The sequence below is a fragment of the Shewanella sp. ALD9 genome (genome assembly GCF_002836315.1).
GTDB lineage: Bacteria > Pseudomonadota > Gammaproteobacteria > Enterobacterales > Shewanellaceae > Shewanella.
Genome location: NZ_PJCD01000004.1, coordinates 1 through 57671 on the forward strand (window position 1 = coordinate 1; position 57671 = coordinate 57671).

41 protein-coding genes and 8 tRNA genes (1 of these 49 running past the window's edge) are annotated in these 57671 nt (G+C 40.7%); 19 read left to right on the forward strand and 30 right to left on the reverse strand.

Annotation, left to right across the window (positions count from 1 at the left end; all coding sequences use genetic code 11):
• The 7 genes from CXF88_RS22190 to CXF88_RS12855 form a co-directional block, all read left to right on the forward strand.
• A partial coding sequence (locus tag CXF88_RS22190) for a type I secretion C-terminal target domain-containing protein (protein ID WP_157822797.1) occupies positions 1–2960 on the forward strand: 2960 nt, incomplete at its 5' end.
• 83 nt (positions 2961–3043) lie between these two features.
• On the forward strand, positions 3044–5221 hold the full coding sequence (locus CXF88_RS12830) for a type I secretion system permease/ATPase (RefSeq protein WP_101087234.1): 2178 nt from the start codon (positions 3044–3046) through the stop codon (positions 5219–5221).
• The gene (locus CXF88_RS12835; RefSeq protein ID WP_101087235.1) at positions 5218–6600 is read left to right on the forward strand and encodes an HlyD family type I secretion periplasmic adaptor subunit; all 1383 of its coding nucleotides are present in this window, start codon (positions 5218–5220) and stop codon (positions 6598–6600) included. Before CXF88_RS12830 ends, CXF88_RS12835 begins: the two co-directional genes overlap by 4 nt.
• A gap of 21 nt (positions 6601–6621) precedes the next feature.
• On the forward strand, positions 6622–8031 hold the full coding sequence (locus CXF88_RS12840) for a TolC family outer membrane protein (protein ID WP_101087236.1): 1410 nt from the start codon (positions 6622–6624) through the stop codon (positions 8029–8031).
• On the forward strand, positions 8031–8636 hold the full coding sequence (locus CXF88_RS12845) for an OmpA family protein (protein WP_101087237.1): 606 nt from the start codon (positions 8031–8033) through the stop codon (positions 8634–8636). Before CXF88_RS12840 ends, CXF88_RS12845 begins: the two co-directional genes overlap by 1 nt.
• A gap of 86 nt (positions 8637–8722) precedes the next feature.
• Positions 8723–9373 carry a transglutaminase-like cysteine peptidase gene (locus tag CXF88_RS12850; RefSeq protein WP_101087238.1) on the forward strand — a complete coding sequence of 217 codons (651 nt, stop codon included), beginning with the start codon at positions 8723–8725 and terminating at the stop codon, positions 9371–9373.
• Between the two features lie 7 nt (positions 9374–9380).
• Positions 9381–11303, forward strand: a complete 1923-nt coding sequence (locus CXF88_RS12855) for an EAL domain-containing protein (protein ID WP_101087239.1) — start codon at positions 9381–9383, stop codon at positions 11301–11303.
• 629 nt (positions 11304–11932) lie between these two features.
• On the opposite strand, the gene CXF88_RS12860 is transcribed toward CXF88_RS12855, so the two are convergent.
• The 3 genes from CXF88_RS12860 to CXF88_RS12870 all read right to left on the reverse strand — a co-directional run bounded on the left by CXF88_RS12860 (position 11933) and on the right by CXF88_RS12870 (position 12309).
• Positions 11933–12009: transfer RNA gene (locus CXF88_RS12860), tRNA-Pro, on the reverse strand.
• A gap of 73 nt (positions 12010–12082) precedes the next feature.
• Positions 12083–12159, reverse strand: a tRNA-Pro gene (locus CXF88_RS12865).
• A gap of 73 nt (positions 12160–12232) precedes the next feature.
• Positions 12233–12309: transfer RNA gene (locus CXF88_RS12870), tRNA-Pro, on the reverse strand.
• Positions 12310–12685: 376 nt separating this feature from the next.
• On the opposite strand from CXF88_RS12870, the gene CXF88_RS12875 reads away from it, so the two are divergent.
• The gene (locus CXF88_RS12875; protein WP_101087240.1) at positions 12686–13060 is read left to right on the forward strand and encodes a hypothetical protein; all 375 of its coding nucleotides are present in this window, start codon (positions 12686–12688) and stop codon (positions 13058–13060) included.
• Positions 13061–13465: 405 nt separating this feature from the next.
• Here the strand turns inward: CXF88_RS12875 and CXF88_RS12880 are convergent, their stop codons facing one another.
• The gene (locus CXF88_RS12880; protein ID WP_101087241.1) at positions 13466–14683 is read right to left on the reverse strand and encodes a hypothetical protein; all 1218 of its coding nucleotides are present in this window, start codon (positions 14681–14683) and stop codon (positions 13466–13468) included.
• A 93-nt stretch (positions 14684–14776) separates the two neighbouring features.
• On the reverse strand, positions 14777–15052 hold the full coding sequence (locus tag CXF88_RS12885; RefSeq protein WP_101087242.1) for a hypothetical protein: 276 nt from the start codon (positions 15050–15052) through the stop codon (positions 14777–14779).
• An 853-nt stretch (positions 15053–15905) separates the two neighbouring features.
• Between CXF88_RS12885 and ltrA the strand changes: the two genes are divergently transcribed.
• Positions 15906–17378, forward strand: a complete 1473-nt coding sequence (ltrA, locus tag CXF88_RS12890; protein WP_101087243.1) for a group II intron reverse transcriptase/maturase — start codon at positions 15906–15908, stop codon at positions 17376–17378.
• Between the two features lie 295 nt (positions 17379–17673).
• Here ltrA and CXF88_RS12900 read toward each other — a convergent pair whose 3' ends face one another.
• The 6 genes from CXF88_RS12900 to CXF88_RS12930 all read right to left on the reverse strand — a co-directional run bounded on the left by CXF88_RS12900 (position 17674) and on the right by CXF88_RS12930 (position 25938).
• Complete coding sequence (locus tag CXF88_RS12900) at positions 17674–18195, reverse strand: hypothetical protein (protein WP_101087244.1); 522 nt, start codon at positions 18193–18195, stop codon at positions 17674–17676.
• Between the two features lie 82 nt (positions 18196–18277).
• A complete protein-coding gene (locus tag CXF88_RS12905; protein WP_101087245.1) occupies positions 18278–18862 on the reverse strand; it encodes a hypothetical protein in 585 nt (194 codons plus the stop codon).
• Between the two features lie 917 nt (positions 18863–19779).
• Positions 19780–20904 carry a DUF3800 domain-containing protein gene (locus CXF88_RS12910; RefSeq protein ID WP_101087246.1) on the reverse strand — a complete coding sequence of 375 codons (1125 nt, stop codon included), beginning with the start codon at positions 20902–20904 and terminating at the stop codon, positions 19780–19782.
• Positions 20905–21271: 367 nt separating this feature from the next.
• Entirely contained in the window at positions 21272–24097 is a 2826-nt protein-coding gene (locus CXF88_RS12915; RefSeq protein WP_101087247.1) for a hypothetical protein, read from the reverse strand.
• A gap of 86 nt (positions 24098–24183) precedes the next feature.
• Positions 24184–24453: a hypothetical protein gene (locus CXF88_RS12920; protein ID WP_101087248.1), complete on the reverse strand. Its 270-nt coding sequence runs from the start codon at positions 24451–24453 to the stop codon at positions 24184–24186.
• Positions 24454–24738: 285 nt separating this feature from the next.
• Positions 24739–25938 carry a site-specific integrase gene (locus CXF88_RS12930; RefSeq protein ID WP_101087250.1) on the reverse strand — a complete coding sequence of 400 codons (1200 nt, stop codon included), beginning with the start codon at positions 25936–25938 and terminating at the stop codon, positions 24739–24741.
• Between the two features lie 252 nt (positions 25939–26190).
• Between CXF88_RS12930 and CXF88_RS12935 the strand changes: the two genes are divergently transcribed.
• The gene (locus CXF88_RS12935; protein ID WP_101087251.1) at positions 26191–27612 is read left to right on the forward strand and encodes a hypothetical protein; all 1422 of its coding nucleotides are present in this window, start codon (positions 26191–26193) and stop codon (positions 27610–27612) included.
• Positions 27613–27868: 256 nt separating this feature from the next.
• Here the strand turns inward: CXF88_RS12935 and CXF88_RS21995 are convergent, their stop codons facing one another.
• The 5 genes from CXF88_RS21995 to CXF88_RS12960 all read right to left on the reverse strand — a co-directional run bounded on the left by CXF88_RS21995 (position 27869) and on the right by CXF88_RS12960 (position 31015).
• Positions 27869–28021, reverse strand: a complete 153-nt coding sequence (locus tag CXF88_RS21995) for a glycine zipper domain-containing protein (RefSeq protein ID WP_174839621.1) — start codon at positions 28019–28021, stop codon at positions 27869–27871.
• 169 nt (positions 28022–28190) lie between these two features.
• A complete protein-coding gene (locus CXF88_RS12945; protein WP_101087253.1) occupies positions 28191–28619 on the reverse strand; it encodes a DUF2787 domain-containing protein in 429 nt (142 codons plus the stop codon).
• A gap of 76 nt (positions 28620–28695) precedes the next feature.
• On the reverse strand, positions 28696–29274 hold the full coding sequence (locus CXF88_RS12950) for a hypothetical protein (protein ID WP_101087254.1): 579 nt from the start codon (positions 29272–29274) through the stop codon (positions 28696–28698).
• A 116-nt stretch (positions 29275–29390) separates the two neighbouring features.
• Entirely contained in the window at positions 29391–29747 is a 357-nt protein-coding gene (locus CXF88_RS12955; RefSeq protein ID WP_157822798.1) for a hypothetical protein, read from the reverse strand.
• A 92-nt stretch (positions 29748–29839) separates the two neighbouring features.
• Complete coding sequence (locus CXF88_RS12960; protein WP_101087256.1) at positions 29840–31015, reverse strand: site-specific integrase; 1176 nt, start codon at positions 31013–31015, stop codon at positions 29840–29842.
• Between the two features lie 207 nt (positions 31016–31222).
• On the opposite strand from CXF88_RS12960, the gene CXF88_RS12965 reads away from it, so the two are divergent.
• Complete coding sequence (locus tag CXF88_RS12965) at positions 31223–31831, forward strand: ParA family protein (RefSeq protein ID WP_157822799.1); 609 nt, start codon at positions 31223–31225, stop codon at positions 31829–31831.
• The gene (locus tag CXF88_RS12970) at positions 31828–32025 is read left to right on the forward strand and encodes a hypothetical protein (RefSeq protein WP_101087258.1); all 198 of its coding nucleotides are present in this window, start codon (positions 31828–31830) and stop codon (positions 32023–32025) included. The genes CXF88_RS12965 and CXF88_RS12970 overlap by 4 nt, the downstream gene beginning before the upstream one ends.
• Before the next feature lie 104 nt (positions 32026–32129).
• On the opposite strand, the gene CXF88_RS12975 is transcribed toward CXF88_RS12970, so the two are convergent.
• The 6 genes from CXF88_RS12975 to CXF88_RS13000 form a co-directional block, all read right to left on the reverse strand.
• Positions 32130–32648, reverse strand: a complete 519-nt coding sequence (locus CXF88_RS12975; RefSeq protein ID WP_101087259.1) for a hypothetical protein — start codon at positions 32646–32648, stop codon at positions 32130–32132.
• A gap of 999 nt (positions 32649–33647) precedes the next feature.
• Positions 33648–33724 (reverse strand) — tRNA-Pro (locus CXF88_RS12980).
• A gap of 73 nt (positions 33725–33797) precedes the next feature.
• A tRNA-Pro gene (locus CXF88_RS12985) sits at positions 33798–33874 on the reverse strand.
• A 73-nt stretch (positions 33875–33947) separates the two neighbouring features.
• A tRNA-Pro gene (locus tag CXF88_RS12990) sits at positions 33948–34024 on the reverse strand.
• 26 nt (positions 34025–34050) lie between these two features.
• A tRNA-His gene (locus tag CXF88_RS12995) sits at positions 34051–34126 on the reverse strand.
• Positions 34127–34177: 51 nt separating this feature from the next.
• Positions 34178–34254: transfer RNA gene (locus tag CXF88_RS13000), tRNA-Arg, on the reverse strand.
• 264 nt (positions 34255–34518) lie between these two features.
• Here CXF88_RS13000 and CXF88_RS13005 point away from each other — a divergent pair.
• On the forward strand, positions 34519–37143 hold the full coding sequence (locus tag CXF88_RS13005; RefSeq protein ID WP_101087260.1) for a diguanylate cyclase: 2625 nt from the start codon (positions 34519–34521) through the stop codon (positions 37141–37143).
• A 24-nt stretch (positions 37144–37167) separates the two neighbouring features.
• On the opposite strand, the gene rep is transcribed toward CXF88_RS13005, so the two are convergent.
• A complete protein-coding gene (gene rep / locus CXF88_RS13010) occupies positions 37168–39180 on the reverse strand; it encodes a DNA helicase Rep (RefSeq protein ID WP_101087261.1) in 2013 nt (670 codons plus the stop codon).
• 143 nt (positions 39181–39323) lie between these two features.
• Here rep and CXF88_RS13015 point away from each other — a divergent pair, with 143 nt between their 5' ends.
• Complete coding sequence (locus CXF88_RS13015; protein ID WP_059746313.1) at positions 39324–39572, forward strand: accessory factor UbiK family protein; 249 nt, start codon at positions 39324–39326, stop codon at positions 39570–39572.
• 121 nt (positions 39573–39693) lie between these two features.
• Here CXF88_RS13015 and CXF88_RS13020 read toward each other — a convergent pair whose 3' ends face one another.
• From CXF88_RS13020 to ilvC, 6 genes are all read right to left on the reverse strand, one after another.
• Entirely contained in the window at positions 39694–40836 is a 1143-nt protein-coding gene (locus CXF88_RS13020; protein WP_101087262.1) for an alanine--glyoxylate aminotransferase family protein, read from the reverse strand.
• 434 nt (positions 40837–41270) lie between these two features.
• Positions 41271–42842 (reverse strand): threonine ammonia-lyase, biosynthetic, encoded by a 1572-nt coding sequence (gene ilvA, locus CXF88_RS13025; protein WP_101087263.1) that lies wholly within the window; start codon positions 42840–42842, stop codon positions 41271–41273.
• A gap of 1 nt (position 42843) precedes the next feature.
• A complete protein-coding gene (gene ilvD / locus CXF88_RS13030; protein ID WP_101087264.1) occupies positions 42844–44703 on the reverse strand; it encodes a dihydroxy-acid dehydratase in 1860 nt (619 codons plus the stop codon).
• Positions 44704–44820: 117 nt separating this feature from the next.
• Positions 44821–45078, reverse strand: coding sequence for an acetolactate synthase 2 small subunit (ilvM, locus tag CXF88_RS13035; RefSeq protein WP_011635912.1), 258 nt, complete (start codon positions 45076–45078; stop codon positions 44821–44823).
• A complete protein-coding gene (gene ilvG / locus CXF88_RS13040; protein WP_101087265.1) occupies positions 45075–46760 on the reverse strand; it encodes an acetolactate synthase 2 catalytic subunit in 1686 nt (561 codons plus the stop codon). The genes ilvM and ilvG overlap by 4 nt, the downstream gene beginning before the upstream one ends.
• A gap of 567 nt (positions 46761–47327) precedes the next feature.
• The gene (gene ilvC, locus CXF88_RS13050) at positions 47328–48809 is read right to left on the reverse strand and encodes a ketol-acid reductoisomerase (RefSeq protein ID WP_101087267.1); all 1482 of its coding nucleotides are present in this window, start codon (positions 48807–48809) and stop codon (positions 47328–47330) included.
• Positions 48810–49017: 208 nt separating this feature from the next.
• Here ilvC and ilvY point away from each other — a divergent pair, with 208 nt between their 5' ends.
• Positions 49018–49890, forward strand: a complete 873-nt coding sequence (gene ilvY / locus CXF88_RS13055; protein WP_101087268.1) for an HTH-type transcriptional activator IlvY — start codon at positions 49018–49020, stop codon at positions 49888–49890.
• 32 nt (positions 49891–49922) lie between these two features.
• Here ilvY and CXF88_RS13060 read toward each other — a convergent pair whose 3' ends face one another.
• Positions 49923–51230 (reverse strand): hemolysin family protein, encoded by a 1308-nt coding sequence (locus CXF88_RS13060; RefSeq protein WP_101087269.1) that lies wholly within the window; start codon positions 51228–51230, stop codon positions 49923–49925.
• Positions 51231–51596: 366 nt separating this feature from the next.
• On the opposite strand from CXF88_RS13060, the gene CXF88_RS13065 reads away from it, so the two are divergent.
• The 4 genes from CXF88_RS13065 to CXF88_RS13080 all read left to right on the forward strand — a co-directional run.
• Positions 51597–53120, forward strand: a complete 1524-nt coding sequence (locus CXF88_RS13065; protein WP_101087270.1) for a YifB family Mg chelatase-like AAA ATPase — start codon at positions 51597–51599, stop codon at positions 53118–53120.
• Between the two features lie 79 nt (positions 53121–53199).
• Positions 53200–54096, forward strand: a complete 897-nt coding sequence (locus CXF88_RS13070; RefSeq protein WP_101087271.1) for an acyltransferase — start codon at positions 53200–53202, stop codon at positions 54094–54096.
• 6 nt (positions 54097–54102) lie between these two features.
• Positions 54103–55008, forward strand: a complete 906-nt coding sequence (locus CXF88_RS13075; protein WP_101087272.1) for an acyltransferase — start codon at positions 54103–54105, stop codon at positions 55006–55008.
• A gap of 286 nt (positions 55009–55294) precedes the next feature.
• Positions 55295–57671: the 5' portion of an EAL domain-containing protein gene (locus tag CXF88_RS13080; RefSeq protein WP_101087315.1), read on the forward strand. Its footprint extends 2084 nt past the window's final position; 2377 of the gene's 4461 nt are visible here — the first part of the coding sequence; the start codon lies at positions 55295–55297; its stop codon lies beyond the right edge, outside the window.

Genomic DNA, 57671 nt, shown 5'->3' on the forward strand with positions numbered 1-57671 from the left:
ATGGCGTCAACACCACCAACATTAACGTCACCCTCACTGAGCTCGATGTCAATGAGGCCCCAGTCATTGACGATTACACCTCCACTATCAATGACTCCATTGCAAATGGCACTAATGTATATAACGTTAACGAAGCGAATACCGGAAATGATACTGATATAGACGGTGACACGTTGTCTTATTCTTTTGTGCTTGCTAATGGATCAAATAGTCTAATAAGTGAAGATGGTGCATTTATCATTAATGCTCAAACTGGCGTAATTTCAGTTAATGACACAACTAAAATTGACTACGACAATGGCAGCCAAATTAATTTAACGGTTAAAACAAGTGATGGCAGTTTAACTGATACCGCAATTGTTACTTTTGATCTTAACAATGTTGATGCTAATGATGACCTTCCTGGTACATCATTTAGTGTGACTTCAGGTGCAACTAACGCTTGGACAATTCCTCAATCAAACGGCCAGAGCTTAATGAAAATATCAGCTCGTACAGCTGATGGCTCAATGGGTGTAGTTAACATTGAATCTGGTACTAACAAACTCGGTGTCGCAGGCTCACCACGAACTTCAGACCAAATTGCCGGACAAATCGAATATGATTCAGCTACCGCGACATCTGAATCAATTGTGATTGACTTTAATGGTTTAGTTAATAAGGCGACATTTAGTGTTTCAAACATGTTCTCTAATGAAAATAATGGTGAACAAGGTGTTTGGAAGGCTTATTACAATGGTCAATTAGTTGCAAGTGAAACGTTTAAGACGACTTCAGGTGACGCAGGTACTTTCAGTATTGATACCGGTAATATTGTCTTCGACCAACTGGTATTTGAAGCAACTAAAACCATTAGTGAAGCAAATGGTGGTGCAGCATTAACTGACTCATCTGATTATTTCCTGACAAATGTTGCCGCATCTGGTCCTGCTATTATGGGAACCTACTTAGTGTCGGAAGATGGTGTATTGACCATTTCTAACGCAAATCAAGGTCTACTTAACAATGACTCTAATGACCCTAATTACTTTGCTATAGATGCCCAAGGGCATACATTTGCTCTAACAGGTGTAAATGGTTCAATAGTTACAGATGGTCAGGTAGTTATATTACCAAGCGGCGCACTGCTAACTATTCACAGTGATGGTACTTATTCTTATGACACAAACGATTCATTTGAAGCACTGACTGCTGGGCAACTTGCAACGGATACCTTTACTTATACAGTAACAGATCAATATGGCGCGACCGACACAGCGACAGTGACGATTAACATTGTTGGAGAGTCTGATTCAGGCACTGTTTATGAGAAGTACACTGGTAATCCTGGCAATGATGTGATTAAAGGAACCGTAAATAACGATATTATTGTCAGTGATCAACAAGGTTTACAGATTGTTGCTGGAGAAAATTACAATATAGCCTTTATTTTTGATACTTCAGGCAGTATGTCCGGTGTTATTGCTGAAGCTAAAACGCAATTGGAAGCGGTATTTGAGTCTCTAGCAAATAGCGCAACAAGCTCTCATAGCGGTATTGTAAATGTGTTACTGACTAACTTTGCATCAGGCTCAAATTACTCTGTTTCAGTAAATATGGACGACTCAAATGCGGTCCAAACACTGCTTACTGAATTAGCAAAAATGAGCGCGAGTGGTTCTACTAACTATGAAGCTGGTTTTGAGTCTGCAATAAATTGGTTTACTAGCAGCACAGTGTTAAATAATGTTGGAAATAATATTTCTTACTTCATTACTGATGGTTCACCAAATGCGCAAACAATTGATACTAATACTTCAACAGTATTAATGAGTTATGATGTTACGACCAGTAGCTATCAAACCTTAAGTAGTTTGTTGACCTCTAATAACTATTCTAAAGGCCAAGTCATCAGCATAGATGGTCAAGTCGTTGTCAATGCTAGCGGTGCAGTGTATTCACCATACACAGGCGCTAAAATTGGCCAATTAAGCTTTAACACTGATAATAGTGTTAAAAGCTTTACAGACAATGGAACAAATACAACCGCACAGGCGCTACATGCATTTAACTTACTCGCTGCAGTTTCGGAAGTTGAAGCAATCAGCTTAGCAAGCGCTAACGGTAGCACTACGGTTAATGAAGCCAACTTGAAGCTATACGATACAGACGGCAATGTTCGTGCGTCGATTGATGTATCTGATTTATCAAGCATCATCACAGGATCTGAGACATTACAATCTCAAGGTGATGATAATACAATTGGTAATCAAGGTGACGACATTATCTTTGGTGACTTAGTTCGATTTAGCGGTTCATCAGAGCAAGGGTATGTCGCTTTACAAACCTATGTTGCAGATAAAACGGGCCAAAACGTTGGTGATGTTGATGTAAGAGCAGTGCATGATTACATTCGTGACCATGTAAATGAGTTTAATATCAACAACCAAAATGATGGTAACGACATTCTTGATGGCGGTATTGGTGACGATATTCTGTTTGGCCAAGGTGGCAACGATGTTATCTATGGTGGTGAAGGTAATGACGTTCTTATTGGCGGCCTAGGTAATGACACTCTGATTGGTGGCTTGGGTAACGATACCTTTGTATGGTCTAAGGGCGATACTGGTACCGATACGATTAAAGACTTCGAAGTCAATAATGACTCCCTTCATATCAGTGATTTATTGCAGAATGAACAGAACGGCGATTTAGATAACTACTTAGATTTCTCGTTCAGTAATGGCAGCACGACAATTTCTATCGATGCCGACCATAATGGTAGTATTGACCAAGTTATTGTTCTGGATGGTGTAGACCTGTCGCAAGAATACGGTAGCACCACAGACGGAGTGATCATTAATGGTTTACTTAATGATGGTGCACTCATTGTAGATACTGCAACCGTCAACCCTGCTCCATCGCCAGGAACCAGTCATGCTGATCTATTTGATCAACATAATGGAAATATTATTCCTTAATAACAACAAATTGACTGCGTCACATAGTATTATGTGGCGCATATTTGATTATTCTAACAATACACATTAAGGACAATGATTAGGTGCCTATAACTGCGTCTAACAAAAGTGAGCAGTGGACGATCTCTGCTTCCCAGCGGGTAACGGTCGATCCGTTACTCGATTGTTTGGTTTTATTAACTGAACATTTTGGAAGCCCTTGCTCAATAGATTCCCTTGCGGCAGGTCTTCCTTTGTCTGGTGCAGTCATTACGCCCGATTTAATTCCTCAAGCCGCGGCAAGGGCTGGGCTATCAGCTAAATTATCACGTAAAGATTTGAATCAAATCTCTGAAATATTATTACCTTGTATCTTATTATTGAAAGATAAAAAGGCCTGTATTCTAAGAGAGATCGATCTAGAGCAAGACAAAGCCGTTATACAATTACCTGAAACGGGCGGCGAAGATACTCTGACGATTGAAGGTTTAGAAACCTTATATGTAGGTTACTTATTTTTAGTTAAACAAGATTACCGTGGTGACAAAAGTTTTGATGTTCACCTGCATGACAGCAAAACACATTGGCTACTGCAAAGTATTAAAGACTCTGCTCCTATTTACCGAGATGCTCTAATAGCCTCAGTATTGGTCAACCTTTTTGCCTTGGTTTCACCACTATTTATTATGAATGTCTATGACAAAGTGGTACCCAATCTCGCATTTGAATCACTATGGGTTTTAGCCATTGGGGCAAGTATTGCTTATATATTCGACTTTATAATGCGCCAATTACGCAGCTATTTAATTGATATAGCGGGTAAAAAAGTCGACATTATTGTTTCTTCAAAACTATTTGCAAAAGCCATTGGTATTCCACTATCTAAGCGTTCACCAAGCGTAGGAGGAATGGCAAGACAATTAGGTGAGTTTGACAGTATTCGGGAGTTTTTGACCTCTGCAACGATTACTGCGTTGGTTGATCTACCGTTTGCATTACTGTTCGTGATCATCATTTATATTGTTGCTGGCGATTTAGCTATTATTCCGGTTATTGGCAGCTTGATCATTATCGCAGTCACCTTTTATCTACAACCTAAACTGAAGCAAGCAATTGAAGAAAGTAACCGCTTTGCCAGTTTAAAGCATGGCCATTTAATTGAAAGTTTAACCGCGTTAGAGTCAATTAAAGCCAATGGTGCAGAAGGGTTAGTACAAAAAAGCTGGCAACAAATGATTGGCCATACAGCCAATTGGCAGCTCAAAACCAAAAAACTGTCTAATTATGTCAGCCATATAGCTAATTTTATGGTGCAATTAACCGTGGTATTAGTCGTGATATTAGGTGTGTATCGACTAGCAGAAAACGAAATTTCCATGGGTGGGATCATTGCCGCGGTCATGCTATCTAGCAGAGCTATATCTCCGATGGCTCAATTAGCAGGGTTAATTACCCGAGGTAATCATACCATCAGTTCACTGCGCCAATTAGACGCAATAATGGAACAAGAAGATGAGTTTGAAGACAAAGGAAACCTAGCCAGTAAAGAACGATTTATGGGAAAAATTGAAGCGGATAATATCAGTTTTAGCTTCCCTGGCTCCGAAAAACCAAGCCTACACCCTTTATCAATACAGATTAATCCTGGTGAGCGCATCGCCATTATCGGTCGTAACGGCTCAGGTAAAAGCACCCTAGCCAAATTACTACTCGGATTGTACAAACCAACTCAAGGCAGCCTGCGCTATGATGGATTAGATGCAGGACAGATTCACCCTAGCGACCTAAGACGTAACTTTGGCTATTTACCTCAAGACGTCACCTTGTTTCATGGGACTATTCGCGACAATATTTTATTCGGTTCTAGGCAAGTGACTGAACATCAATTAATAAGAGCTATCCAGCTTTCTGGTGTCAGTATGTTTACTAACTTAGAGTCTGAAGGATTAGATCAACAAGTTGGTGAAGGAGGCTTGTCACTCAGTCGTGGCCAACGACAAACCGTCGCTTTAGCCAGAGCAACATTGAATGATCCCTCGATATTATTAATGGATGAACCAACAGCAAGCCTGGATGCTAGAGCAGAAAAACAGTTTATTCGCTCAATGCAATTGGTTAGTCGCGACAGAACATTATTACTCATTACCCATAAAATGCATTTATTAAATCTAGTCGATCGCATTATTGTGTTAGAACGTGGACATGTAGTGGCTGATGGTCCTAAAGATGAAGTCCTTGCGAAACTTAATGCAGGGACAATTGCTGGAGCCCAAAACTCATGAGTAAGCATCTTACCGTAGCCGACTTAGAAATGGTTGATGACGTTTATGGTGCCATGATGACTGACGCCCCGTCAGGACATCGTCTTATCATATGGTCACTGTCCGCAATGATGGTGTGTTTTTTTATTTGGGCTTACTTCTCAGAATTAGATCAGGTGACATCAGGAACGGGTAAAGTTATTCCGTCGTCACAGATTCAAATTATCCAAAGTCTAGATGGCGGAATTTTGCAGGAAATCTATGTCCAAGAAGGGAGTATGGTCACTAAAGGACAACCTTTAGCCCGGATTGATGACACCCGATTCCGCTCCGATTTTGACCAACAAGAACAAGAAGTGTTCGGATTACAAACTAATATTATTCGCATGCGCACCGAATTAGACAGTATTATTATTTCAGATATGTCTTCAGACTGGCGCCAACAGGTCAAAATAACCAAGCAAAATTTGGTATTTCCGCAGACCATTATTGACGAAGAGCCAGAACTGGTTAGGCGTCAACAAGAAGAATATTCAATTCGGTTGGATAATTTAAGCAACCAATTAGAAATTCTTGTACGTCAGATCCAACAACGTCAGCAAGAAATAGAAGAGTTGGCCTCTAGAATTAGTACCCTTACGACGAGTTATCAATTAGTATCTCGCGAGCTTGAATTGACTCGACCACTTGCTCGGAAAGGCATTGTTCCGGAAGTTGAGCTGCTCAAACTTGAGCGCACAGTGAATGATATTCAAGGTGAATTACAATCGGTTAGGCTTTTACGTCCAAAAGTGAAAGCGTCTATGGATGAAGCAATCTTAAAGCGCCGAGAAGCTGTATTTGTTTATGCCACTGATTTACGTGCACAGCTCAATGAAATGCAAACCAAATTATCACGTATGAATCAGGCACAAAAAGGCGCATTTGATAAGGTCAGTAAAGCCGTCATAGCTTCGCCTGTTATAGGCACCATTAAAAAAATTAACTTTAATACCTTAGGTGGCGTTGTACAGCCAGGTGAAGAGATTATGGAAATTGTTCCATCAGAAGATAAACTGCTGATAGAAACCAAAATCACTCCTAAAGATATTGCTTTTTTACATCCGGGATTACCCGCTATCGTAAAAGTCACCGCATATGACTTTACTCGTTATGGCGGGCTAAAAGGAACCGTTGAACACATTAGCGCCGATACGTCACAGGATGAAGAAGGCAATAGTTTCTATATTGTAAAAGTGCGAACACAAGAGTCCAGTTTAATGAAAGACGATGGCACAGAGATGCCAATAATTCCAGGGATGCTCACTTCAGTAGATGTCATCACGGGAAAAAAATCCATACTTGAGTACATTTTAAATCCAATTTTAAGAGCGAAAGATACCGCCCTTAGAGAGCGCTAAGAAGAACCGGGAGGGTTTTTTATGACAACTATTATAAATCAACAAATAAAGCTAAGTGCTGTTGCTCTTGCTTTATCAATGTTGATAGCGCCAACAGCCTCAAGCCAGACTCTTGAGCAAGCTGTTGCACATACGCTAGACACAAACCCAGATTTACGCATTGCTTTTAATCGTTTTAAAGCGCGTGAAGAGCAAGTTAATCAAGCCGTAGCAGGCTATATGCCAACCGTAGATCTTTCTGCGGGCTATGGCTGGGAGCAAACCGATAGCCCTTCAACTCGTCGTAAAGTAGGCCAAGGTGATGTTGATAATGACGGTATGATTGATTTAGAACGTGGCGAAGCCGGTTTTAGTATCAAACAAATGCTGTTTGATGGTTTCTATACCAGTAGCGAAGTCGATCGTTATTCGTATGAAGCTAGCGCGGATCAGTGGGCATTATTTGCTGCTGCTGAAGATATGGCATTGGATGTTGCAAAGGTCTATTTGAACTACATCCGTAGCGAGCAAGTACTATTACTCTCGGAGAAAAATCTCGCGAGTCATAAAGAGATTTACGATCAAATAAAACAACGCACAGATTCAGGTTTAGGATCGATAGCAGATTTATCGCAAATCACCGGTCGTCTTGCCCGTGCAAACGCCAATGTAATTTCGGCTAAAAACAATTTAGAAGATGCTCGTGCAGCCTATATCAGAATTGTTGAAGCAAAACCCGATGACCTAATTCTGCCAGTGCCTGATGCCGATATGCTACCAAAAAGCTTAGATAAAGGGCTTATGGCAGCAAAATCAAAACACCCAGTATTAAAATCAGCGGAAAGCGATATTAACGCCGCTAAAAAAGAACGTAGCTCAGCCAAAGCCAGCTATTTCCCACAATTAAGCCTAGAACTTAATGGTAACTGGAATAATGATACTGATGGCGAAGATGGCTACAGCGCAATTAGCAGTCAAAATGTTAACGGCTATAACAATGATTTAGTTGCTATGGTTCGGGTTAAATATAACCTTTTCTCCGGTGGTAAAGACGTCTCAAAAGACAGAGAAACAGCCTATAAAGTCAACGAAGCAAAAGAAATCCAACAACGCGCTTATCGCCAAGTTGTTGAGGGTGTTTCGTTAGCTTGGAATGCTTATGAAATGTTAGCCCCACAAAAACAGTTCATCCGTGAACATGTTGTGGCGTCAAAACAGACTCAAGTGGCTTATGTGCAACAATTTAACTTGGGCCAACGAACTCTGCTCGATTTACTCGATACCGAAAATGAACTATTTGAAGCTCGTAAGGATTACTTGCAAACCGAGTATGACGAAATTGCTGCTCGTTACCGAGTATTGAATGCGACAGGCGATCTACTTGACTCACTTCGAGTAACACGCCCGGGAGAATGGCGTGGTGAGCGTGAATATGAGGGAGGTGTTAAATAATGAAATATTTGATAATTTTACTCGCATTGATTACAACAACAGGTTGTTCGATCAACGATATTGTCGAGTCTAATGCTTCTACACCACAAAATTTTGATCTTGCCGACAGTGATCGTGATGGTGTGATAATGGCCCGAGAACGTTGTGCTGGCACCATCATTGGTGCTGCTGTCGACAACTATGGTTGTGGTAGCATCAAAGATATCAATGAACGCCAAGACTTAAAAATACTATTTAGTAATAATTCAGTGGTTATCGAACAGCAGTATTATAACCAAATTGAACGCGTCGCTAATATCATGAAAACCTACCCTACCACTAAGGTAAAAATAGAAGGCCATACCAGTAAACGTGGAAGCTATGAACTTAATTTAGCGTTATCTCAAAAACGTGCAAAAGCGGTTATCGAAGTGTTAGAAAACACCTTTGGTATCGATCCAAGCCGTCTTAACGCTACAGGGTATAGTTTTGATAACCCAATTGATAACAGTGGCACGCCAGAAGCAGAAGAGCGTAATCGTCGTGTGATAGCTGAAGTCACAGCCGATGACACCATTCCAGAAATGAGATGGAATATTTACACTGTCGATGAGCAAAATGACTAACGGACATACAAGGCATTGATTCTTTGAGTCGTGAAGACAGCAAAGTAACTACAGCGTTGCATAAAAGGGTCTGTCATTTTTTTATTATGGCATCGGCCCTTTTAGTTTCATGTTTATATGCTGCACCAACTCAAGAATTGAATCAGCAGCAAACCGTTTCAGCATTGTCGAAACGTTATGGCGATCGCGCAGGATTACGAGCAAATGCTTGGTTCAAAATCGTCAGTGATTCACAACAACTTGCTGATATTGATAAATTAGAAAAAGTGAATCAATTTTTTAATTTATTTCGATTCATTGATGATCAAACGCTATGGGGTGAATCCAATTATTGGGCATCGCCAATGGAGTTTATCGGGGCTAACGGAGGGGATTGCGAAGACTTCTCAATCGCAAAGTATTTCACGCTTCTTCAACTGGGTATTCCTGAAGATAAACTCCGAATCACCATGGTAAAAGCGACATCGCTGAATCAATATCATATGGTGTTAGCATACTATGAAAAGCCTAATTCGATTCCGTTAGTGCTCGACAATTTGGATAAAACCATAAAATTGGCAACGAAACGAAAAGATCTCCTGCCGGTTTACAGTTTTAACGGTAAACAATTATGGCTAAACAAAGAAAAAGGTCGAGGTGTGTTAGCTGGCTCATCATCACGCCTTGAAAAATGGACTGACCTTAAACTTAGATTAGGTGTAGAACGCTTACGCCAACCCAAACTCAACATGGAGTAGTGACAACATGACCCTGTTCAGGCAGATCTATGCGTTACTTTTCGGGCTGTTCTTGTTAACAATTGCAAGCGTAGCCTATGTACAATTTTCAGAAACCCAAGGATTCTTATCCAAACAAATGGAATCTGATCTCAACAATGCCAGTAATTCATTAGGATTAATGCTGACCCCTGTTTTAGAAGCCGGTGATGATGCCGGAGCTGAAACATTAGTCAATGTCATTTTTGAGGGCGGCTATTATCAACAAATCAAACTAACGTGGTTGGTTGATGGTAAGCAACAAGTGTGGAACAACTCTGTTAAAGTCGATAATATCCCTCAATGGTTTATCGATCTTAACCTGTTTAAAACCATTAAAAAACAAACCACGATTACCTCTGGTTGGTTACAACTTGCCACACTAGAAATTACAGCTCACCCAGGATTTGGCTATCAGGAGTTATGGCGGATTATTTCCGACATTATTATTCTATTTTCAATCTTATTTCTCATCGCCATTATATTTGCGCGAGTGGGATTAAGCTGGATTTTAAAACCCTTAAACACCCTTTCTTTACACGCTAAACAAATAGCAGCACAGCAATTTGGCCCAGATATGCCAACGCCAAAAACAAGGGAGTTAAAAGAGCTCGTCAATGCATTTAACAGTATGTCAGCCCAATTAAAGCAAGTATTTAATTCTCTTGACGAAGAAGTCTCAGCATTAAGAAAGAAAAATCTTATCGATCAAGTCTCAGGGCTGCCAAATAGACAATATATGGTCAGTAGAGTTAATGGTTGGTTAAGCGAACCCAGTACCGGAGCACTTTACTTAGTCAAAATGGATTGGCTAGAAGAAGTACATAGCAAATACGGTTTCCAAGTTCGCGATGAGACCATTCGCATTCTGGCTGAGAAACTACAACACCACCAAGATCAAATTTCTTCTTCTGTTATAGCCCGCATTGCAGCATATGAATTTGCCTTCCTTGTTGAGGACTGTGAACATGACCAGCTGGCTAAGTATTTGCAAAGCCTAATACGTACTGTTAATAAAGAAATATCTAAAGCTGGCTGTAAACCAAATGAACAGTTTTATATTGGTGTTGCTGAACGTCTAGGACAAATGACAGTATCAGACATGTTGGCTCAAGCAGATAACGCACTCCAACAGTCCATTAAAGACGACAAAGTGTTCCATTGGTTTGAGAACACTCAAAAGCAGCTGTTTACCCGTGAAGAGTGGCGCAATAATTTAAGTCATGCCATAAAGAACAAAAAATTCCAATTCCGTTGGCAGTCGATTCAGCTATGTGCCAAAGATGAAATTTGTCAGCGCGAACTATATTGCCAACTGCAAATAGGCGACACCATCCTCCATGCTGGTCAGTTTGTTCCCTATATAGAATTACTCTCATTAGGCACAATGTTCGATCGTTGTTTAATAGAAACAGTCAATGAACATCGTTTACTCGAACGCAATTATGAACGCGTCGCCATCAATCTTACTTATCAAAGTATAAGCGATGCTGATTTTCATCTTTGGCTAAAACAATTCCTACGATCCAATAAATACACCGAACGGATTTGCTTTGAAATCCCAGAAGCAAGTGTATATAGCGATTTAGAATCTTGTGAAAATCTCTGTAAAGTCATTCGAGATTCAGGAGCTCAGTTTGGTATCGATCATTTTGGTCGCCAATTCGGTTCAATGGCTTACTTACAAAGTCTACGTCCAAATTATGTCAAACTAGACCAATCATTTGCCTATATTGAAGAGAATCAACACAACAGCGAATTATGTCGTGCTTTAGTGAATGTCGCTAAAGGGTTAGATATTCAAGTGATTGTCACAGGCATCCAAGAAGCAAACCAATTAACACGATTTACTGAACTCAGAGTCGATGCTTATCAAGGCTTTATTGTACCGCCGGTCAATGTGAAGCTCTAAGTGATATCAAAGAGTTGATCTACTAATACTAACCACTCCTCTGAGTGGTTTTTTTATCCCTGTAGAGCTACTTACAGACGATAAACTCACTAGGGTATTAGTGGGTTAACCCAACAGCTATAACACATTGCTAGCGCTATACAGCTGTTCTGGTGAACTCGTTCATATTTAAGAACGATACCAGTCAACTGCAATTAATTTATGACCAAGCTTGCTCGATAAGATTTAGCCATACCATGGCACGACTCTGACAACCTGAATATCAGCGTAAAGCCTATTTAACCTGATGTGATGGTCTCCTCCCACTTCAATCATGGCACATCGATGCCGTACACATCAGGTTATTTATACCTATAGTCGCAGCAGTAATAAACGGTATCAATCCTCCAGCTATAACAGAAGGGCTATAACGTATGGTTACCAAAAAACATACAAACGTCATTAAACATAGCATGTAGTTCCTATTAACGCCGTTAATGCAAATAGATAGTGTGAATCAATAATGTGGATAGAGGATGCAGATAGATAATGCGATTGGCATTGTTCACTTAATAAGGCAATAGTAAGAATGTAATGACCAATCAAGAAAAACAAAAAGGCCACTCATTTGAGTAGCCTTTTTGTTAAATTGGTCGGTGATAGAGGATTCGAACCTCTGACCCTCTCGTCCCAAACGAGATGCGCTACCGGGCTGCGCTAATCACCGAGATTTTTACTTGAAAACAAGTCTGATATTTATTTAACTTTGAGGCTAAATTCGCTATGAGAAAGCGGGAATGTGGTCGGTGATAGAGGATTCGAACCTCTGACCCTCTCGTCCCAAACGAGATGCGCTACCGGGCTGCGCTAATCACCGAGATTTTTACTTGAAAACAAGTCTGATATTTATTTAACTTTGAGGCTAAATTCGCTATAAGAAAGCGGGAATGTGGTCGGTGATAGAGGATTCGAACCTCTGACCCTCTCGTCCCAAACGAGATGCGCTACCGGGCTGCGCTAATCACCGAAAATAAAACTATATAAAACGACAAATTGAATGGGGTGACTGATGGGGCTCGAACCCACGACAACCGGAATCACAATCCGAGGGTTACTATAGACAGGGCTTTACTGGACTGAGACTGGCATTATTATGATGTTACTTGGCTTAACTCCGCTTGATTACAGTTAGATATACATCTGCAACTAATGTGCAATCCATAGTGGATAGAGGGAGTAAAGATCCACTGTAAGATAATAATACCACCTCGATTTAGGTGGCCATAATATAACGTGACCACTACATTATGTTTAGCTCACTGATTAGATATATTTATATTTCACTTTTAAGGAGGATAAGTTAGTCTCTTTATTGTATCTACATAATTTAAAAGGGAAGTACAATGCTATATGTCAAGGTGATATCGGCTCTAACGGTAGGTTTATTGATTCTATCGGGATGTTCAAGCACTACTAACTTGAAAGATCCTGCTGTGAGGAATGCGATTAGCCAAGTCAAATTTATAGAATCAAATGATGGCTTAGGTAATTATAAAACTCTTGGAAGTGTCGAAGCTAGATATTGTCAAAGCGACCAGATTTCTCTTACTCAGGGGGGGAACATTTCAAGAGAAGGTGCTATAACCGAAATGAGGTATGCTACATATAAGCTTGGTGGAAATGGTTTGATAAATGTTGCATGCCAAACCGACGGGGTTCATTTTGGCACTAATTGTAATAATTCTATAGCTTGTTATGGGGAAGCAATAAAAAATTAGTAAATTGCTCATCTTGAAGCTTAGTAAAGTTGCCAGTTAATTAAATCTTTTTTTTTTCTGGCAACTTAACAGTTAAACTAAGTAGAACGGTTGACCATCGAGTTTATGCACTATTATAATCGTTTTTTTTTATTTTACTGTATGTATTGATACAGATAGATACAAGCTATCGGTCATTCGTACAAAGGTGATTCTTTAAAAAAGACTCCTGTACTTAAGAAGATAATTCATGCTCAAATTTTATCTTTTAGGGATTCAGCCTTACTTTTATACGTTGTTTCATCAAACAACGCGTTTTTCTCGAGCCGTTATTTACGTAATAAAGAGTCACTCTAAGGATGTTCGTGCTTGTTCAACACTTGGGATAAGGACACGGGTTCGCGCAACCTACCCTTATTTAGAATTTTATAGTGCAGTTTTCGACAAACCAGAGCCTGAGAACTTAAAAATCACAGCCGTTTGAGCTGATTCCGTGAGTAAATTTCTACCGGCGATTGGCGACAAATGCATATTCTTCATAGTTGATGATACGAAAAATTTCACTTTTGAACATTGGGAAAAATGATTATGCATATCTGTAGAGGGACAACCACCAATGTTAATATTTCCCGAATTTCTACCATGATGTGATGGCTTAAATACAAACTCATTATCTAACTTAGTTAAATCAAAATCAATTTTGCTTCCTGCAACATTTTCTGCATCGCCAAAGAAGTTAATTGAGAACTTACCATCTGCATCTGAAATATATAAACAATGACTAGAGTCATTGCTACTTATATTATTTGTCACACACTGAGTTCGGTTATCATTATAAGGCCACATCCAAGTAATGTGTAATGAAGGAATTAAACCAGACATGCCCCTTAAGTTACTTTTTTCAGGGATTAGAACATATTTTGATATTTTACCACCACATGCCAGATTAGCGATCCTAGCTAGTCCATTAACCCAAGACGGTTTAGAAAATGAAGATAGATAGTTATAGTACAAGAAGCAATCTTCAGTTGTATTTACATTACCAATTGCCTCAATTACACCTCTAAAATGGTCTCCATCACAATGAGATATGAAAAAGCCGCTAATTTCTTTGGAGACATTTATATTCTGTTGCACAAAATAGTTTATTACTTTATTTATCTTTGAACAAACATCTTGATTTAAACACCCTCCGTCAAAAAGATATAGTTTTCCATCGGGAGCGACTAAAAGGTTACTCTCACCATTTCCGACGTTGAATACACACACATACCAATCTTTTCCTGAACCAGTATTTACGTTGTTTTCTTCAGATAATTCAAGCAAGTTTGCCCTGTTTTTTTGATTAAGGTACTGAAGAGAACTCCTCAATGATCGAGCGCGAGGATCGTTGCCACCTTTCTCAGCATTTAGGAAGCCATTCCGAATAATGTCGAACTCTTCTTCGAAGAGCATAAACCTATCTACATACACTTTCGGACTTGTGTTCATTCGACTCAATGGTATCCGGGCTTCAAGTTCTTCAATATTCTGAACCTCGAGAATATTATCTACCACTTCTTTAGTTACATCTTCATAACGAACCACAAAAGAATCACCATCTTCGTAGCAATCATTTATGTATATTAATTTACTGCCATTCATACTATCTCTCTAAAAGTCTAACGCAAAGCACACAGGCGTCGAGCCGAGCAGCAACATGCGGCGAGTGATGCGCCTTGTTATGCTATGACTTCGCTACTTGCATTTGTAAAAAGCCCTAGAGCTAACCTTTTTGTATTCGACCATGCCCTTCTCTTGTAAATGACGGGCAATTGTTGAGAACAACCAGCCAGTTTTGTTATCAGTTACATTTCCGAGCGGGTACGCGTTCTTTGCTAACCCAAGCTGATCTTTGATATAGGTAGCTGGGACCCAACGCTCAGGAAAATCAGACTCTGAGGACGCTATAAATAAATGCACCTCTAAAGCCAATTCGTGAAACAGCTTTTCAACATTCTGTTTATGGCTCATAACTCCCTCCTAATCATATAACGTTTTAGTATTTATGCGTTGCGCTGTTTGCAAGGCATAAATCGCTTGTTGGACTTGGCCGATGCCACATCCAAATTAATCGGTATAGTTTATGCCTATAGGAATTTACTTTTTTACGGTAGTGGAATTTTGTACAACCTTTCGGCTAATTGTCTGCTCTGATTACACCTTTTTAAGGTGAATTTTATCGTATTTAATCTTTTTTCATTGACCGATTATTGCTTTTTTTCTGTACTCCTTACTAACTCGTAATGGGGCGTGCGACGTGAGGTCGTATGAAGCGCTGTTCACCGCTTTTGAGTGAACCATCTGTATCACCAGATGAACCTAGGAGCCTGAATAAAGTAGCGGCTCTGACAATGTAATGAAGATTGGTTATAGACCAATCGGGATCTGAATCGTGAGAGAACGATCCTCCTGATAACCACAAATTGGGTGAGTGCTAGGTAGTCAGTATGATGAACATATGTAAATCCGCGTAAGGTGCGTTATACGATGAAACAGCGGAAGTGGTTTATACGCTGTGGCCAAAAGGCAATGAGAGTTGGAAAGAGATTGCCCCATGCTCTTTCGTGGTCAATATAACTCTTCGCACTATAGCGGGCATCTACCCTGACATTGCGCGACATACGGAACACGGTAAGCCTGTATTGCTCCCTTTGGGAAAGCCGATATGGCCGATAGCGGTGCAGGTATAGGAGGTTGGAAAAAGCAAAGGCTGCATTGTAACGATGCAGATACAGACTTGTGTCTGGTCACGAAAGTGAGCCCACTTCCGACTGGTCTCCCGTTGCAAGATAATTTGAAGAACTTTATTCAAGGAGAAACGCAAATGATGATTTCAACAGAGATTAGTGCCTCTCCTGACGGCGAACAATGGCAGTCCATAGACTGGAAATCCGTTGAACCGCATGTATTAAAGCTTCAGATGCGTATTGCAAAGGCAACACGAGAAGGTAAACACGGTAAGGCGAAAGCGTTGCAATGGATACTGACTCACTCGCGTTCAGCAAAACTTCTTGCTGTTAAACGAGTATCAAAAAACAAAGGCAGTAGAACGCCTGGAATAGATGGTGTCATCTGGAACACGGATGCACGCCGCATGAAAGCAGTAAATCAATTGAGCAGGAAGGCATATCAAGCCAAACCACTCAAGCGTATCTATATCCCCAAAAAGAATGGCAAACTTAGACCTCTTGGTATCCCATGCATGATAGACAGAGCACAACAAGCGCTCCACCTTCTTGCATTAGAGCCTATATCGGAGACGCTTGCTGACCCAAACAGCTATGGATTTAGACCAAATCGTAGCACTGCCGACGCAGTCGATCAGTGCTTCAAATGCTTGGCTCTAAAGAGATCAGCGCAATGGGTTCTTGAGGGAGATATCAAATCCTGCTTCGACAAAATCGGGCATCAATGGCTTGTTGATAACATCGCCATAGATAAACGAATGTTGGAACAATGGTTAAAGTCTGGTTTTATGGATAAAGGGTTGTTTTATCGTACTGATGAGGGCACGCCACAAGGAGGGGTTATATCCCCAACCTTGATGCTAATGACTCTTGCTGGACTTGAACAGCGCATAAAGTCTACAGCACTCAAAAAGGGTGCTAGAGCCAACTTTATTGGATACGCCGACGATTTCGTCGTCACCTGCGCTTCAAAGGAAGTGCTCGAGAACGATATCAAACCGTTGATCGCTGACTTCTTGGCGGAAAGAGGCTTAACACTCTCCGAAGAGAAAACGCACATTACCCACATCAACAAGGGTTTTGACTTCTTAGGGTTCAATCATAGGAAGTACAAAGGAAAATTGCTCATCAAACCGAGCAAGTCCAATACCTTGTTGTTCTTGAGTAACCTGCGCGAACTCATCAAAAAGCACGCAACCATCCCTGTTAACGATCTTATCAAACTGATAAATCCAAAACTAAGGGGTTGGGCGAATTATTATCGTCATTGCGTTGCTAAGCAAGTATTCGGGTATGTTGGGCACAAACTATTCTATACGTTATGGCACTGGGCAGTAAGGCGCCATCCAACAAAATCTAAGACTTGGATAGCCCTTAAATACTTCATCAACCGAAAAGGCCAATGGCAATTTCACGGTTGGCAGAAGGTCAAGGATATGGATTGCCAATTTAATCTATTCCAAATAGCCAAGGTGCCTATTGAGAGACACGTGAAAATCCGAAGTGCGGCTATACCATTCGACCCTCAGTACCTAGAATACTTGGTTAGGAGAAAATCGAAAAGGCAAGCTCGTAACTCTTGGAATGAATCAGCTCTCACTGCTTTATAAGTTGCTGGGTATCTAACGATACCTTTGTGGAGGCTTGAGCCTAGTGCAGTGAAAGTTGCACGCTGGGTTCTTAGGAGGGCGGCACTTGGTAACAAGTGTCGTCTATCCGACAGAAATGTGTTGTCCATGCTAACTTGAAAATGGACATTACCGAGTTACTGCAAATACACTGACTTTTGACCTTCGAATTCAAATTTCTATGGATTAACGCCTACTAATTAGGCGTAAAAAGCTTGGACAAACTTAACGACGAAGGAGCAAAGCCAAACGTTTTGCGTCCTTTGTAAGTAACTTGTTATCTGCCGGAGGCTAGCTCAAATATATACCACTGTTCGTGAAACGCAGTTAAGTCTTCCATTTGCTTACCAAGTACGCCTATCAATCCACCTGTCCAAGTTGGAAAAGCTTTTGTACCATCCAGATTGTATACGTTTTGAGGTAAACTTCTGAGAGTATAAACTGGATTTTGAATTCCATACTCCATGCCAGTTTCTTTAAAAAAAGCTCCTTCAAGCAAAAATTTAGAACGACCTTTAAATGACAGAATAACTTTTTGATAGTCGCTGTCTTTCAATTTTTCCGATAACTGCAATAAGACTCTAGAAACATCCATTAGGCTTTTATTAGATTCAACATCGCGAATATCAAAAACTATAACACTTGGATTTACAAACCATTCAAAATGCACAATAACACTAATACCTTCATTTCTATCATCAGATTTGATGAGGTCAGAAACATTTTTTTGAAGAGTAAAGTAGTTCCACAGACCAAGAGATAAAACGACTAAAACAAATATGATTGAAATTTTGCGCATAATATTATCTTCCTTGAGGGAGCTAACGCTTCAAGCCGGGGCGCAGCTTTACGGCGTCCCATGGCTTGATTTATTATGTGTTTTATAAAGCATCATCTTCTTGAGCAGCTATTTCTGCATCGCAGTCTTCTTTATTCGAGAATGAGTATTCAAGTGAAATATACCCCTTGTCTCTACCAGCAGCACTTGCAACAAGTGCAACCTGTGCCAAATTACCATCTAATTTTGAACCTTTTTCTTTTTCCCATACGGCCATTAAAAATCGTTCTTTTTTGAGCATTGCCATCATAAAATCATTTGGATCTTTCCAAATGCTACCAGGCATAAGAAAATCTGTTGTTTCACTTTTTCCGTATATTTTTGTTAACTTATCACTCATTTCAGAGAAGGCTGATTGAAGCTCAATACCGTATGAGCTTGTTGAAATATCCTTCCCAATTGCTTTTAACCAGCACAATCCCGTCTCTGGCGCTGCCTTTATCGCGTAATCTGCAAAGGCTGAATGGGGTTTGGGAACATTTGTTGTCAAATAAACATACGGAGCAGCTTGTTTAGCATTTTTATCAATACTATTAACTGACATTCCCATGTCTAATCCAAATGGCCCTGCAGCCAATGCAGAATTTACGCATAATCCTAGTGACGCGATGATAATTAATTTTCTCATATGTCTCCCTCAGTGTTATTTAACACATAACGTTTTAGTATTTATGCGTTGCGCTGTTTGCAGGGCATAAATCGCTTGTTGAACTTGGCTGATGCCACATCCATATTAATCGATATAGTTTATGCTATGGGAATTTGCTTTTTGATGCAGGTTCTGGGCTGCAGAGCAGTTTTGAGTCAATTGATATTGAGTAGCAGGTAAGTTTTTCATTGAAATTCCATTTCATCGTATTTTAATATCATGCATCATTAAGCTTGGCTGATTCAATGATGGTTATACACTCAATAAAGCCGCTGTTGGCTCCGCGCAGCGGCTTAGATCAACAGCTCATTAGTCCGTATCAGCGTTTTTCCTCAGGAGAGGAATGAAAATAAGCACAATTAACTATTTGTATCGTAAATAACTTATCAGCTTTTCATTAAATACACTATACGGAAAAACGCTCCAGTGCCTGTTTTAAACCAATTAGTTAACCAAGATCTCATAAATAATTAAATTAAATATTTTATAACTTTAGATTCGAACTAAGGCGCACCAATTTTGGCTTAAAAATGCTAAACGGAGCTACTAAAAACTTGTATATCTATACCTTTTCTAGTAGCTTTTTTGATTAGTAAACCCCGAGTTAATAGGTGAGAATTTGTATGATAATGAGTGCGTAAATGTTTGATTAAGCTAAAAGAGCAACGACATATAATGGGACATAAATGATTTAACCACCGTGGCACATTTTTGGACAGAAGCGTTTTTAATGCCTAAGCTCTAACACTCACTATTCGCATTATGATGAGTATGGGGAATTTAGATTAACGCCTTAATAATTAGCACGTAGGTTGGCGTCGTTTTTTTACGCCTTTTTCCTTTTTACAAAAAACGATGGAAACAATTATACGTCCAGTTAATTAGCTAGTTAAGTTTCAGATTAACAATGCTTTTTTTCTTCTTTGTTCATCGATACGCAATAAATCCTTTCCTTTTCCTATTTGTTCTGGTGTTGGTTCTGGTAATTCTTTAAACCATTTCCCCCAGCGTTCCTCTAAGGCTTGTAAAGAAACTTCATTAAACATGCCATTCGCTTGCCCGCGAATCAAAGGATATAGCTCAGTAGCTAGCGGTTTACCTTCCATTTGTCGTTTGAAAATCCAAATATAAATATCAACGATCTCTAACCCCGCACTTTCAGTACCTGGAGTGCACTCGATTCGCACTGACGGGATATGCCTTAAATCCATTGCTGGCATCCCAGGACCAAACCCCGCAGGTTCATCTAACTTTTTGGTGTTTCGATATAGGTCAGAAATCCATTCCTGGGCTTTATTAAATTCAGCTTGACGATCCACGACCACTTTTGTAGCCTCTGACTTTGTATTTTCTAGTCGGGTGGCAATACCATGCATTACCGACTGAAATCCAATTAGGTTTGGAGATATCTGAAGCCTCTCGTCTTTTGAAGAGGCGTGATAATATATTTTACTCGGGTTTTTGATTGCCCAATTTAACGCATCAGTAATGATCTCAATAGATCGCTCATCGGGCAATCGATGAACTCTACTAAGTAATTTTTGGCATACTTCAACCAGCTCTTTTTCAGCAAAATTTTTATTAATTGCAATCCGTGCTTTCCAAGACTTTTTTAATAACACCTCATCAAATAACAAACTTACTTTAGAAACTAAAACATACCTTAGTGGTGTCCAATAAGCGTTCCAAGGTACAGCTGGATTATTGCCTTGGTCAAAAACCTGATCAAAAAAGCATAGAGCAGCATGGTCTTTTTTAGTTATTCGATAAAAATCAAAAGATAAATTGTATTTTTCTTTGAGTGCAACCAAATCATCTACGATTGTCACAAGTCTGCCATTGCCTAATTCTGCGGCATGTAGCCTTTCAACTCCCAGATTATTTCTAAGCTTCTCTACATGAGGCAAACTGAGTTCATCTAAATTAAATTCTGAACTTAAAACACCGTAGTATAGGAAAGGTTGATTATCATCAAATAGTTCTAGCCCCGTTTGACCACTTTCATCTATATAAAAATACATTGAACCTCCCTGATGCAACTACATTATCTGTTGATCGAATTTCTAGTATAGTTTGTACGCTCGGCAACCATATCTGTTGAAAAGGTTACTCTATTAGCTTCGTATCCACGCAAAGCATCAGCTAATTCTAATTGGCTACTATTCCTCACCATTTGACAACGCTCTCCTAGAATACAAACAATTATAATAACCTTATCACGCACTTCTTCGAATGTAATTATTCTCTATTCCCCAATAGAGAAAATACATTGCACCATAAATGTTTATTTTATAAGAGATTTATCAATTCGAGGAATGCGCAAGACAATAAATATGCGTAAGAGGAGATGTTGAAATATGCCGAGCATCCATGCTCAGCATAAACTTTTTACTGACTAGCCTGAATTTCAACGGCTATAGGCTCATTGATAACATCAGAGGCAATGTGTCGTGAAAACACATGTAAATATTCAAAGCTTGGATATCGGCTCTGTATCAAGACTAATAGCTTTAAACTGTACTGAGTAACAGGAACAGCATTTGAGACTAATCTAACGCCTTTACGACCACCATACGACACATCATCAACAGTTGTTGGGTAACCGCCCTCAGTCAACCACTCTGCGACTTCTGCCTGTGTTAAAGAAGGTGATTCTGATTGCGAATCTAGCCCCCATTTTCCCTTTTTATAGGCAATTAAAAACAAACGCTTCAACATACAAACCGAACCACCTTGCTGAACGTTAATGCCTTTTTTAGTTTCAGCTGACAGATGACATAAATAGAAGTCTTCGAACCGATAGTAGTCATCCATGGTTTTGAGGCAGTTAGCTAAACTAATCGCTTTAGCGACCTCTTCCGGCGTATATTCCGTCTGACCTTCCCTTTTCTTCGGATACGTAGGTTTACGCCATCCATCAAATATAGAGCGGGCGAACTCCATGTCTTCTACTGTCTGCCATGGCACCGTATCAAAGGCTAGGTGTTCGGTATCGCGAATGGGCATCATGCGAGGGTTTACGGGCTTTCTTTTCATGTCATATTCAAGATTAAGTAGCACTTGTTTTTGAATCATGATTAGGTCTGACTGCGTATACCACTGTTCACGCATTGAGATAAAATGACTGCTATCAACTTTTTGACCAGGTTGACGGTTTAACGTCAAATCCAGCATGTAATCGTTTTTGATAACATCATTATCCAACTTCACCCCATCCCACACTTTCGGCAGTTTAACGCTCCCTTTCGCCAGTACAATTTTTTTATCTGCCTCAGCCGCTCTATCCTCAGCGATTTCACCTGTCAACTGTGCCCGCGTCTTCAAAGACAGTACCTGCTTTACCCAATGCTTACGTTTTAGCATTGAGCCCGGAACACTACTTTCACCGTCAACTAAGTCGCATAGAGCTTGATATTGCTTGCACATTGGACCTGACAAATCAATTTCGGCATCATCAGTTAGGTAACCATCGGTGGTCCCGCTAATGACCAAACACCCCTTCTTATCTGAATTATTCATGAGCTCACTCAAGGTGGCACGCACAAAACCAGTAATATGAGAGGCAATATAAGGATTAGCGATAGCAGACGGAGTTGACTGCTTACTACCACCTGTTTCGGTATCAAAAAAATTGCTCGGCTTTAATGTCGCTGTTTTACCAAAAAGCGTATTCCCAATGGCCTTGACGAATTCAGCAAGTAATGTCTCGCCATTATTATCATACGCGGTTCGGTTTTCTCTCACCCAGCGAACAAAGCTTTCAAAGATTCTAGGCTCGTTCCGTTTTTGAGGGACAATCACTCCATGATTAATGATAATTTCAGCCCCCATGCTCAAGGCATTCTCTATTTCAGGAGCAGTTGTATAACACTCCCCCTCTAAAGGAAAGACAAGGCCATACGTTTCGGTGCGAACAGCAAAGCAAGGTTGAATAGTCGCTTCAGAGAATTTAAACGTAATATGCGCGACACCTAACTCACCAATAAAATCTGCAGGGTTTTTAGTCTCAAAACAGGCAGAATAATCTAGCGGGTGAATGGATAACATAGAGATGACATAGGCAGAAACAAGGTCAAAATCATTAAATTCGCCTAATTCGGTGGGACCAAAATAACATGAAATATTCAACCCTCCCGAGAAACCGTCAATAAAAAACTGAGAGTGGTACCTTCTGGAAACCGTTTCGGCTTTTCTAAGTCTTTTCTTAACGCGCTGACTCAAACCATCCCACTGCTGGGACTTGATATAGCGAATCCCAAAAACCTCATTGAAATAATCCCTATCCCCAATTAACTTTTTGAATAACGCAACTGCAATACCACCAATAGTGGTTGGCACTTTACGCAAGCCCAATGTTTGCAGGCAAAACTGCTGAATGCGTAAACCGTAAATAACCGTCAACATTGCGTCTTGAAGGCAATACTCCTCAGAAAGCAAGGGCTCAGCTTTATCAAAATCCTTATACCGTGAAATATGATGACCTTCAGGTAACACACCTTTGGCAGCCCCTAACATTTTGCCAATAAAATCCAACCCTTTACGTCCTGGCACCAAAGCGATGGTATCGACAAAGTTGATATAAGTAGTAAAGGTTCTGCGGCCACAATCAGAAAGCATAATAGGCTCAGGCCTGTAAAAACGCTTCCCATCATTACCCATCCCCCACCCATTTTGAAGTTGAGATAACTGCCCGTCACCATACTCTTTACCACGAACAAGTGGACCAGTTATAGTTCCGGCAACGCCTTTTACTTTATGAGAGAAATTCCAAAAGTCAGACCAAGAAGAAACATCTGCACGGATAAAATGTGAGTAAATAAACATGACAGAAGGGTAATCACTAATCACACCTTCACGTTTAGCAATGTGTAGAATATTTCCAAATAGTTTTTTAAACGACCAACGGTACTTACGACCAAAACCATCAGGCCTTATGCATCCTTTCAATACCTTATTAACACCAATTAAATAAAAACCATACAGTACAATATCATTTTCTAATGTCTCTGGATTAAACTCGTATTCGGGGTCAAAACCAGCATGAGTGGGCTCACCACGCCCTTGCAGTGCCTTATCAGGGTCTGAGGTGGCCTCCTCAATTCCAAGATCAATATTCCGCTTAATGTCTTTCAAAATGTCAGAGCCATCCACTTCATCAGCAGTCAAACCGTGCTCTGCGGGTATAAAGTCTTCCACACTATATTTAATAGCCATAATTAATCACCAAAATAAAAAGAAAAAAAAGCCTGAAAAAATCAGGCCTCGGGGAAATCAACAGAGGAGGGGATAAATCGGGATGGTTAGCTGCTTTTTTTAGCGGCTACTACTTGTTTTACATCAGGCATGTCAAAATTCATTTTATAGGGCTTCTTATCAGCACAAGCCATAACAAATGTCGATAACTCTGAGGCATAATGCTCGGCTAATTCGTTACACTCTACTTTAATAAAAGTAGTTACTTTACCGTAGCGATCTTTAAGGATTACGCCTTTATTTTCAATGTGATCAACCACATCAATAAGCGAGCCATTAATCATTTTCGAACCGGGAATTATTGCTAAATATTTCATATGGAACCTCTTTTAGTCATTTGGGCTGGCGAAATCACCAGCAATAGAATTAATTTAAAAGCCCCTCCTCAAGGGTGTTACTCGTAAACGAAACGCCTTAGCTCTCGGTCATAGCCACCTCCCATTCCTCGATAGCTCGGAGGGTGAAACGTATTGTCCGACCAATACGTGTCACCCTAGGCAGCTTGTGGGGTGAACGAGTCACATCGACTTGCACGGTCTTCGGGTTAAGCCCGTACAAGCTGGCGAATTCTGGAATGGTTATTGCGCGTTTTTCTAACATGCTCATCTCTCCGTAACTGGGTTAAACAATTCAAGTTCACAACCACCTAGTAAAGCAGTCACGGTTTGCTCACTGGCAGCGAGCAATTCAGGGTTACTGTGGTAGGCATAACGTTGCGTAGTTTTAATATCAGCATGCCCAAGAGCCTGCTGGCATAATCGAATGTCACCACTAACTCTCAACATTTGGCTGGCATGTGTCCTGCGAAGATCATGGCAATGAAAGTGCTCAGTAATGCCCGTTTCAGCCTGAACACGCTCAACTAATCTTGCCAAGCACTTAGCGGGTTTCCCCATCGGTTTAGGGTTAGAGGGAGTACTTAGCGAAGATGGAAATAAATAAGTCCCATCGGAATATGGCAATAAATGCTTGATCAAAGATTGAAGCGCACTATTCAAAGCCATATAAATAGGTTTCCCAGACTTCGAATCAGGAATCGAAAGCATTGAATAGTTTTCATTAAACCAACACAATCGAAGACTAATGACATTGCCCTGCCTTAACCCACTAAATAAACAAAATAAAAGGCTATAGGCATGCACTGGATTAATATCAGATAACGCAGCGTCAACTAGTGCTTTAACCTCAGAGGGAGATAGAACACGATCCCGTGGCGGATTTTCTCGCGGTCTGGGGATACCTTTACAGGGGTTGGACTCGATAAAGTCATAGCTAACAGCAAGATTAAAAAACTTACTCCAAGCAGCAAGATATCTCGCACAAGTGGGAGGACTGACCCTATTAGCCAATTCGGTTAGTAGCTGAGATATCAAATATTTTTTAAAATCCGCAAGTTTCTCACCCCCATATGTTTCAATTAAGGGCTTATGCCGCTGCATAAAACCTTTAGCATCTTTTAGATTATTTTCAGCATAAGGAACAACAAAATCATCATAAAACCCCTTAAGAGTCATGGCGTTGATATGATTATTATTGTTATTAACCATATCCGAATAGACCCCAGCCGTTCGAGCGGAAAAATCACGAGGCCGTAGGCTCTGTGTATCCCCTAAAATTTTCTGCTTTCGCTCAGTCTGGTAATTGAATTGATACCCCAATGCCACCTTTTTTTGTCTCATGATGGCTATAGCTATAGGGCTATCTGTAAATTTAATAACCTTATTCTGCCCTCCCAATACTTTGTGTAATTCATTTAGCGTTTTAAAACCTTCAAGGTTCATTTTTAATGGAGGAATAATCATACGGCCCGCCCTACTTAACAATGTTTCGTCCAATCGACGAGACGAATATCTATGTTTTTATGAATAGTTAGAATCGGGGATTAACGGAGAAAATGACTACTAAGCACCCTTAAAGTCAGTTGCATTAATCAAGCTATTAAGTTGAAAATAAAGAACTAAAACAACAATTATTAGAAAAAAACATTCACAGCTAATTTGAATTAAATTACTATAAATAAATGATATTTATTCTAAATTGAATGGTGTGGCGAAATGAGTGATAAAAAAGAGGCGATTTTCTGTTTCAAAAGCAGTAATCAAAATATATGGATTGACCAAACTCCAAGTGCACACAGGAAAAACCATATCAACTACAGCCAGAATACTTTCACCATAATTGCTTATCTGATGCAACGCTTTGAATTATCTCAAAGTGACGCACGACAAGTATTAGATCTATTCTTCAAGCAACTTGGAATAACCACTCCAGTACCAAGTCAACCAAGTGTTTCACGGGAATTAAAAAAATACAGAAGGGTTTTACACGGATGGAAATACGTAATAATAAATAACGATGCCACCAAATCAGAATGCTCGATAGGAGTTGTGTACAAGAAACCAGAGGCAGAGTTTTACCAATTAATACCAATAACCACATCTCAAAATGATAAATACACTCAATTCAAATTCAATGATAACCACTTGAATTTGAAACGAGTTAGTCAGGCAAAAACGGCACCAACACTTGATAGAATTATTCTACAATCGAGGAATAAAGCCAAAGAAGATGAATACGCTAAATCAATCACAACGTGGCTATGTAGAAATACCCTCCTTCTAAGCCAAGTAAAATACTTAATAAAATCAGACGGAAATAAGCTATTCGACAGCTTAATCCCTCTCATGCCAAAACTGAAAGATACGACGAAAAAGCTACTCGCTCATGATCACTATACAAAATTAAGTCACCTACCTAATAAAGCAGAGAGGGTTAAAAATGCACTATTAAAAACTAATAACACTCCCAACATTCACCCTCAAACAACAGAGCACTTACAAATTCAAACATTGCTCTTTAAATACGCTTCGCCTGAAATAAAGGTCCATATATACAGGCTAGCGATTTGGATTTATTGCCCATACTCAAAATTGAGTTTCATCCGCTTACATTCAGAAGAGCTCGTCGATAAAAATGAATTACATGCCTTAGAAACCAACAAAGCGGCAGAAAATGATTACCTACCCATCAACATTAAAAAAATCGTACATAACTTAAAATTTATAAAGCAAAACGACAAATTAAAGTTCCAACTTTCATTCTCTGATGGGGCACATAACCGCTCATGGGTTTCATATTTAAAGCTTTCAGCTACGACTATGAGTGAAGAGCATACCGATAAAACAATCGCCCCCCCTAAAGCGGGTAATCAAGAAAATAATTGGGATTTCGATGCTCAAAGCATTTGCGTAGGTGAGAAATTACCAGAAAATAAAACATTCGAATTGGCCCATAAAAACTCAACCAGCGCTTTCATCCTGCCATTTACACAAGGCACCCAGACAACATTTTCAAAGAATGCTTTCACAAAACAACTCAAAGCCTGGCTTTCGTATATAAATGAATCCTCCCAAGCCAGTCCACTCGATAATAATACATACAAAAAAAATAAGCATATGCTCACCATTTCAGAATAAGCCACCCACTCCAATCTAAATTGAAAATGTAATTATTCTCTATTCCCCAATAGAGAAATTACATACTGTATTAACTTCATGATTAAATTAACTAATCATAGAATCCCCACTTCGCACTAACCTCTGCTTGCGTACAAGAGGTAAAAACAAATATGGGATAGCCAGCACAGTCCAAGCTATTAAAATTCTATTTTTTAGCGCACTGAACAGAAAAAAAAATGAGCTCGCCCTACCTGCCCATTTTTTAAATTAATGATTAATCATCCATAACAAACCCAACAACACCACCAATAATAGCCCCAACAGCCATACCCTGTGGGCCAAATCTTGCGCCAATTAAAATACCTGTGGTTGCACCTTTTACTGCGCCATTTGAAAGCACACCATTGTCTGAATTTGTGTTGCTCATTGTCCATTTCTCCGCTGTTATACTGCTCGCCGAATGATTAATCCGGCTTTCAGTTAGATTGACTTGAGGTAAGCAAGCCATCACACCACCATTTCCTTGGTGTAATGACTGGCATATTTTGATTCTGATTTTTCTTAAACCTACCCCTGTCTATAAAAGGCACTTCTGCTCAATCAAACGAGATTTTTACGCTGAATATTTCCATCTCTACATAGCTGATGAAGTTAGTCAGTAATAGTTCGATAAGCTCATTTCCATCTTCTTTTTCTAAATAACCACCGTATAAGGTATAAACCTGCTGTGTGATAAAACATATATCGATCTCTTTAACTAGCTCAGGATAAGGTTGTCCTTGAAAGCTAAAGTCGGTGATATATTCAAAACCCCATTGACCATTGTTACTGGTGGATTTGATGACGCGAATTTCCACGGGGTGGTAACCGCCATCATCTGCTGAGTAACCAGGATCTCTAAAATTAAAGGTTATACCTGTTATCTCTTCCTGCAGAACCGTTACCTTGGATAGTTCGTTGTTGAATATGCTGTAGAGCGCTTCGGGCACACGAAAGCACTGGCTTGGGTTAAAAGTCAGTTTCATTATGTTTTCCTAATTTGAATTTGTGTAGGGGAGTTAGCGTTAACGCCGCGTATGAACGCTGATTATTCGGGGAAAATTATTTTTGCGAGACCGTTGGCAATGGCGTTAACTTAGACAAATCATCTCTGTGTTTAGCCCAATCAGTGTGAACTACATGCAGGAACTGGTTTCTATTGGATTGCACTATTAAGGCGATCCCTTCACAACGCAAAACCGCTGATAAGAAGCTCACATTGTTAGCCGAGCCACCTTTGATGACAGTTTTAAACGTAGAGGATCTAAATGGCTTCTTACCAGCAAGCCCCTCAAGGAGCATATATATTTTGTCTAAACCAACCCACTCTTTACTAAATAAACCACCAGAATCATTACTTGTTAGACGAATATACAGGCTCTGATCATCTTCATTCAACGCCACCTCATAGCCAATAAGACCAGTAGATTTAGGTGATAGTTTTGGGGCTAGACCAACAAGTATTGTTTTGTACTGCATATCTACATCAACAGTACTTTCTGCCGCTTTTAGGCTAGCTCCATCTATCTTATTTTCAGGGTTTGCCACTTCTTTCTTACCCGTAACATTACCAATTTTTGCGTCGATATTGACGTTTTCACCTGTGCCACCTTTAGTGTGCTTTACTGTTTTCGTATTCATGATTTATTTCCTGTTTTTTAATCGGATTAATGGGTTATTTGTAGTTATAAATACGGCGCTTAGGCCGAAGAATTAAAGGTAAACCTGTATGACAACTGATCCGTACTAAAGGGTTATTAGTCATTAGCCTTGCTCAAGTCCAAATTAGCAGGCTTTATTAGATACAGACCTCGGCCTTCATCATCGGTAATCGTTAATGACAGTTGGTAGCCATCTGGCAGGCTCTCGATAAACTCCGGCAAGTGTTCGGAACGTTCGATAAAATAGCGAGTGACATCATCAAGGCAGGCTAATGATTTATGGGCATCATCATCGGGATCAAACACGACAATCGTTGATGTGTAGTCACGCCAAAATTCAATCGCTTGTACTCGAGAACCAAAGGGCTCTAGCAATAAATCAACAACGCATTGAGCCACGACAGGATTTAATGCTAATTGTTGCTGGGTAGGTAAATAATGAAGTATTTGCATGGTCCATTCTCCTAAATGAAAAAAGCCCATTCATCACAACCTTAATAGGTATAGATGAATGGGCTTTAGAGTGGTTTTTTATAGACAGCGAATTAGCTAAACAACTCAGATAGCTTCTCACTGGTTTTTCGCATGGATTCTGTGGTTAATTTTGCATACCGTTGAGTCGAAAGAATCGATTTATGTTGCAACTGCTCTTGCACTAAACGCAATGAAACGCCAGCACTAACAAGATTCGATGCTGCTGAATGACGTAAAGTATGTAAGCACACACCATCAGGGTTGATCTGTGCTTTCTTAAGCAATTTGATAAAGGTTTTTCTCGCACTCCCTAATGGCTTTCCTTTGGCTTTCCCTGCAAATAGATAAGGGTTATCAGCGGTGAGGGGAATATGAGCAATAAACGACAACATGGCATCAGTTAAGTAAATACTGCGAGCCTTGCCGTTCTTTGTGATGGGGATATGTATCACGCGCTTGGACACATCAATATCTTTAACTTTTATATTCGCGACTTCGCCACAACGTAAACCCGTTAAGGCTAATATTGCAATGTAACCCGCAAGCGTTTTATTGGAATATTCTCGACAAGCAGTCAGTAGTCGTTTTACTTCATAAACATTTAAAAATCGTGTTCGAGCATTATTCAATCTAAAAAGTTTTACAGGCAAACAAACGTCATCATCAATAACACCTAAGTTGACAGAATACTTTGTCATAGATTTCATTAACATCAATGCTTGATTACAGGTTGCAGGAGCATAGGGAGTACCGTACTTGTTAACTTGGTCTGCTAGAGCAAGGTGAAGCTGCTGAACATCTATGGTGCGTAAATCTCGATAGAAAAGATTACCAAGCCGAGGGGCGATCATTACATCATACCTATATTGGTCATCTCGCCATGTTTTTTTACGTTTCTTAATGCTGGGTAGGTAATGCTCAGTAAAAAACTCATTAACAGTTAAGTGAGCCGTGCTATCGCGTTCGGTTTTTGGATTAATCCCTTCACCTAAACTAACTCGATGCTTTTGCGCTATCTGCCGCGCTACCGCAACATTAATATCACCTAAACGACCCAAACTAATACTCTGCTTACGACCGTTGTAGGTATAGCGAAAGAGGAACCGTTTACTGCCAGTTTTACCTACCAGGCATTTAAGCCCTTGAGTTACGGTATCAGTCACTTCTAATTCAGTCGAATTAGAAGTGCGAGGGTTATCTGGTAAGGCTTTGATGGCCTTATCCGTGAATTTGAATTTCTTTAACATACTAAGTCCTCAATAGAATCTATCTACTAACTTAATATCTATTTATTGGCTGAGTAATTACGGCTATCTCAATTTTTGTTAAATCCCCCCATTAGTACTAATGGGGGGATAAAAAAGTGCTTTTGTCGCCCTTTTTTTATGAACAAGTAATTAGCCCAGAATAAGTGAAATATCTTCGCTTAGGCTAATAAATTACTAAGGAAAATAATGATGGAAGATTTAGCCATTAAAATACTATTTATAAGTTATAAAGGGGGTGTAGGTAAATCTGCACTAGCCATTAATTTAGCCGCTGAAATCGATGCAGATTATGTCACTAATGACTTAATAACCACCAGCACCAATGCGATTCAAATAGACTATACAAAGCGTAAAATCCCTAAAGGCTTACTCTCTCTTGATCGCGTAGTATTTGATTTTGGAGCTATGTCAACTCACCTTGATCCTAAAGCGGTTCAAGCGACGCAAGTTGCTGATGTGATTGTTATCCCCACCTTTACTGATAGAAGAAGTTTAGAAGCGACAATAAAAACGGTTCTGCTCATTAAGCCAATGAATAAACCCATTGCGATTGTGATCAACCATTTCACTAAACAAAAAGAATTCGATGAAGCTGTTACCTATCTAACTGAAAGCCTCGGAGAGTTACCTATATTTGCAATCAGAACCACAACGCTCTTTGCTCGAGTAGCAAAAGATGGAACTGACTGGTTTAAACAGATCCACAATCAACATGGAGAGTGGCAATTAAACAAATCACGATTAGCTCATGAGGACGTTTACAATGCAATTATTGAGTTAGGGCTTCCAGCATGAAACTACAAACATTAAAAAGTTTAGAAGATTCCATCGGCGGCAGACCTAAAACACTAGCACCCAAACAACGCCATACCTTTTACTTGAACCCAAAGGAGTCTAAATTATTGAAAGCGTATGCTCGTGATAAAGACATCTGCGTGAGTCAATTAGTGAGGAACTTGATTAAGGAGCTTGTGGAAGTGAATACTTAAATAAAAAAGAGATAGTTCCCATGAACTATCTCTTCCTTTATAAGCATTGGCCGAGAAAAGCCATCTCAGTCTAATAACAGCTGTTTACCATTGAACATGTCAAATCAATTAATCATTGATAACACGAATGCCATTGTCGTCAATTCTGGCTTATTGCCATAAATTGATGTTAGTGCTGCTAAGTTATCGTCAGAGCTGTTTTTACTTTTAATTTCACCTGTATTGGGATTAACTCCAGAAAAATTAATAGCACTGGCATATAGTTCAAATGACTCATCCGACTTTGAAATTTTGAATTGTGCGAAATAAGTAATCTTGACATCAGTCTTTTCCCTATATTTTTCAATATCATCGTCGGTAATGTTTCTACCCCACCCTTCTATAGGAGAACCTACAAATTCATCTAAATCAAAAACGCCATTAAATTGTACAAAAGTTTGGTTTTGGGCATTTTCAAATGTTTCCCAACTAGTACTCTCAAAATATTTATAGTCGCTGAAAGCATCATCTATTGTAATAGATAAATCCAGATTCAATGACCCGCTTTTCACAGCGTCAATAGTATTGCCCCCACAACCCATAAGCATTAATACTGGTACTAATAGTAATAACAATTTCTTCATTTTTATACTCCCTGTAAATCATCCAATCAAATGCGCGATGCTTGAAATACTGAACACCCGATACACTTAATAAAACATTATTTTAATAAAAATTTATGATACTACGTTAAGAACAAAGCATTATCGCTTTAATTTCCATTACAAAAGAAAAACAATCATTAACCAGCTAACAGGCAATAGACCTAAGTTCGTATTACTGTTTTTTATTATATATTTCCGAAATTTCAACACTGTATTCCTCGAAGTTCTTTTTATCGGGAATAGCAGGGCTATGAAAGCAGATAACCTCTGTGAACCTGGATTCTACACTTGCGTAGTAAATTAGGCGCGACAGAAGTCACAATTCCAAATATAAAAATAGATCAGCAAAAAATTAATACACGTATTTAAGTCTGAAGACACTAGGCACTTAACTCAGGTAAAGCATTTGGAATGGAAGGTGGCATCGGTTCATACCATTTTTCGCTATCATTCCAACAGTGCGCCGATTTTACAGCCATTTCAATATCTTAAAGCGACTAAAGACACCGACTGAAATAATACATAAACATGAACATTAATTGAAATAGTCTGCCCATCTAATAATGACCAACAGCTCTATTAATTACTTTTTTTAAAAGTGACTGACAGATGAACACCTGGTCATAAAGCTATAAAACCCTCAACTCACAAAAACGCCTTAAACCAGACCGTAAACTTCCAAAATTAACTGCAACTAATCTGCAACTGTCGATGCTGACACATAGCCAAAGCGTTAACTTTCATTAGCACCCATTTGCGTTATTTTTCGTTCTCTGAGCACAGGATATGCACAGGAGCGGTTTATGGCTAAGGTATTTTTACTTATAAAAAGGAGTTTAATCATGAAATGGTAAATAATTTAGTAAAAGCGATAGGATTAATAAGAAGAAGTAATGCAATACAAGCTGTTGACGGTAGAGGGTAATCTTAAATGCAAAAAGCCCGTAACGCTTTGAAAACGTTACGGGCTTTCTAAATTGGTCGGTGATAGAGGATTCGAACCTCTGACCCTCTCGTCCCAAACGAGATGCGCTACCGGGCTGCGCTAATCACCGAAATTTTTACTTGAAAACAAGTCTGATATTTATTTAACTTAGAGGCTAAATTCGCTACAAGAAAGCGGGAATGTGGTCGGTGATAGAGGATTCGAACCTCTGACCCTCTCGTCCCAAACGAGATGCGCTACCGGGCTGCGCTAATCACCGAGATTTTTACTTGAAAACAAGTCTGATATTTATTTAACTTTGAGGCTAAATTCGCTATAAGAAAGCGGGAATGTGGTCGGTGATAGAGGATTCGAACCTCTGACCCTCTCGTCCCAAACGAGATGCGCTACCGGGCTGCGCTAATCACCGAAATATACATAAAACGACAAATTGAATGGGGTGACTGATGGGGCTCGAACCCACGACAACCGGAATCACAATCCGGGACTCTACCAACTGAGCTACAATCACCACTGACTTTCAATTCTACTAACCAATGCGACAGAAACAGTACATGCCGAATGGTGCGCCCAGAAGGATTCGAACCTTCGGCCTTACCCTCCGGAGGGGTACGCTCTATCCAGCTGAGCTATGGGCGCTCGCCTTGGTTAGCGACGCATATATTAGGGATAAAACACCGTCACGTCTAGCCCTGATTTGCTTTTTTTAACTGACTGATTAACTTTTGACTCATTTACGCTAACTATTTGCTCACTTCTTACTTATTCGCACTCATTTACGAGAGTTATTAACTTTATACTGACATTAATTTAGCTTGGATCACATTTGTATTTATGGTAATTATAATGATTGTTCAACAATAATTTGTTCACATAATTAATAGGATAACGGTCAACAAGGGTATGGATACTGCAATAAGTCACTCAATAGCCTCTCCACGAGTCGAGCATCTGCAAAAAAGGATCGCTCGTTTAAAGCGTTTGGCTAAAAAATATAAACGTTCTGAGACTATTCAGAACGCTTTACTGGGTATTTCTAATATTGCGACCCAGGTCACTTCACTTGATGATTTTTATCAACGAGTACACTTACATCTGCAGCAACTTATCCCTGCAGAAAACTTTTTTATTGCATCTCAAGACCAAAAAACCGGACTGACAAGTTTACCTTTTTTTGCCGACCAACAAGATTCTCACCCAACGGAACTCTACCCAGACCAGGAAATATCAGCATTACTTAATAGTGGTTTAACAGGTTATGTGCTCCGTAATGGCACACCTTTGTTATGCGACGATAATAAGTTTAATGAATTGATCGCCAGTGGCGATATTAAAAGCCTTGGCTCTCCAAGTCACCAATGGCTTGGCGTACCCATCAAGAACCAAGATGTCGTCAGTGGTGTACTTGTTGTACAAAGCTATAACGAAGCCAATACCTACGGTGAACTTGAATTAGAATTAATGGGTTTCATTTGCCATCATATTTCTGGGGTAATGGAACGGCTTGAGCATCATGAACAACTAGAACAAGCCATTGTTGAACGCACTAAAGAACTCAGCCAAGCTTATGAAAAAGTCAAAAAAGAGATAACGGAACGAGTTAAAGCCGAAAAATTGCAAAAAGCCTTATTCGAAATTGCCGATTTATCTGCATCAAATGTACTCCAACAAGACTTTTATTTACGACTTCACACTATTATGAGTCAATTAATACCGGCTGATAACTGTTTTATCTCATTGATAAACGATAACAATATGTTGTCATTTCCTTTCTATGTTTCGCAAATGACAACCGAATATCCAGCCTCTCGTCCTATGCAGGATGGGCTAACAGAATACATCCTAGAACATAAGTTACCGCGGTTATTATCATCTAAAGATATCGCTGACATGGTTGCTAATGGTGAGATTTACGCAAAATCACCAGAATTAAACAAAACCGATAGAATGCATCAATGGATAGGCATTCCGCTGATCATTAATGGCGATGTCGCTGGCGCATTAACGATTTATAGCTTGGGTGACGCTCATATTTATCAATTGAAAGATTTAGAGTTGCTGACGTTTGTGTCTCAGCATATGGCCAATGCTATTGAACGTAAATTGGCGGCTGAGTCACTGAAAAATAGCCATGAGCAGTTAGAAGATAAAGTCGTTAAACGCACTCGAGCACTCGCTGAACTGAACAGCAATCTACAACAAGAAATTAATCAGCGCCGAAAGATTGAAGATCAACTCTTACACGATGCTCAGCATGATGGACTGACAGGGTTACCCAATCGCAGCTATTTAATGGAACGATTATCACAAGCATTAAAACACTTGCGCCGGCATGGATTAGATCAGTTTGCATTATTATTTATCGATCTCGACCGCTTTAAAGTGATCAATGATTCTTTTGGTCATCTCGAAGGCGATCGCTTTTTAATTGAAACCGCACAACGTATCAAGTCATGTATACGTGAAAATGACACTCTAGCAAGAATGGGCGGTGATGAATTTGTTATTTTGCTGGATTCTATTAATGCCACGGAAGATGCTATCGAGGTCAGTGATCGTATTTTACAAGCGTTGTCGATGCCCTATCAGCTAGCCAAACAAGAGTTCATCTCAGGTGCCAGTATCGGAATTGCATTTAGTGGACGTAATAAATTAGTCACCAGCGAGTCACTACTTCGTGATGCTGACGCTGCTATGTATCAGGCTAAAGCTAATGGTAAGGGTTGTTATGTTATTTTTGACGACAAGCTCAGCGCACAATCTAAGCTACAACATGAATTGGAAATTGATTTTAAAAACGCTCTAGACCAACAAGAATTTGAAATTAACTACGTTGAAGTGGTCGATTTTACTAATGGTGAAATAATTGCTATTGAACCTCACGTTGAGTGGCACCATCCCAAACAAGGCATAATTGAACATGGAAAAATGAAAAGTCTTGCCGCACAATACCAGCTCACACTTAATATCGACGGTTATATTTTTTCTCACTTAAGTGAACAGTATCAATTTCTTAAACAAAAATATGGACCGTCAGTATACTTACATCTATCCATTAGCAGCCAGCACATCAAAAATAAATTCGTGTTACGCAATCTCAAGCAAACGATTAAAAGTAGCAACATCAATCTTGAGAAATTAATATTATTCTTTAACGAAAAAGCACTAGTGCAAGACACCGAAAACCACATCAATGGTTTCGAGCTCATCTCGCAACTAGGCGTGCAAATCGGGATCGATGGCTATGGCACAGGTTACAGTTCACTCAGTTGCCTGAGCTTTTTACCGATTAAGGCATTAAAGTTAGATGATGACATCAGTAAGCATTTACTCAATGACAAACAGTTACAATTAGTCAAAGCTTACCAACTGACGGCACAAACACTTAATTTCGATATGTACGCCACCACAGTAGACACACAACAACAAGTAAGGCAGTTTTTAGAACTGGGTTATGTGCGTGGTCAAGGACGAGCGATCAGTAAACTTTTTAACGAAAAAAAAAAGCCACATAAGGCCTGTGCCTAATCAATAAGTCCAACCCAATTAGCACTATTTTTTAAACATATCGCGTATGTTGGCGATGTGACTTTTGCTGGTTTCGACACGCTGCTCTTCTGTTTGAACAGGCTTACGGTTTTCCCAAACTAAGTCATCTTGCGGTAACTCAAGTAAAAAACGGCTCGGCTCACATCGCATTGTTTCACCGAATTGGCGACGTTCACGGCATATTACAAACCACAATTCACGTTGTGCACGGGTAATACCCACATACGCCAGACGGCGTTCTTCATCGACATTATCTTCGTCAATACTCGACTGATGCGGCAAAATGCGCTCTTCAACGCCCACCATAAATACAAAAGGATATTCCAGTCCTTTAGATGCATGTAACGTCATTAACTGAACTTGATCGCCACCTTCATCCTCGCTGTTGCGTTCCATCATGTCGCGCAGGGTTAATCGAGTAACCACTTCTGGTAGCGTCATCGGTTCATCTAACTCATCACCTTCGAGCATTTCGGTAACCCAGCGGTATAATTCCGAAATATTCTTCATCCTCATTTCAGCCGCTTTAGCGCTGGTACTCGTTTCGTATAAGTAATCTTCGTAATTTATTTTACGTATAAGCTGTTTAATCGCTTCAACAGGCTCACCCCGCGAGGCAACTTCACCAGTATCAACAATAAATTTACCAAATTGATACAAGGAGTTAACCGCAGCTGGTGCTAAGTGATGGTTGAGTTCAACATCAAAAATAGCTTCAAATAATGATATATGCTTTTGATTGGCAAAATTACCTAAACGCTCCAGCGACGCAGGGCCGATACCACGCTTAGGTAAGTTAACCACCCGTAAAAAAGCATTGTCATCGTCAGGGTTCACCACTAAACGTAAATATCCCATGATATCTTTAATTTCTGCACGAGAAAAAAATGAAGTACCACCACTAAGCTTATAAGGAATACGGTTGGTCATAAGCGATCGTTCGAGTAAACGAGACTGATGATTACCTCGGTATAAAATGGCGTAATCACCGAACTTAGTCCGCCCAACAAACTTATGCCGAATGATCTCGGCAACCACTCGTTCAGCTTCCTGCTCTTCGTTAGCGGCAATTAATACTCTTAAGGGCTCACCGTAAGCTAACTCACTGAATAACGCTTTGTCGTACACATGAGGGTTGTTAGCAATCAAAATATTGGCTGCCCGAAGAATACGTTGGCTTGAACGATAGTTTTGCTCTAACTTTATGAGTTTAAGTTTTGGGAAGTCAGTCCCTAATAACACCAGGTTCTGTGGCTTTGCACCACGCCAAGAATAAATAGACTGATCATCATCACCTACCACCGTAAAACGTGCTCGCTCGCCCACCAGTAATTTAACTAACTCATATTGGCTGGTATTGGTATCTTGATACTCATCCACCAGCAAATATTGAATTTTAGTCTGCCAACGGGTGCGGACTTCTTCATTCATCCGCAATAATAAGGTTGGAATTAAGATTAGGTCATCAAAATCGAGCGCATTATAAGATTTCATATGCTGAGCATACCTGGCATATAACATGGCAAATAATTGGCTTTGCTCATCTTTTGCCATACTTTTTGCTTGCTGAGGGATCACTAATCCCCCTTTCCAATTCGATATCGCTGATGCCAAAGATTTGATCAGGTCTTTATCATCATCTAACTCATCTTCGGTCAGTTCTTTTAATAACGCGAAAGTGTCTTGGTCATCAAACAATGAAAAACCCGCTTTAAGCCCAAGCACTTTATGCTCGCGCTTAATGATTTCGAGCCCTAATGTGTGAAAAGTAGAAATCCATAATCCGCGCGCTTCTTTGCGCCCCATCGACTGAGCAACACGTTCTTTCATTTCACGGGCGGCTTTGTTGGTAAAGGTTACTGCGGCAATATTACGGGCTTTATAGCCACACTTTTCAACTAAGTAAGCAATTTTATTAATGATTACACGTGTTTTACCACTCCCCGCGCCAGCGAGCACTAAGCATGGACCCGATACATAATGTACGGCTTCATTTTGCCCTGGATTGAGTTTCATTAATCATTACACCTTGCTTAGCTTTAAACGAAGGCGGATCATAGCAGAATCAACTGATGACGGTTAACGAAAAATCACACTTAGTGTTTGGAAAAGCGCTTACCTCGGTTACAATTAAATCAATGTCTCAGTAGGGAATCATAATGATTAATCCAAAGAAAATAGAAGAGCTCGCGAAACAACTTAGCGATAACTTACCCAGCGGTGTTAAGCAATTTGCCGGTGAGTTTGAAGAACGCAGCAAGCAGATATTACAAAACCAATTGATGAAACTGGACGTGGTATCGCGCGAAGAGTTTGAGGTTCAGCAACATGTGTTGCTTAAAACTCGCGAGAAGCTTGAAGCATTACAAGCACAAGTGAATGAGTTAGAAAAAAAGTTTGCCGAGTAACTAACCTAAATTCGGAATAACGATTGATATTACGGACTCTGTAATCGTTTTAACTCATTTACAGACATAAAAAATGACGCTATTTAGCGTCATTTTTTTACACCCACGAAGCTTGTTAACCTCAGTTCTGGTTAAGAGACTCTGCTAATGCATATAAGCAAAGAGCGACGTTTTCGCGACGGGCACCATAGCCCATTAAGCCGATGCGCCATGCTTTACCCGCTAAAGCACCTAAGCCTGCACCAATTTCTAAATTATATTCTTCCAATAAATGCTTACGCACTGCAGCATCATCAACACCATCTGGAATATAAACGGTATTAAGTTGCGGTAAACGAGACGCTTCTTCAACCACAAATTTCAATCCAAGCTTGGTTAACCCATCGCGTAATAACTGATGCATTTTACGGTGTCTTGCCCAGGCATTTTCGAGCCCTTCATTGGCTAACAAACGTAAAGACTCATGGAGGGAATATAATGCATTAACGGGTGCAGTATGATGATAGCTGCGCTTAGCACCAGCGCCGTTGCCCCAATAACCCATCACTAAGGTTTGATCTAAAAACCAACTCTGCACCTGGGTGGTACGAGCTTTTAGTTTAGCAACGGCTTTAGGCGAAAATGACACCGGAGATAAACCGGGCACACAAGATAAGCACTTTTGGCTGCCTGAATAAATGGCATCAATGCCCCACTCATCCACCAGCAATTCAACGCCACCCAATGAGGTCACCGCATCAACAATACTGATACAGTCATGTAATTGCGCCAAGGTGCACAATGTTTTGGCATCCGACAGCGCACCCGTTGAAGTTTCTGCATGTACAAAGGCTAAAAATTTGGCATCAGGATGCGCGACAAGTGCAGCTTCAACTTTATCTGGGCATACAGGTTCGCCCCATTCATTGTCGACGACTACCGCAACACCGCCAACACGCTCAACGTTTTGGCGCATGCGCTCACCAAACACCCCATTACGACACACGATGACCTTTTCACCTGGTTCAACTAAATTGACAAAACAGGTTTCCATACCAGCACTGCCTGGCGCCGATACCGCTAAGGTCATTTCGTTTTTAGTTTGAAAAGCATATTGAATTAAGCTTTTTAGCTCATCCATCATGCCAACAAATAATGGGTCAAGGTGGCCAATAGTCGGCCTTGATTGTGCCGCAAGCACTTCGGGATACACATCAGATGGGCCTGGACCCATTAAGATTCGGCGCGGTGGCATAAAAGCTGGAATTGTTGGTACGGGTAACATCAATGTCTCCTTAAAATGAGGTCGAAATTCATAATTCAGTATGAATCTGGAAAAATTTACCCTACATATAAAGCAAACTATACCAATCAGTTGCTGCAAAATACATTAACATCAATTTATTAGTGGTCGTTGGTAATCGTTTCTACAAACCTACGAATATTTTTTCGTTTTAGGCAAACTGACAATACCACATTGAAGCACTAAATCACCTCAGAATGGTCGTTAACCTGAACTAGGGATAACAAACTCCTCTCAAACAGCCCTTTGCCTTGCTAACGGTGTTGAATTAATTTGCAATAGACCCGCTATTGACGCGTCTATTCGCCTTGTTAGTAAAACAAATGACAAGTTTGATAGTGATAAACGTCTAAGTTTATGATCTTTATTATCATATCTTCGTCTCTTATTCCGAGATCAGTTTAGTTAACAATGGCTTACGATTTTGCTTTAGCGCTATTTAAAAATAACTGATATGCCGGGCTGTGGGTTTCTTCTTGATAAACGAAACCTAACTCCGTTAAAAACTGTGCAAATGCCACGTCGTCTTTAGCCGGAACTTCAAACCCAGTTAACACCCTGCCAAAGGCTGCCCCATGGTTACGGTAATGAAATAAACTGATATTCCATTTACTCTGTAAAGTGGTTAAAAACTTCAACAATGCCCCTGGATGCTCAGGAAATTCAAAACTAAACAAGCGCTCTTCTAGTGGCTCAAGTGGGTGACCACCAACCATATAACGCACATGTAATTTAGCGGTTTCATCTTGGGATAAATCTTGAACTTTAAAGCCTTCAGACTCAAGTTTAGCGATAATTTCGCTTAGCTCTACTTGGCCACCGGTAAGACGAATGCCGGCAAATACCACCGCAATGTCACGGCTACTAAAGCGATAGTTAAATTCGGTCATCACCCGTTTATCGAGTAACTCGCAAAAACGTAAAAAGCTGCCAGGCTTTTCAGGGATTTTTACCGCTAGTACCGCTTCTTTTTGCTCAGCTAATTCACAGCGTTCAGACACATAACGTAAACTATGAAAATTCACATTGGCGCCACTCAATATTGCCGCGACTTTTTTCGGTGCATTAATGGAGTCACCTTGTTGGGCCATGTATTTTTTAAGCCCAGCAATCGACAAGGCCCCTGCAGGTTCAGCTATCGCGCGGGTATCTTCAAAAATATCTTTTACTGCCGCACAAATTTCATCAGAAGTAACAGTAACCACTTCATCAACGTATTCACGCGCTAAGCGAAATGGCTCTGTACCAATGCGTTTAACCGCTACGCCGTCAGCAAACAAACCGACTTGAGCCAGTGTCACTGGTTCATCGGCTTCTAATGCCGCCTTTAAACATGCTGCATCTTCGGGTTCGACTCCAATGATCCTCACTTGTGGCATTACCGCTTTATAATAAGCCGCAATACCGGCAATTAAGCCACCACCGCCAACGGGCACAAACACGATTTCGATATCGCGTTGCTGCTGGACCATTTCTTGCGCAATAGTGCCTTGCCCCGCAATAACCGCTTCATCATCAAAAGGAGCGATATAAACACGCCCTTCTGTTACCGACAGATTCTTTGCATAGTCATTGGCTTGATCAAACGCCTGCCCATGAAGCACCACATTGCCACCTAAGCGTTTCACAGCATCAATCTTAATATCTGGCGTGGTACTAGGCATTACAATTACGGCATCAATACCGCGACTGGCAGCAGACATCGCTACCCCTTGAGCGTGATTGCCCGCCGATGCACACACCACACCTCTATCACACTCATCTTGAGTTAACGCTGCTATACGGTTGTAGGCACCACGTATTTTAAATGAATGCACAGGTTGCATATCTTCACGCTTTAAATACACCTGACAACCAAAGCGAGCAGACAATTTATTCATGCTCGACAATGGCGTCACTTTAGCCACATCATAAACAGACGACAGCAAAATTTTCTGTAAATAATAATGCGCTAAATCTAATTGAGTTTGAGACGCCAAAGCCAACATATTACCCCTCCAGCTTAGTGCGATCGCGTACAGCACCTTTATCAGCACTGGTTGCCAATAATGCATAAGCTTTAAGGGCTAATGACACATAACGCTCACGAGAAATCGGCTTCCAACCTAACGGGCCTTTAGCATCCATGGCAGTGCGACGCTGAGTCAGCTCTGCTTCACTAACATTTAATTGAATGCTACGCTTAGGAATATCAATGGCAATTTGATCGCCGTTTTCGATCAGTGCAATAGTGCCACCTGATGCTGCTTCTGGTGACACATGGCCAATAGACAAACCAGAAGTACCACCCGAAAAACGACCATCGGTAATTAACGCACATTTAGCGCCTAACCCACGCGATTTCAAATAGGTTGTTGGATACAGCATTTCTTGCATACCAGGGCCACCTTTTGGGCCTTCGTAGCGAATAACAACCACATCACCTTCAACCACTTCGCCGCCTAAAATACCGGCTACCGCATCATCTTGGCTTTCGTACACGCGAGCACTACCAACAAAAGTTAAATTAGACTCATCAACCCCTGCCGTTTTGACAATACAGCCATCAACGGCAACGTTACCTGACAATACGGCTAAGCCACCTTCTTGACTAAAGGCAAACTCACGCGAACGAATACAGCCATTTTCACGGTCGTCATCAACACTGTCCCAACGACAATTTTGGCTAAATGCTTTAGTGGTTGGAATACCTGCAGGGCCGGCACTAAAAAAGCGGATCACTGCTGGGTCGTTAGTCTGTTTAATGTCGTATTTAGCTAAAACTGATTTTAAATTACCACCATTGTCTGCGGCCACATGCGGTACATCGTTATGGATTAAACCTGCTCTATCTAACTCGCCTAAAATACCCATCACCCCACCAGCACGGTGAACATCTTCCATATGATATTTAGGCGTTGATGGTGCAACCTTACATAGATGAGGCACTAAGCGCGATATGCGATCAATATCCGCCATAGTAAAGTCAATTTCCGCCTCTTGCGCTGCAGCCACTAAATGCAACACTGTATTTGATGAACCGCCCATGGCAACATCAAGTACCATGGCATTTTCAAATGATTTAAATGACGCAATATTACGTGGTAATGCTGTTTCATCGTCATGCTTGTAATAACGTTCTGCCAACATCATCACGCGGCGACCTGCTTCTAAAAATAATTCACGACGGTCTTCATGAGTTGCGAGCATTGAACCGTTACCCGGTAACGACAATCCTAAGGCTTCGGTTAAACAGTTCATTGAATTAGCAGTAAACATGCCCGAGCATGAGCCACAAGTAGGACAAGCACTGCGTTCGATTTGCTTACTGTCTTCGTCACTGACATTAGAGTCTGCACCAGCGATCATGGCATCAACTAAATCAAGCTTAATAATTTGATCGGATAGCTTGGTTTTACCCGCTTCCATTGGCCCACCGGATACAAATACCACCGGAATATTTAACCGTAGCGCCGCCATTAACATGCCTGGAGTAATTTTATCGCAGTTAGAAATACACACTAATGCATCGGCACAATGCGCATTGACCATGTATTCAACACTGTCTGCAATTAACTCGCGCGATGGTAAGCTATACAGCATGCCGCCATGGCCCATCGCAATACCGTCATCTACGGCTATAGTATTAAATTCTTTGGCAATGCCGCCTGCTTCTTCAATGGCACCTGCAACCAATGATCCCATATTCTTTAAATGCACATGTCCAGGGACAAACTGAGTGAACGAATTGGCAATCGCTATGATAGGTTTACCAAAATCATTTTCTTTCACGCCAGTGGCACGCCATAGTGCGCGGGCGCCTGCCATGTTGCGGCCTTCGGTACTGGTAGCTGAACGTAATTTTGGCATTGCTAATATCCTTTGTTTAATGTGGTGCGCGCTATCGGTTTATTCACCTTATAACGACTAAAATAATCTCTAACTACATAATCTCTAACTAAATCGTGCTGGATTTAATCGTAAACTCTAGCCGTTGGCGACTTGGTTTAATGGTGCCGCCGATAGCACTTTACAGTGCGTGACATCAATTAATTTATCTAACTGGTTGCTGAGCAATTCAATGGCACGTTCGGCCTCAACCCATAAGTCGACCGCCATACTGGCGTCTTCATTAATGCGAACCTGCATTTGGGTGACTTTAAAACCACGATGGCGAGTAACACGTAGCACGCGTTCCAGTACTTCGGGACGTTGTTGAACGGTTATTTCTAATGCATGCATCATGTTTGCTTCTCCATTTGATCCATCATTTCACTATTACTCGCACCCGGTGGCACTAGAGGCCATACATTAAAAGCATCATCAATCGACACATGTAACATAAAAGGACCGCTACTATTCAACATATCATCTAACCCTTGTTCGACTTGATCCGCTCGCGTTATCGTTCGACCTGGAATATCAAACGCCGATGCCATCAGGACAAAGTTAGGATTGTCAGATAAATCTGTTTCACTGTAACGCTCTTCAAAAAATAACTGTTGCCATTGCTTAACCATACCCAGTTTTTGATTATCAATCAGTAAGATTTTTACCGGCAATTTACGACGCTTAATGGTGGTCAATTCTTGAACATTCATCATAAACGAACCATCACCAGAGACCGTGACCACTGTCGCATCAGGTCGGGCAACTTGTGCGCCAATAGCGGCAGGTAAGCCGAAACCCATAGTACCTAAGCCTGCACTGGATAAATGATCTTCAGGACGGCGGAACCACATGTGCTGCGCCACCCACATTTGATGCTGGCCAACATCACAAGCAACGACACTGTCTTCAGGAAGTTTATTGGCTAAACGGCGTAACATCGCTGGCGCATAAATTAAATCGCCCGGGTGTTGGTAATTCCATTGGTGCTTGCGGGATAACTCCTCCACATCAACTTGCCATTGAGCAATATCGAGTTTGCCAGCAACGGCGGCCGTTAGTGCAGGTAACACTATGCTAAGTTCAGCAGCTATCGCCACGTCAGCTTGACGTAACTTACCGATTTCGGCGGCATCGATGTCTAAATGCAATACTTTGGCATTACTGGCAAAACTCGCAAGCCGGCCGGTAACGCGGTCATCAAAACGTGCGCCTACTACCATTAATAAATCACATTCTTGCACAGCAAGGTTTGCCCCTTTGCCACCATGCATACCCAACATGCCTAAATAACCTTTAGTGCCATGTGCAATACTGCCCAAGCCTTTTAACGTTGCCACTGATGGAATGCCTGTGGTGTCGATGAACTGACGTAAATGCGCAACGGCGCCAGCCATACCCACACCACCACCAACATACAACATAGGCTTCTTAGCGTGCTTAATTAACTCTGCGGCGGCATCTAAGTCAGCCACCAGAGGCTGTAATTCATCAGTAACACTTTGAAGGGGGGTTTTATATTCTAATGCAGCAAGTTGAATGTCTTTGGGAATATCAACTAAAACCGGACCAGGACGTCCTTCTGCTGCAATTTCAAAAGCCCGATATAAGGTAGGAATAAGCTCATTGATGTCGGTAACCATAAAACTGTGTTTGGTGCATGACAACGACATACCTAATACATCTATCTCTTGGAATGCATCGGTACCAATAACACTGGTAGACACTTGGCCCGTTATGGCAACTAACGGAACCGAGTCAAGTAAAGCATCGGCAAGTGAGGTGATTAAATTAGTGGCTCCTGGGCCAGATGTTGCAAAGCACACCCCGGTTTTACCACTAGCACGAGCATATCCCACGGCAGCAAACGCGGCACCTTGTTCATGACGGCTAAGCAAGTGCTCTACAGGACCGCCATAAAGGGCATCATAGATTGGCATAATCGCCCCACCAGGATAACCAAATACGGTTGTTACACCATGTGCTGCTAGTACTTTGATTACTGCATCCGCGCCGCGCATTTTCTGTCCTGCTTCCATATGTTGCTCTCTACTTCGTCAATGGTTCTGCTGCTCTACTGTGTAATATTGTTTTTTTGGTTTTACTTAAGCCTAAAACTAAAAAACCCCCGGTCCTTTCGGAGCGGGGGTTTTTGCAATCTGTGTGACTCTTAGGTCAGTCTAGTTGCCAAAACGCCACCCCCGCTGTGACTTAATAATCACTACGGTAATAATTTCGAGAATGAGAATGGCTGTGTGGTTTAACATGTTTTAGACTGTATCCTAAGTTTCTAGTATTAATTCGTTTGGTTATGTTCAAATAACATTACGGTATAACTAACAAGTACCATAAAAGATTTATCCAGCACAACTAAAAAATTGCCATTATAAAAAAAATTCAGCTTCCCTGCCGAGACAATGCAAACAACAACAAAAACTTAACACATGAGTTCAACGAATAAATAATTAGAACTCAATCTAACAATTTGTTTTTTCAGCGTCCTAATCAATGACATTAGGACGTTTCGATTGATGCCTGTCCGACAACGACAACATAAACATGTTGCAAAAAACACTGAACAGGTACTTCACCAGTGACCTTATACGTTAGCTCGCTTCAACAATACTTTTCATATCGGTCATGTAACCACGTAACTCAGCGCCGATATACTCAACCTCTGTATTACGAATTTGTTCATTGACGTCGATTAAGCGAAGGTTATCAACACCTGTTGCTTGATCTTTAAGTCCAGCACCTAAATACTCAGATGGCATAGCGTTAACATAATCACGTAACATAGGTACCGCTGCATGGTTGAATAAGTAACAACCGTATTCAGCCGTATCCGAAATAACCACGTTCATTTCATATAAACGCTTACGTGCAATTGTATTGGCAATCAACGGTGTTTCATGTAGCGATTCATAATAAGCCGACTCTTCAACAATGCCTGCTGCAACCATGGTATCAAATGCCAGTTCAACACCCGCTTTGATCATTGCCACTAAGAAAATACCTTTGTCGAAATAGGTTTGTTCATCGATATGTTCAGATGACACTGGCGCATTTTCAAATGCGGTTTCGTTGGTTTCAGCTCTCCAACGCAACAAGTTAGTGTCATCATTAGCCCAATCTTCCATCATAGTGCGAGAGAACTCACCGCTGATAATGTCGTCCATGTGCTTTTCAAATAATGGCTTAAGGATAACTTTCAACTCTTCAGCCATATCAAATGCTTTGATTTTAGCTGGGTTTGATAAGCGGTCCATCATGTTGGTAATGCCGCCGTGCTTAAGCGCTTCGGTAACAGTCTCCCAACCTTGCTGAATTAACTTGCCGGCATAACCAGGTTCAACACCATCAGCGACCATTTTCTCGTAACCTAAAATGGCACCCGTTTGTAACATGCCACACAAAATGGTCTGCTCGCCCATCAAATCTGACTTAACTTCAGCCACAAACGATGACATTAATACACCGGCGCGGTCGCCACCGGTAGCACTGGCATAAGCTTTAGCAATCGATAAGCCATCACCATTCGGATCATTTTCTGGATGCACTGCAATCAATGTTGGCACACCAAATCCACGCTTGTATTCTTCACGGACTTCCGTAGCAGGGCATTTTGGCGCAACCATAACCACAGTAATGTCTGGACGAACTTGCATGCCTTCTTCAACGATATTGAAACCATGCGAATAAGATAACGTAGCACCTTGCTTCATTAATGGCATAACCGCATTAACGACGTTAGTGTGTTGTTTGTCTGGTGTAAGGTTTAACACTAAATCAGCCGCAGGAATAAGTTCTTCAAAGGTGCCGACTTTAAAGCCGTTATCGGTGGCTTTTTGCCATGAAGCACGCTTTTCAGCAATGGCTTGCGGACGTAAGGCAAAAGAAATATTTAGGCCTGAGTCACGCATGTTTAAACCTTGGTTAAGGCCTTGTGCGCCGCAACCTAAAATCACGATGTTCCAATCTTTAATATATTGGCAACCGTCACTGAATTCAGTACGGTCCATAAAGCGGCATTGTGCTAATTGAGCTAATTGTTGACGTAAATTCAGAGAGTTAAAATAGTTAGCCATCTGATACCACCTATAAAATTTAGTAATTTGGGACTCAACATCTTATAAGTCAGCGACCTTAAGCGTTGTGATTGAAGTCACTATAGCGCATGCATATGATTGCTTAAAATGATATATTCGGGACATGACGTTGCAATTAATGCAACATGGAATGCTTAACCTAATATTTAACTTACACTCAACTTAATGCGTACTTGAAGGTGCTGTGATGGATATCCGTTCACTTAAAATGTATTTACACTTATGCGATAGCCTGCATTTTGCCAAAACGGCGGAGCAATCGCATGTTAGTCCGTCAACCTTAAGCCGTGCGTTGCAGCGGTTAGAAGAGGAACTGGGCAGTAAATTATTTGACCGAGACAATCGAAGCGTCACGATTACCCACGCAGGCGTTGAATTTAAACGTTTTGCAGAGCAAACATTATCGGAATGGACCCAGCTGCGCAGTCGAATTGACCCAAGCCAACAGTTTTTACATGGCAATCTTAATTTGTACTGTTCAGTTACCGCAGCTTATAGCCATTTACCGGCACTGTTAGATCGGTTTAGACGTGAGCATCCCCATGTCGATATCAATCTCAACACGGGAGATCCAGCCAATGCGGTCAACCAAATTCAAAAAAATCGCGCCGATATCGCGATTATTGCATTACCGGAGGCGTTTCCAAGTAGCTTGCATTTTACTCCGATTGATAAAGTACCGATTTCCGTCATTGCGCCCACAATACAATGCCAAGTTCAGCAATGGGTAAACCAGCCAAAAATTGACTGGGCTAAACTGCCCTATATCGTACCGGACCATGGTCCCGGCAGAAAAAGGATTGATTTATGGTTTAAGCAAATGGGCATAAAACCTAATATTTATGCCCAAGTCTCTGGCCAGGAGGCGATTGTCTCTATGGTCGCGCTCGGCTGTGGTGTTGGTATTAGCCCAGAAGCGGTGATCCACAATAGTCCGGTACGCGATCGCATCCAAACCTTAGCTTCGCCAATCCCGATCCCGCCATTTGAATTAGGCTGTTGCTGCAAAGAAAAACGCACCAATGATCCAATCATTAGTGCGTTCTTAGACATCATTTAATGGTGCCGTGTAGATTGTTTAAGCTAATTGACTTAAGGCAGTGGCGGCATCTCAATATCTAACCGAGTAACCAGTAGTTGGTCGACTTTGTATGAGTCAATATCGACTACCTCAAATTTGTAACCTGCATAATTGACAAAGTCAGTACGTTTGGGGATTTTGCGCAACATATACATCATAAAACCAGCAATGGTTTCGTAATTTTGATTATGCGGAAACACTTCAATATTAAATGCTCGCATTACATCAGTAATCGGTGTCACCCCATCGACTAACCAAGAGTTACCATCACGGGCAACAATTTGTTCTTCACTTTCATGTAATGACCACGCGCCCATAACGGCACTTTGTAAATCATTGGTGGTGACTATGCCAACAACCAAAGCATATTCGTTCATCACCACCGCAAAGTCGGAACGATTATTCTTAAAATATTCCATCGACTCAGACAAGGTTAACGTATCTGGAATGATGAGGCAGTTATGCACTAACGTACTGCCTTTTAAGGTGATGTTCTCGCCGTTAATTACCCTAATCAGTAACTCTTTTGCATCAACAAAACCTTTGATCATGTCCAATTGACCATCACAAACTAAAAATTTGTTATGCGGGTTTTTAGCAATTTTCTGTTTGATGTCTTCTTCGCTGTCTTGCAGTAAAAAATACACTAAACTTTCACGTGCTGTCATTGCAGAGGTCACCGACACCGACTGCATTTCAAACACGTTTTCCATCATTTGTTGTTCGCCTTTATCCATCACCCCAGCTTCAGTACCGGCTGTCATCATGGCGTAAATATCATCATGGGTGACTTGGTCGTTACGTGCTGTAGGCACTTGCAATAATTTAAAAATTGCATTGGCCAAACCATTAAAAATCCACACAAACGGCTTTAATACTTTAATGCACAAAATAATTGGCATTACAAAAGTGACCGCGACTTGCTCTGGGATCACCATAGCAATTCGTTTAGGCATCAAATCAGCAAATAAAATAAACAACGAAGTGACCGTCACAAATGAACAAACAAAACTCAGCTGTAAACCCCACTCATTGCCCAATAAAGGCAACAGTAATTGTTCAAAATGAGGTCTAAAGGCTGATTCACCCACAATACCGCCCATAATCGCGACCGCATTGAGTCCGATTTGTACCACGGTAAAAAAACTGCCTGGATGCGCCTGAAGTTTAAGCACTTTTGCGGCACGTAAATCGCCCTCATCAGCCATTAATTGCAAACGCATTTTTCGTGATGCCGCGAGGGCAATTTCAGACATAGAAAAAAAACAACTAATGCCGATCAGGCACAAGATGATCAATAAATTATCAGAGAGGCTCATAGTTTACCTTTACCTGAATACTAGCCAAAATATCAGGAATGTATGTACATATCTTTGTTGCAAAATGGGCAAATGCAAGACCTCAGCCATTTATTAACATTCAAATTAATAAGGCTAATGATTCAATACAGATAGAAATAACGAGTGATGGAATATCATTATAGTGTTTCACGACAACAGACCTATTTATAATCGGTCCTTGTGAACGATAAAGCGACGGTATTCTACTCAACATCAGTCATTTAAACTAGCTTACAAGCACAACTTTATCTCACTTATTTAGCCTTTATCACGCAAAAAAAAACATCACTGCTAAACTGTAACCACCTCTTCATTTGTATATTATTCAAACAAAAGGAATTGTTGATGGCGATAGCCTGTGTATTTACTCGAGCAAGTTGTGGTGTAGAAGCGCCAAGAGTCACTGTTGAAGTTCATTTAAGCAACGGTTTACCCGCATTTAATCTAGTCGGACTGCCAGAAACCTCTGTCAAAGAAGCCAAAGAGCGTGTCAGAAGTGCGTTGATTAATGCGGGATTTGAATTCCCTCAAAAAAGAATTACCGTCAACCTAGCCCCAGCAGATTTACCAAAACAAGGTGGCCGCTATGATTTGCCTATTGCAGTCGGTATTCTCGCCGCATCAAATCAAGTTCCAGCTAAAGCGTTACACCAATGCGAGTTTGTTGGTGAGCTGGCTCTTTCTGGGCAAATTAGACCTTGCAGTGGATTATTGCCAGCCATTATTGCGGCACGTAATGATCAGCACCATTTTTTTATGCCCATCGAAAATAGACATGAAGCAGAGCTGGTTGGCTATAAGCACAGTTATTTTGTCGCTCACTTGCAAAACTTGGCGGCATTCCTACATGGCCAAGCACAATTGCCGTTACTCGATACCTTACCCGAGTGGATTGAAGAAGAACCTCTGGTGCAATCATCGCTATGTATGAGCGATGTTATTGGCCAATATCAGGCAAAACATGGGCTTGAAATCGCCGCAGCCGGAGGACATAACATGTTGTTTATTGGCCCCCCAGGGACGGGGAAAAGTATGTTAGCCAATCGTATTATTCCGTTATTGCCAAAACTCACTTACGATGAAGCCATTGAAGTAGCAGCGATTCATTCTGTCGCCGGATTACATGTACAACCGCAAAACTTCCTTAACCGCCCTTTTCGCTCGCCGCATCATACATCATCATCTATTGCACTTATTGGCGGCGGCAGCCATCCCAAACCAGGTGAGATATCATTGGCGCACCGTGGAATATTATTTCTTGATGAAATAGCAGAGTTTCCTCGTAAAGTATTGGATTGTCTGCGTGAACCTTTGGAAACGGGTCAAGTTGAGATTTCACGTGCGGCAGCAAAATTGACCTTCTTAAGTCGATTTCAACTCATTGCCGCAATGAACCCAAGCCCTTGTGGTGATACGGAGCGCGCACGTTCGACTCCAGATCAAATTCAGCGTTACTTATCACGTTTATCTGGGCCGTTTTTAGACCGCTTCGATTTAACCGTAGATGTTCCTAAACTTCCTGCTGGCACCTTAACCCAACAACACCAACCCAGTGAGTCCAGCGTTGAAATAGCTAAACGGGTCAAACAAGCACGCGATCTACAACTCAGCCGCGCTGGGGTATTAAACAGTGAATTAACCCCAAAACAACTCAAACAAGATGGCGCTATAACTCAACCAGATCTCGCTTTTTTGGAACAAAGTGTCGTGAGCTTAGGATTGTCTGTACGTAGTTTTCATCGGATTCAACGGGTATCTCGTACCATTGCCGACTTACAGCAATCCCCTACAACTGAGCGCAGTCACATAGCTCAAGCCCTTGGTTATAGGGCCATGGATCGATTACTGGCAAAATTGAATCAGCAATAAACGTAATTTAACCTATCGTATAGATTGAGCAAAACTGCGACTACGAGTAACATAGCCCTCCGTTTAATAGGAGAGAAAAATGTCGCTGCTTTCGAAAATCAAAGGTTCAATTGCATTCTTATGCTATTTATTTAATACCATTTTTTGGACCATCCCTATCTTGGCGTTCAGTATTGTAAAATTGATCCCGATTGGCATTTGTCAAAAAATATGTAGTTATATTCTCGATAATTGCGCTACTGCATGGATCAGTGTCAATACGATAGTAGAATCAATTTTTCATCCAATGCGTATCAATGTCACTGGCGACCAATCTTTTTCTGAACAAGAATGGTACATGGTTATTGCTAACCATCAATCGTGGGTCGATATCCTCATTTTACAGCGAGTATTTAACCGCAAAATTCCCTTTTTAAAGTTTTTCCTCAAACAAGAACTGATTTTTGTCCCAGTACTTGGCCTCGCTTGGTGGGCATTAGACTTTCCATTTATGCGCCGTTACAGCACCTCACAGTTGCGAAAAAATCCTAAATTGAAAGGTAAAGATATCGAGATTACTCGTAAAGCCTGTGAGAAATTTAAAACGAAACCTGTGAGTATTATGAACTTTGTTGAAGGTACTCGTTTTACGGCAGCTAAACATGATAAACAAGGCTCACCTTTTCAGCACCTTCTAAAACCTAAGGCTGGAGGAATGGCATTCGCATTATCCGCTATGGGAGAGCACATTAATAAACTGGTTAATGTCACCATATATTATCCAGATACCGTACCGACTTATTGGCACTATATTTGTGGTGGATTATCAGAGGTAAGAGTGGACATTAAAATCACTGATATTCCTCAGCGTATGCGTGGTGACTACCTAAAAGATCGCGAATTTAAAATTGAATTTCAAGAGCAGCTCAATCAACTTTGGCTAGATAAAGACCTGCAGTTACAAAATTTTGCGTCACAAGCAAAACAAGAGGGTTAACACAATATGCTGGCTTTTTTACCTGGTCCAATACTGTTTATTATCAGTCTGACGCTATTGATCATCAATACCATTGTATGGAGCTCATTATTAACCATTGGCGGTGTGGCTAAATTATTACTGCCGTTCTTGCCTGCTCGCCGATTATTAACGCGAATAATGAACCGTTTTATGTGGTCATGGGCCACATGCAATGGCGGTATTTTATATTTGATATCCAACATTGAATGGGATGTAAAAGGGTTAGAGAAACTCGACCCAAACGGTTGGTATTTACTGATCAGTAACCATGTCAGTGGCTTTGATATTGCAGCCCAAACGTATTTATTGCGTAACCATATTCCAATGTTGAAGTTCTTTTTAAAAAAAGAACTATTATATGTACCAATAATGGGCTTAGGTTGCTGGGCGCTCGACATGCCGTTTATGGATCGTACGAGTGCAGCAAAACTGAAAAAAAATCCTAAATTGAAAGGCAAAGATCTGCAAACAACCCGCAAAGCTTGCGAGCGTTTTAAGGACATGCCTACATCGATTATTAATTATGTTGAAGGCAGTCGGTTTACCGAAGAAAAACGACTACGTCAGAATTCACCTTATCGTCATTTATTACGTCCTAAAGCCAGTGGGATAGCTTTTACACTCTCAGCAATGGGCGAACAGTTTACCGGCCTGCTAAATATCACCTTGGTTTATCCTGAAACCTCGGAAAAAGTATTGGCGAATGTGATGCACGGACGCACTAAAAAAGTGGTGATCCGTATTGAAACTCTGCCCGTACCCAAAGTGGACTCAGAGGTCTACTTTTCAAGCCCAGAAACTCGTGTCGAATTTCAGCGGTGGTTAAATCAGCTTTGGCTTGAAAAAGATCAGCAAATAGATGACATAATAAAAGCTTACCAACAGCAGTAACTGCATTGAAGAGGTTAAACTGTCATAAAACCGACAAATGACGATTTTCTGTTGCGTTAAAGGTGTAAAACTGTCAGTTTTATAAGGAAAAAGAGTTTATCGATAACTCAATTGATAAAATTAATTAACAATTGAATGTGTAAGACTTAATGTCGGGTTTTATTGTTAATATAATTGAAAGTTGTCACAGCCTTTCCAATAAATTTTTTATAGGTGAAATTTGAATTTTCGTGCATTCACGCTTTTAACACACTGGCTAATTTTAGTCATAACATTGAGTTTTTCAGTGTCTGTTTCAGCGCAAAAAAATGATCCTTATGACAGCTTAACCGAAGTAAAATTTGACCATTTCAGTACCGAAGGGGACCTTAATCAAAACTCGATTACTCGTCTGTTTATGGACAGCTCAGGAATGCTTTGGATAGGGACTCAAGACGGTCTACACAGCTATAATGGTGTTGAGTTTGATTTATACTTAAAACAGCCAAAAAATACCAACTCTATCTCAGGCAATTTAATTACTGATATTTTGCAGTCACCTGACGGCGATTTATGGATAGGCACCTTCAACAATGGACTCAATCGATTCAACCTCACTACGGGGGAGTTTACTGCGTTTAAACAACCCCAAGGCTTAACTGAGCTTCAGGTAACCCATCTTGCCGTGATTGGCGATACCTTGTGGGTAGGTACTCGTTCGGGTCTGTACATACTATCCTTAAAAACCGAAAAAATTATTCTCGTCAGTTTAGGCAATAATATCACGCCCAATATTACCAGCATTGCCAATATTGACGATAAATACATTGTCGTTGGCACTCAATCACATGGCACATTTGCCATTGATAGTAATACTATTATTCGGCTTGATATCCCGCTCAATATGACGGTAAACCAAATCAAATCCAGCTCTGTTTATTCCGTCTGGCTGGCCATCGACAACCAAATTTGGCGCTACAATCTCGATACCCATAAAAAAGAACTGATATGGTCGCATGATGATAGTTTTGGCGATAACCGTAAGATAATTGATTTTATCGTGGTTAATGCCAATCAAATTTTTGCTATCGGCAACAATACCGGTTTATTCAAACTCGATTTTATGGGTGGCAAGTGGCACAGCACGCTTTATAAACATGATCCGCAAAAACTCAATTCCATCAGTGCTAATACACTACAAAGCCTAATGCTAGATCAAAACGGCACCCTATGGATTGGTACAGGTTATTCGGGCATCGATAAACTAAATCTCAGCCATCAATATTTTAGCCATTTTTACGACTACCAAACCAATGCTCCGGGCATGGCAAACATGATCCGCGTCATTTTCAGGGACACACAGCAACGCCTGTGGATAGGCACCGATGGTGCTGGACTTAAGTATTTGGCCCCCGATGATAACCAATATCATTACATCAATGATTTATTTGCAAAAACATTAGCGATACCTACAGAACAATTATCCTTGATAGTGCATGACATTAAACAAGATAAACAAGGTTTACTATGGTTTGCCACCAATGTAGGGCTGTTTACCTTAGATAAGAGCAATACCCTGCAGCAAATTAAACCGGCAAACGCACAATTTTATGCCGATACCCAAATCCGCAGTTTAGCCTTTGATGACAAAGACCGTTTATGGATAGCCAGCTCACAAGGTTTGTATTTTATCTCTGAGTATACAAATCGCATGATGGCTTATAACTTCGGCTTTCAAGCTGATTTTTCGCCATTCAAATACCAAATTATTAAGCTTTATTTTAGCCAAGGTTATTTATGGCTAGGCACTATGGGCGGAGTGGTAAGGCTTTCAGCTGAAGCACAAAAACTAGACTTTTTGAGCCATGATTCAGAAAACCCTTACAGTCTGAGTGACAATCGTGTCAGAGACTTTTTGTTAGCAGAAAATGGCGACTTTTGGGTGGCTACTCATGGTGGTATAGACAAGCTAACAATAGAATACGGCACGTTTAAATTTGAAAGAATGGACGTCAACGCAGACAAAAGCAGTAATACAGTTTATGCGATTTTAGAAGACGAAAAACACGATTTATGGCTAAGTACTAACTCGGGTATTTCACGTTTTACTCCGAGTAATAAAAGCTTTATTTCTTATAATAAATTCGAAGGTTTGCAAGCCAATGAATTTAATGGTTCAGCTAAGTTTAAAGAGCTTAACGGTACCTTATGGTTTGGTGGTATTCGAGGCCTTAACCAATTTAACCCAAGCACTATTCCAAGCCAAAGGTCTGAGAACAAACTGGCGCTGACAAAATACACGATTGGTGAAACCCAACACCCTATTCGCGACTTAAGCCATGCTCCGCGCATTATCATGCCTTATGAACAACAACTCATCAGCTTTGAAGTCGGCTCGCTCAATTTCAGTTACCCAGGATTAAGCCGTTTTAGCTACTTTTTAGACGGTTATGACAACGATTGGCGCGAATTATCCCATGGCAACGAAATCACCTATACCAACTTACCACCTGGTGAATACAAGTTAGTGGTTCGTCATGCGCTAGGGACGAATAGATACAGCCAATACACACTTAATGTAAACGTGTCAGTAGTGCCACCAATGTATATGAGCAACACAGCTTATATTCTGTATATTACGGTCGGATTATTAATTATTGTTTGGTTTTTTTATGCCCGAAAGA

Coding starts and splice junctions, on each gene's coding strand:
- CXF88_RS12835 (WP_101087235.1), top strand. CDS start 5,218: ATGAGTAAGCATCTTACCGTAGCCGACTTAGAAATGGTTGATGACGTT.
- CXF88_RS12840 (WP_101087236.1), top strand. CDS start 6,622: ATGACAACTATTATAAATCAACAAATAAAGCTAAGTGCTGTTGCTCTT.
- CXF88_RS12845 (WP_101087237.1), top strand. CDS start 8,031: ATGAAATATTTGATAATTTTACTCGCATTGATTACAACAACAGGTTGT.
- CXF88_RS12850 (WP_101087238.1), top strand. CDS start 8,723: ATGGCATCGGCCCTTTTAGTTTCATGTTTATATGCTGCACCAACTCAA.
- CXF88_RS12855 (WP_101087239.1), top strand. CDS start 9,381: ATGACCCTGTTCAGGCAGATCTATGCGTTACTTTTCGGGCTGTTCTTG.
- CXF88_RS12875 (WP_101087240.1), top strand. CDS start 12,686: ATGCTATATGTCAAGGTGATATCGGCTCTAACGGTAGGTTTATTGATT.
- CXF88_RS12880 (WP_101087241.1), bottom strand. CDS start 14,683: ATGAATGGCAGTAAATTAATATACATAAATGATTGCTACGAAGATGGT.
- CXF88_RS12885 (WP_101087242.1), bottom strand. CDS start 15,052: ATGAGCCATAAACAGAATGTTGAAAAGCTGTTTCACGAATTGGCTTTA.
- ltrA (WP_101087243.1), top strand. CDS start 15,906: ATGATGATTTCAACAGAGATTAGTGCCTCTCCTGACGGCGAACAATGG.
- CXF88_RS12900 (WP_101087244.1), bottom strand. CDS start 18,195: ATGCGCAAAATTTCAATCATATTTGTTTTAGTCGTTTTATCTCTTGGT.
- CXF88_RS12905 (WP_101087245.1), bottom strand. CDS start 18,862: ATGAGAAAATTAATTATCATCGCGTCACTAGGATTATGCGTAAATTCT.
- CXF88_RS12910 (WP_101087246.1), bottom strand. CDS start 20,904: ATGTATTTTTATATAGATGAAAGTGGTCAAACGGGGCTAGAACTATTT.
- CXF88_RS12915 (WP_101087247.1), bottom strand. CDS start 24,097: ATGGCTATTAAATATAGTGTGGAAGACTTTATACCCGCAGAGCACGGT.
- CXF88_RS12920 (WP_101087248.1), bottom strand. CDS start 24,453: ATGAAATATTTAGCAATAATTCCCGGTTCGAAAATGATTAATGGCTCG.
- CXF88_RS12930 (WP_101087250.1), bottom strand. CDS start 25,938: ATGATTATTCCTCCATTAAAAATGAACCTTGAAGGTTTTAAAACGCTA.
- CXF88_RS12935 (WP_101087251.1), top strand. CDS start 26,191: ATGAGTGATAAAAAAGAGGCGATTTTCTGTTTCAAAAGCAGTAATCAA.
- CXF88_RS21995 (WP_174839621.1), bottom strand. CDS start 28,021: ATGAGCAACACAAATTCAGACAATGGTGTGCTTTCAAATGGCGCAGTA.
- CXF88_RS12945 (WP_101087253.1), bottom strand. CDS start 28,619: ATGAAACTGACTTTTAACCCAAGCCAGTGCTTTCGTGTGCCCGAAGCG.
- CXF88_RS12950 (WP_101087254.1), bottom strand. CDS start 29,274: ATGAATACGAAAACAGTAAAGCACACTAAAGGTGGCACAGGTGAAAAC.
- CXF88_RS12955 (WP_157822798.1), bottom strand. CDS start 29,747: ATGCAAATACTTCATTATTTACCTACCCAGCAACAATTAGCATTAAAT.
- CXF88_RS12960 (WP_101087256.1), bottom strand. CDS start 31,015: ATGTTAAAGAAATTCAAATTCACGGATAAGGCCATCAAAGCCTTACCA.
- CXF88_RS12965 (WP_157822799.1), top strand. CDS start 31,223: ATGATGGAAGATTTAGCCATTAAAATACTATTTATAAGTTATAAAGGG.
- CXF88_RS12970 (WP_101087258.1), top strand. CDS start 31,828: ATGAAACTACAAACATTAAAAAGTTTAGAAGATTCCATCGGCGGCAGA.
- CXF88_RS12975 (WP_101087259.1), bottom strand. CDS start 32,648: ATGAAGAAATTGTTATTACTATTAGTACCAGTATTAATGCTTATGGGT.
- CXF88_RS13005 (WP_101087260.1), top strand. CDS start 34,519: ATGGATACTGCAATAAGTCACTCAATAGCCTCTCCACGAGTCGAGCAT.
- rep (WP_101087261.1), bottom strand. CDS start 39,180: ATGAAACTCAATCCAGGGCAAAATGAAGCCGTACATTATGTATCGGGT.
- CXF88_RS13015 (WP_059746313.1), top strand. CDS start 39,324: ATGATTAATCCAAAGAAAATAGAAGAGCTCGCGAAACAACTTAGCGAT.
- CXF88_RS13020 (WP_101087262.1), bottom strand. CDS start 40,836: ATGTTACCCGTACCAACAATTCCAGCTTTTATGCCACCGCGCCGAATC.
- ilvA (WP_101087263.1), bottom strand. CDS start 42,842: ATGTTGGCTTTGGCGTCTCAAACTCAATTAGATTTAGCGCATTATTAT.
- ilvD (WP_101087264.1), bottom strand. CDS start 44,703: ATGCCAAAATTACGTTCAGCTACCAGTACCGAAGGCCGCAACATGGCA.
- ilvM (WP_011635912.1), bottom strand. CDS start 45,078: ATGATGCATGCATTAGAAATAACCGTTCAACAACGTCCCGAAGTACTG.
- ilvG (WP_101087265.1), bottom strand. CDS start 46,760: ATGGAAGCAGGACAGAAAATGCGCGGCGCGGATGCAGTAATCAAAGTA.
- ilvC (WP_101087267.1), bottom strand. CDS start 48,809: ATGGCTAACTATTTTAACTCTCTGAATTTACGTCAACAATTAGCTCAA.
- ilvY (WP_101087268.1), top strand. CDS start 49,018: ATGGATATCCGTTCACTTAAAATGTATTTACACTTATGCGATAGCCTG.
- CXF88_RS13060 (WP_101087269.1), bottom strand. CDS start 51,230: ATGAGCCTCTCTGATAATTTATTGATCATCTTGTGCCTGATCGGCATT.
- CXF88_RS13065 (WP_101087270.1), top strand. CDS start 51,597: ATGGCGATAGCCTGTGTATTTACTCGAGCAAGTTGTGGTGTAGAAGCG.
- CXF88_RS13070 (WP_101087271.1), top strand. CDS start 53,200: ATGTCGCTGCTTTCGAAAATCAAAGGTTCAATTGCATTCTTATGCTAT.
- CXF88_RS13075 (WP_101087272.1), top strand. CDS start 54,103: ATGCTGGCTTTTTTACCTGGTCCAATACTGTTTATTATCAGTCTGACG.